We start from the raw sequence: 52,108 nt of genomic DNA on the forward strand, positions 1-52,108 counted from the left end.
GAATCTTATTACGCTTATGACTCATCCCAGCAGCAAAGGATTTCAAGAGGTCCTGAATAAAAGACTTTCAGGACGACAAACTCCCTGTGTTTCTGGTAATGTTTCAGCCAAAGTCTATGGTTCTTCTGTCGTTCCGGCCGTGTGTTAGCCGGAATCTTATTCAGAGTGACAGCGTGTAAGTTTAGGGGAACGAGAAAGTTATTGCACCTGACAATGCTCTAACACTTCGATTCCTTGGTTATTTAACATTTCAATCAAGGAAATCAGCGGTAATCCAACTAATGTATTAGGATCTTTTCCGTCTAACTTTGAAAATAAGGCAATACCCAAACCTTCACTTTTGAAACTTCCTGCGCAATTATAAGGCTGTTCGGCATTAAGGTAGCCAGTAATCATTGCGTCTGATAGCTGACGAAAATGAACATTAAACGGCTCAACGATAACCTGATAAGTCTCTTCATCACTATTATAAAGGCACAAGCCAGTATAAAAAGTAATAACTTGATTGCTTGCCGCTTTCAACTGTTTAAAGGCCGCGTCAAAGTGATGAGGCTTCCCGACAATTTGCCCATTGATGACTGCGACTTGATCACCACCAATGATAAGACTATTGGCGTGATTAGCTGCGACTGCTTGAGCTTTGGCTATTGCTAAACGCTGCACTAAGGCTTGGGGAGATTCTTCGTTATGTGGCGTTTCATCAACGTTGGGACTAATACATTCAAAAGGGAGTGCAATTTTGTGTAGTAATTGCTGTCGAAACGGCGAGGTCGATGCTAATATAAGGGTCTTGTTCATAAGTATTGTTTTGACTGTTTTATAACCACTTTACGGTGGTTTTTGGCTGAATAGGCCTAAGTCTATCACGACAATAAAAAAAACAAGTGATTTTACTTATTTTCCTTTGACTACTCGAGTCATGATCTATAAGATGCGCGTCCATGCAACTAGTAAAGATACCTTTGACGATAGATCCAAAAAAAGCGGCTAAAATGCGTTCTGAATACTTCGGTAAGATAGAATCAGCAAATTTGCCGAGGTTATTGGATGCGTCCGCCGGATTCTGTAGCGATATACAGGTACAGTTTTCTTGTGACACTGACGAACAGGGCATTGTGACCGTAACAGGACATTCTCAAGCAGAAGTCTCGTTAATCTGTCAGCGTTGTATGGAAGAGTTTAACATCACTTTGCAAGTTGAATTCTGTTATTCACCTGTGACCGACCAGTCGCAGGAGAGTGAATTACCGGATGTTTACGATCCTGTTGAAGTGGACGAACATGGTCATATTGAAATCGCTAAATTGATCGAAGATGAATTTATTGTTTCAATTCCATTTTTTCCAATGCATGCCGTAGAAGACTGCTCTGTTAAAGAGCAAGACGTTACAGTAGGCGAAATCGACGACACGATTGAAGAGCGTCCTAACCCGTTCGCGGTGTTACAAAAATTAAAGAAGTAAGGTTTATCTAGGAGACAACCATGGCCGTACAAAAAAGTAAAAAATCTCGTTCAAGACGTGGCATGCGTCGTTCACACGATGCATTAACTGGCGCACAGTTAAGTGTTGATGCGACTACTGGTGAAACTCACCGTCGTCACCACATCACTGCTGACGGTTACTACCGTGGCAAAAAAGTAATCGAGCTATAATAGGCGATTATTTTGGATAATCTAACCCTAGCGTTAGATGCCATGGGGGGCGATTTTGGCCCCCAAGTGACAGTGCCTGCATCTATGCAGGCACTTGAACGATTCCCTCATTTATCTATTTCTCTGTTTGGTGATCAAAATGTTATCACTAAATATATCCCCGATTCTTTCGCTTTTCATGATCGCTTAACCCTAGAACATTGTACTGAAATAGTCACAATGAACGACCGTCCGTTGACTGCTGTGCGAAATCGCAGGGAATCCTCGATGCGCAAAGCTATTGATATGGTGCAGCAAGGGAACGCCAGTGCTTGTGTCAGCGCAGGCAATACCGGCGTACTAATGGCGATGGCCAAGCTAGTACTCAAAACACTTCCGGGTATTGACCGCCCAGCATTAGTTTCAGTCTTGCCTAGTTTAAATGATAAATCAGTTTATATGCTCGACCTTGGCGCCAATGTCAGCTGTGATTCAGAAACATTATTGCAATTTGCAGTCATGGGCTCTGTTATGGCAGAAAAAGTCGATAAGATTAGCCAGCCGCGTATCTCATTACTTAATGTTGGTGAAGAAGCGATTAAAGGTAATGACGTCGTTAAACAAACTGCTGAGCTGTTAAAACAAACAGCACAACTAAATTACATTGGTTTTATTGAAGGCGACCAGATTTTTAATGGCCAAACTGATGTGATTGTATGCGATGGCTTTGTCGGTAATATTAGTTTAAAAACGACCGAAGGTGTTGCTAACCTCCTCATTGAACACTTGCAACAAGCCAGTAAATCGAATTGGTCTATGCGAGTCTTATCACTAATTGCCAAACCCTTTCTTAAAAAAGTTCTCTGTAAGATGAAGCCCGACCAGTACAATGGGGCAAGTCTGTTAGGATTGCGCGGTATTGTGATTAAAAGTCATGGCAACGCTGATCAACAAGCATTCTTTAATGCTATCAAACAAGCAATATCAGAAGTTGAACAGCAAGTGCCAAGCAGGATCCAAGATAGTTTGGAATCTATTCTATTAGAAAAAATCTGTTAGGTTTTCTATGTATTCAAAAATTTTAGGCACGGGTAGTTATCTACCAAGCCAAACCCGTACCAATGCCGATCTTGAAAAGATGGTTGATACCAGTGATGAGTGGATTCAAGCCCGAACAGGTATAAGTGAACGCCGCATCGCTCCAGAATCTGAGTCTGTTGTTACGATGTCTCACCAAGCAGCACTAAAAGCTTTGGAAATGGCGGGAATTTCAGCCAGTGAATTAGACATGATTATTGTTGGCACAACCAGTGCTGATAATGCTTTCCCAGCAGCGGCGTGTGAAATACAAACCTTGTTAGGTATTGAGTCACCAATTCCATCGTTTGATGTAGCGGCAGCCTGTTCTGGTTTCATCTTCGCTTTAAGTGTTGCTGACCAATTTATCAAAACGGGCCACTCTAAAAAAATATTAGTGATCGGTGCTGATGTATTATCTCGCCTATGTAATCCTGAAGATCGTGGCACAATTATCTTATTTGGTGACGGTGCTGGCGCTGCGGTTATCGGCGCATCAGAAGAGCAGGGTATTATCTCAACGCACATTCATAGTGCGGGTAAACATGGTGATTTATTAAAAGCTAAATTACCACTACGCCAAACTGTTGCTGCTGAAGATGCAGAGCACTTCATCGAAATGAAGGGCAACGATGTGTTCAAAATTGCAGTGACGCAATTAAGCAGTGTGGTTACAGAGACGCTAGAAGAAAATGGCTTACAAAAGTCAGATATCGACTGGTTAGTACCACATCAAGCTAATTTCAGAATTATAAAAGCAACCGCTAAGAAGTTATCGATGTCTATGGACCAAGTCGTTTTGACTTTGGCTAAGCATGGTAATACGTCAGCGGCTTCTGTGCCAATTGCTTTAGATGAAGCAGTACGTGATGGCCGTATCCAACGTGGTCAGATGTTATTGTTAGAAGCATTTGGTGCAGGTTTTTCTTGGGGCTCAGCATTAGTTCGTTATTAATAAAGACTAACTGCTGAACATTCAATAGATAGTAAAAGGAAGATTCCATTATGTCGCAAACAGCGATTGTTTTCCCAGGACAGGGCTCTCAAGCTCTAGGTATGTTAAGTGATATTGCTGAGCAACACTCAGTAGTAGAAGAGACGTTTGCACAAGCGTCTAAAGTATTAGGTTATGATTTATGGGCGTTAGTTCAAAATGGGCCTGCAGACGATCTAAACCGTACTGATAGAACACAGCCTGCGTTACTTGCAGCAAGTGTTGCTATCTGGCGTGTATGGCAAGAGCAGGGCGGCGTTGCCCCCGCTTATCTGGCCGGTCATAGTTTAGGTGAGTATTCAGCACTTGTTTGTGCTGGCGCGATTGCCTTTGAAGACGCAATCAAACTCGTTGAGTTACGTGGTCAATACATGCTAGAAGCCGTGCCTCAAGGTGTTGGTTCAATGGCTGCAATTATCGGTTTAGCTGATGATGCTATCGCAACAGCTTGTGAGCAAGCAGCACAAGACCAAGTTGTATCTCCGGTAAACTTTAACTCTCCGGGTCAAGTTGTTATTGCAGGCCATAAAGACGCCGTTGATCGTGCTTCAGCTCTGTGTAAAGAAGCTGGCGCAAAACGAGCTTTACCATTAGCTGTTTCTGTACCATCGCATTGTTCATTAATGACACCAGCCGCTGAGAAGCTGAAACAACAGCTTGAAAGCATCGAGATCAATACACCTGTAATCCCAGTGATTAATAATGTAGATGTAGCGATTGAAACAGATAGCGCTCAGATTAAAGATGCATTAGTTCGTCAGTTATTCAGCCCAGTACGTTGGACTGAAACCGTTCAATTCCTAGCGGCTAATGACGTGACCACACAAATTGAAGTAGGTCCGGGTAAAGTATTATCGGGTCTTGCTAAACGTATTGATAAAGCAGTTTCAGGTGTAGCAACAACAGATGCTGCTAGCCTAGAAAAAGCATTAGCTTAAGAAATAAACGGAGTTAGGCAATGAGTTTTGATTTCTCAGAAAAAGTTGTATTAGTAACAGGTGCAAGCCGTGGTATCGGCCGCGAGATTGCACAATTGTTTGCTAATTCTGGCGCAACAGTTATCGGCACAGCGACAAGTGCTAGTGGCGCTGATCGCATTAGTGATTACCTAGGCGAAAATGGTAAAGGGCTCGTGTTAAACGTGACTGATGTTGATTCTATCAATGGCTTGTTTGATACAATCAAGAGTGATTTTGGTGCGGTTGACATCTTAGTTAATAATGCGGGTATTACGCGCGATAACTTAATGATGCGCATGAAAGATGATGAGTGGGATGATATTATCTCCACCAACTTATCATCTGTATTTAAAATTTCTAAAGCTGTATTACGTAACATGATGAAAAAACGCGCAGGTCGTATCATCAATATCGGCTCTGTAGTAGGCTCTTCGGGTAATCCGGGTCAAGCAAACTACTGTGCAGCAAAAGCGGGTTTATTAGGTTTTACTAAGTCTTTAGCACAAGAAGTTGCATCACGCGGTATTACAGTGAATACTGTGTCGCCAGGTTTTATCCAAACGGATATGACTGAAGAATTAAATGATGAGCAAAAATCAACGATCTTATCGAAGGTTCCAGCAAATCGTTTAGGCAAGCCAGAAGAAATTGCTTCAGCTGTTGCCTTTTTAGCCTCGGACATGGCTGGTTACATCAATGGTGAAACATTGCATGTAAACGGCGGTATGTACATGGGATAAGCTTAAATCTTAATTTAAGTTGCTAAAAATAAAAATTTAGGGTATTTGTATTCAACGTGAGGTTAACATCGGTAATATTGCCGTTAATTTTCTGGTTTGACCAGCATTTCAATAGTTGATTTGTTGCGTTAATCCTCTAAACTAGCCTCATATTTTAGATGTCTGTAACAAACAGGAAAAATTGCCATGAGCATCGAAGAACGCGTAAAAAAAATTGTAGTTGAACAACTAGGTGTTAAAGAAGAAGAAGTAGTAAGCGGAGCATCATTTGTTGATGATCTAGGCGCTGATTCTCTAGACACTGTAGAGCTAGTAATGGCTTTAGAAGAAGAGTTCGACACTGAGATCCCAGACGAAGAAGCAGAGAAAATCACTACTGTTCAAGCTGCTATCGACTATGTAAACAGCGCTCAAGGTTAATTTTACCCTTGAATACTAAAGGCGGCTTTTGCCGCCTTTGTTGTATCTGGTCTCCAATAAAACCAATCACACTAACATATTGTTCATTTACCCTCGTTACTAATCTGTTCAATAATTAATGTCATTGGTATAAATCAATAGCCTTTCTAGACCGAACTGTTTTGCATAGATATCGTATTTCTAGAGGCTTTATTATATTAAAGGTTTAACATGACAAAACGTCGCATTGTTGTTACAGGCATGGGAATGGTTTCGCCTGTAGGTAATACGGTTGCAGAAAGCTGGGAAAGTATCAAGCAAGGTAAGAGTGGCATCGCTAACATTACTGCATTTGACACTAGTGCTTTCGGTACTCACTTTGCTGGTGAAGTAAAAGATTTAGACATCAATGAGTATGTTGCAAAGAAAGATGCTCGTCGTATGGATAAGTTTATTCAGTTCGGCTTAGTAGCTGGTATTCAAGCGATTCAAGATAGTGAGCTTGAAGTGACTGATGATAATGCTGATCGTATCGGTGTGGCTATCGGTTCTGGTATGGGTGGTTTAGGCCTAATCGAGTCGACTCACAGTGAAATGGCTAAATCAGGCCTACGCCGTGTTTCACCATTTTTCGTTCCTGGCACTATCATCAACATGATTTCAGGTAACCTATCAATCCAATACGGAATGAAAGGCCCTAATATTGCGATCACTACCGCTTGTACTACGGGTGTACATAATATCGGTTGTGCGGCACGTATGATTGCTTATGGTGATGCTGATGTGATGGTTGCTGGCGGTGCAGAAGCAGCGACGACCGAATTAGGTCTTGGCGGTTTCGGTGCTGCAAAAGCCTTATCAACCAACAATGATAATCCTCAGCAAGCTTCACGCCCATGGGATAAAGACCGTGACGGTTTTGTGATGGGTGAGGGTGCTGGTGTGATGGTACTTGAAGAGTACGAACACGCAAAAGCACGTGGTGCTAAAATCTATGCTGAGCTAACCGGCTTTGGTATGAGTGGTGATGCATACCACATGACGTCACCTCCTGCCGGTGGTGACGGTGGCGCAGCGGCCATGAGCAATGCGATTAAAGATGCTGGTATTGAAAAAAATACTATTGGTTACATCAATGCACATGGCACGTCGACTCCTGCTGGTGATAAAGCTGAAACTGCAGCGGTTAAGTCTGTATTTGGCGATCACGCATACAACTTAGCTGTTAGTTCGACTAAATCAATGACGGGCCATTTACTAGGTGCCGCAGGTTCAGTTGAAGCTATCTTCACGGTGTTAGCGCTTAAAGATCAAATCTTACCGCCAACAATCAACCTTGATAACCCAGATGAAGGTTGTGACCTTGATTACGTGACCGACGGGGCGCGTAGCACTAACCTAGACCATGCTGTATGTAACTCATTCGGCTTTGGTGGCACGAACGGTTCATTAGTATTTAGTAAGGTTTAAGCTTTTTTACAAACGTAATGCTTGAAAAATAAAGCCCACGAATTACCTAGCTGTGATTCGTGGGCTTTTTGTTTATATAAGATGTGTATCACGTAATTATCAGAACCTGTAAAGCTCGATGGCAAATAAAGGCTGTAATAAGCCGTGATAATAACAGCCAGTAACCACTGCGCAGTGGACTACAATACAGAGCCATTGCCACACTTTATATGATACTTTTTGTGATTTATGCCTAAGTGACGCTTGGGCTAGTAATGCACCGGGCCAGCCACCAAGTAACTCTAACGCGTGTAGAGTGTTTTCCGCAGTGCGATAGCGGTTGTGAATGGCCGCTCGCTTATCAATGGCAAAGCTGATGAAGGTGACTGTGGACATGACCAAATAAGCCAATGTCAGCACTTGCGGGAAGTGCTGAAAATAAGTAGCAACTAACAGGGCTATGCTTAGCATCAAGATTAAGAAATACAGCAACGTTGTTAAGTTACTAGTTTTACCTGAACTATTTGCCATGCTGTTTCGGGGCCTTTAACGCATGCCAAAATAAATGAAATGCACTGTCGCGATAGTGGATATCTTCTTGTACTGATTCATTGTCTATAAACAGTTGGCATGTGCTAAAAAACTGCGCATGGCAATGGTTGATAATTAACTCAAGTGGTAAGTTTGCAAGAACATTCTGCTCAATACCTTGGTTAATTAACTGCATGATTTGACTGAGCTCTTGAGTCATTGTCAATTCACGTGTTGGGCGATCAAGCATTTGTAGCGAACTCACTTGCTGGCAAAATTGCAGTTTCTTAGGCTGTGCTATCGCCCAGTCCAATGCACTGTTCCACAGTGCCTTAGCTTGTGCTTCAATCGCTGTATCAGTGCAATGGCTCGATGAGAGCACTTCTGCGAGTTCTTGTTTTATTGCAATATACAACGCAAGAACTAACTCTTCTTTCGTTGTAAAATGATGAAACAACGTTCCATTCGCGACCCCAGCATGGCGTGCAATGGATGCCGTTGAGGTGCCATGAATACCTTGCTCGCTAAATAACACTAAAGCACTGTTAAGTAATTTATCTTTTTTGCTTAAGCTCATTGTAACTCCTAGCGCATAAATATTTTAAGCATCAAACGCTGAATCCAGCCACCATAAGGAGGGTGGACCAATTTACCTGTGTTTAACTTGCCGCGTTTGAGCACTGTTTTAGCTTTAGAAAACGTTAAAAAGCCTTCGTGACCATGGTAGTGGCCCATCCCAGATTCGCCAATGCCACCAAAAGGCGCGTCATCAGCAGCAACGTGAAATACTGAATCATTGATACAGACCCCACCAGAGTGAGTATGAGCAAGAATGTGTTGTTGGGTTAAATGGTCAAAACTCATGATGTATAGTGCGAGCGGGCGAGGCTTATCATTGATGTATTCAACACAGCTGTCTAGTGAGGTATAGCTTACGATAGGCAAGATTGGCCCGAAGATTTCCTGTTGCATAATCAGCATATCTTCGCTGACATCGGTCACAAGCTGTGTTGGCATATGACGCGACTCTTTATCCAGCGGGGCGTCGATAGCACTAGTTATATTTGCTCCTTTTTGTTGAGCGTCTTCTAACCATGAAATTAATCGCTGATGTTGCGCGGCGTTGATAACATTGGCAAAGTCATTACTGAGCGTTTTTTTACCATACATTTTTTGAAATTGCTGTTTATACTGCGTTACAAATTCTTCAACTTTATTTTCGGGACAGAAAATATAATCTGGAGCGACACAAATTTGCCCAGCGTTCAAACTTTTACCGAAAATCAGACGTTCAACAGCAGTTGCTATCGGCATGTCAGGAGCGATAATCACGGGTGATTTACCGCCAAGTTCTAGAGTTACTGGAGTCAGGTTATCCGCGGCAGCTCGCATAACATGTTTACCGACAGCCGTTGAACCCGTGAAAATTAAATGATCGAACGCTAGTTGTGAGAATTTGGCGGCAATATCGGCTTCGCCTTCAACCACCGCGACTTGATCGACTGTAAATACTTCACCAAGTAATGTAGTTAACACTTTATTTGTGTGCGGTGTGAATTCAGAAAGCTTAATCATCGCATGATTTCCCGCTGCAATGGCGGTGATTAATGGTCCAACCGATAGCATCACTGGGAAGTTCCAAGGCACCATGATACCGATCACGCCTAGTGGCTGATATTCCACGCTAACGCTTGCCGGAGCTAATAACAAACCAGCGTGGCGTCGTTGTGGTTTCATCCATTTCTTAAGCTTCTTTAAAGTGTAATTAATATTCATGACACAAGGTAGTATATCTGCCACTAACGTATCGTGCGCAGGGCGCTGACCATAATCTTGGTTTAGCGCATCGATTAAAGGTTGTTGGTGTTTGAGTAAGGCGGCTTTTAATTGTCTCAGTTGCTTTACCCGTTGCTCATAGCTCGTGAGTGGGTTTTGTTGATATGCTGCTTGTTGCTGACAGAGCAGTGACGGCAACGACACTGCTGTTTGTTTTTGAGAAATTTCATTTGACTCAACGGAAATTGCAACACTCATAAATACCCCTTTATCATTATCTTTAAAACTGACTGGTCAGTCGGTTTTTGTAGTCTGGCGTAAGCAGTCGCTAATTACAAGCCTAATTTTTCAACAATAGTGATAATCGAAGGAAGTTTTGGAAATAGATCACAAAAAGTGACTAAAATATGACGACGGATGCAACCCGAAAGTCCCTGCTTTTACTAGTTGGATTCAATAATAAAAGCCATAGCAAGGCATTTATTATCATATAATAGTTGTTCTATATAGATAATAAATAATGTTGCTATTACTTATTTAGGTTTAAGGCCGTTTCTTTGAGGTGAGTGAAGGGCCTCTTGAAATGTACTTGTTACGAAGTTGCTCTAATTCACCTTGTACCATCATTTGTTCAAATAACATTTTTATTCTCGCCGCTGGTAACACAGCTTGGCTGCTATTTGAATATTGAATCCAAGGGGTGCGCTGAGAAACGATAAGTGGTTTCCCAAAAAAGTTTGGCTTCTTATTTAAGGCAGCAGCCGCTGCCAATAACGGGTCCATAGGGCCAATAATTGCATCTACACGACTTAAACTGAGCATTCTAATACCTTGGTTAAAATTGGTCACTTGGTGTTTTAGAATATCTGGGTCATTGTCTATATCATCACTAAATTTAGCCCCACGTAAATAGGCGATGGTTTTTCCTTTTAACGATTCTATTGAGCTAAAATGTGTACCTTGTTTTGCTAACACGACATTATTTAATGGCGGCAATGGCGCAATGTAAGTCACATAGTCTTCTAGTTCCTTATAACGAAACATTATGGTTAAATCGATGGAGCCCGTTTTTAAGTCATGCATTATGCGTGCGTAGGGTGCAATATGATTAACAGGAGTCAGCCCAGCCCGTCGAAGTAAAGAGTTAGCGAGATCAAAATAAATACCACGCGGTGGTTTGTCATCAATAATGCCATAAGGGGCAATGGCGATGGTGCGAACTTTGATTGGCTGTTGAATATCGTAGGCAAGTGCAACGGAACAGTTAACTGTGCTCAGGTAACTTAATAAAACAAAAGTGATGAGAGTAAAGAATTTTAATTTCACTTAGCAAAGACCTTTAGCAACAAAAATTTTTGATGAACCATATTGTTGGTTCAGTCACTCTAAGTCTATCAGTTACTCACTTATTATTCACGGCTCAAAATCTAATTCCCTCCTTGTAAACAGTCGATAGTAAGCAAGACAGACCTAATAAACACTCTTTTGGTGTTGTTTGGTAAATTCCTCAGTTTTAAGCTTGTTTGTAAGGTGAAAATAGTCATAATAGCCTTCACAATAAGTATATTAATTCAGATAAAGACGCTTAAATAGCAACGATGAGGGCTTAATGAAGTATATCGGTAAGACTAATTTCCAACATTCACAACAACAAAAAGTTGGTGTGTTGCTAACAAATCTAGGTACACCAAAGGAACCGACTAGAAAGGCATTACGGGTTTATCTTAAAGAGTTTTTGTCTGATCCTCGGGTTGTCGAAGCACCGCGCTTATTATGGTGGATGGTATTAAACTTTGTCATTTTAACAATCAGACCTAGCCGTTCTGCTAAAGCTTATCAAACAGTATGGACTGAGCAAGGTTCTCCATTATTGCTTCATACCAAGGCGCAAACAGAAAAAGTAAGAGCTCAACTTGTTGAGACTTATGGTGATAATGTAGTGGTTGAATTCGCTATGCGTTATGGTCAGCCATCTATCAGCGACACATTAGATCGCATGCTTGAGCAAGGTGTGACTAAATTAGTCGTGTTGCCGCTTTACCCGCAATACAGTGCAACAACAACAGCCTCAACCTTCGATGCTATTGCTGCAGATTTTACCAAGCGTCGTGCGATCCCCGAATTACGCTTTATTAGTCATTATCATGATAAATCTGCCTATATTGAAGCTTTAGCACAAAAAGTCGAACAGTACTGGCAAGAACATGGCCGCGCTGATAAGTTGATTCTATCTTACCACGGCATCCCTAAACGCTATTTAATGCAAGGTGACCCTTATCATTGTGAATGTTATAAAACGTCACGTTTATTGGGTGAACGTTTGGGGTTAAGCAGTGAAGAGTATCAAACAACTTTCCAATCACGCTTTGGCCGTGAAGAGTGGTTAAAACCTTATACTGATCACACTTTGCAAGCATTGCCTCAGCAAGGTGTTAAATCAATTCAAGTGATATGTCCTGGTTTTTCGGCTGATTGTTTAGAAACCATCGAAGAGATAGGCATCGAGAATCGTGATTACTTCTTAGAGGCGGGCGGTGAGCGATTTGAATATATTGAGGCACTTAATAGCGATGATAATCACATCGATGCACTTGTCTCGATTGTTGAAGAAAACCTCCACGGTTGGACGAACCATCAACATGATGCTCAAACTTGCTTAGAGCAAGCTAAAAAATTTGGCGCTCAACGTTAGTTCATTTGTGTCACACTAATCAATTATTAGAGTGACACTTTCTTGCTGATTTCACGTACAGCCATAAAGGTATCTGATTACCATGTATCCTCTCGATTACATTGAACCCGTGTTTAGGCCACCCAGTGAGTGGAAAAGCTTAATCTTGCAAGTCACCAATGGGTGTTCTTGGAATCGTTGTACATTTTGTTCTATGTATACCGACGAGCAAAAGAAGTTTAGGCCAAAGAAGATTGAGTTAATTGAGCAAGAAATTATTACTATTGCACAATCTGGCCTTCCAACCAGCCGCGTTTTTTTAGCCGATGGCGACGCGATGATGTTGCCATTTAAACGCTTAAAACAAATTTTAGTCTTGATTAAGCAGCATCTTCCGCAGGTAACACGTGTCTCGAGTTATTGCTTACCTAGAAACTTGAGTAATAAAACAGTGGATGAGTTGAGCGAACTACAATCTTTAGGGTTAAAGTTGCTTTATGTTGGCTGTGAAAGTGGCGATGATGAAGTACTCACACTGATTGATAAAGGCGAAACCTATCAATCGTCAGTTATTGCGCTGAACAAAATTAAACAAGCTGGAATGAAAAGCTCGGTGATGATTTTAAATGGCTTAGGCGGTCCTGAGCTATCGGAACAACATGCACTGAACTCGGCGCGTTTGATGAATGAAACTCAGCCGGACTATTTATCGACACTCGTGGTAAGTTTTCCTTTTGGTGAACAACGTTTTGCAGACAACTTTACAAAACAACACTATCAGCCATTTAGGCAATTAACACAGCCTGAGCTATTTCATGAAATGGAAATGTTATTAGAGACGCTTGAGCTGAACAAAACCATTTTCCGTTCAGATCACGCCTCTAACTATTTAGTGCTTAAAGGTATTTTAGGCAAAGATAAGCAAACACTTTTACAAAAAGTGAAAGCAGCACAACGACAGCCGGGCTCCATTGCATTGCGCCAAGAGTGGCAACGAGGCTTGTAGAATCTGCTCAGTCATTGCTATGAAACTAATGTTATTTAGGGCTGATTTTATGTCTAGCTTCTCATTAGCGACCATTATGTTGATCGGCTGTTAGGTAAAACAAACAATCGGCCTTTGCTATCTCGGCGATAGTGGTTGCCATAAACACCTTAAGGTGTTTTGCACATAATAATTGATTGCCTTTAACACAGAAGTAGTCAGAAATCAGGTCTTCCCCCTCATCACCAATGAGCGATAAATTGGCTAAGCCTAAATGATCAACCCACCCAAGTAATTGCCCTTGAGTAGCGCTGCCATAGTTAAACTGTTCAATGGTGGATTTTAGTGTGACCCCATCAAATCCTTCATCATGCTCGCTGTAGGCCAGCTCGACGTCGTCATTAATAGTTAGGCGTAACGGTTTAGAAATAATATCAATTGATTTTTCTTGGTGTGGTTTATTAACATCCTCACAGCGACTAATGAGTTTAAGACCATGATAAGCCACGTGATGAGCTTGTTCATCATTACTGCCACCACATTCAATGGTAATGATTGGGCAACCAAAGTCTTGCTCCATCAACGCACCTAAATGGATACCCGATAGAATCATGGTTTGGCAGAAGTAAGAGGCCAGCGCTAATACATTGGATGTCAGCAGTGGGCTAACTGCAAAGGCTGGCCCAGAACCAGATGTGTTATGAAGGTCGATCACCAATTCTGGACTCACTTCACTGATAGCCTGTTTAATTAGCGCAGCGCGCAGCCCATAATCAACCGGCGTTGGTTTAGTGAAGCAGCGATTAATATCTTTGCCACCTTCAAGGTAACGGTGTGATAACAATGGCTTCGCTGTCGCGGCTTCAACAGAGCAAATAATAAAACGCATATTGGTTAATGGGACTGGCTGCTGTCCCTGATTTGTTAGCCAGCGATGAATGGCAATCAGGCCTGAGGGCTCATTGCCGTGCAACAATGTCGTGAATACTCGGCATCGGCTGGGATCTTGACCTTTGATATCGATGACGGTTGGGCAGGTTAACGATAAGAGAAATTGCTGATAGTCTGCGCCTAATATCACTTGCTCAGGATCGCTCAAATAACTGACCTCATTAAAATCTATGTCCATTGTTGCTCCCATTCGGTCACAGGTTGTTCGGATTGATTAAATTGTAAGTAAAGCTGCACTAAATGACGACAGGCTTGCTCTTTATTCATCGTTTGTTCGAGTGCTGTTAGTGTTTGTTTTTGCCAAATCGCCCCATTGATTTTTCGCTCGAGTCGCTGTTCAATGATCCTCAAATAATAATCCACTTCACTAATATCAACGCCTAAGCTCTGTAAGCCTTGCTCTGCAATTATGAATAAAGCAGTGATGATATCCCTTATAGGGGTTATTTGTGGCTTGTTTGGGTGGCGTAATGGCCACAGTAACTGAGCATCAAGTCCATGTTTCGCGGAACGATAAAAGTTGTATTGAGCAAATTTAAAAGGGATCACGCACAGTAACCGCTCGACGTTATTGGCTAACCCGTTCGCTAAGCCTATGGCAAACGCTGCCGTGGCAAGCATATCAACATTCGATGGCCCGGCGGGTATTGCTCTAAACTCGAGCCGAATATGGCCATTTCCGTCAGGACAGTACACGGGGCGTAGCCAAGGCCATATAGTGCCTAGATGGGTGACTAATTCACTAAGTTTAGGAAGCCCATCGTCTGGAGCATCATCATTTAATTGAGGGATCAATGGCGGGTACAACGCCACTGCCTGAGCAAACAGCTCCCAAGGGCTATGCCTTAACCAGCCGTGCCCGAAGCTAACACGCGCTGAGCGAAATAAATTAGCTGCTTGACGTCTGACATCGATAGACTGCTTAAATAATGCAATACGGGTTTCATCCCATAGTTGATGGCCAAGTAAAATAGGAGAGTTAGCACCAATGGCTGTGACTAAAGGCAGCGTTAATAAAGCTGCATTATACACGTCACAAAAGCGCGAGTAGGGCACCATTAAATGACATTGAAAGGAAGCATTGGCTCCCTCTGAAGAAATATCCTTAAAGCGAGTATTTAAGGGCTCTTTACCATCAATATTTATTTTAAAAGATCCGTGACGTTGTTGATATAAGTGCTTTGCAAGGCAATGGTAGCGGGGGATATCGGTCATATAATCTACGGTTAGGTGCTTTTTATTCAGGGTCGGGAGAATGCCAATCGCTAGCGCTTGCACTCCACACTTATTGGCAGCTTGGTTAATGTGATGAGTCTTACTGATAAGCTCTTGTTGTAATTGGCTAAATGGTCGTCCATGTTGTAAAACGGGGCTAAGGTTAAGTTCTAAATTAAACTGATTGAGCTCGGGTTGTAGCTGAGAATCTTGCAATTGCGCGATAAGTTGTTGATTACTACAACTTGGTTGGGCTTGTTCGTCAATTAAATAATATTCTAGCTCTGCCCCCATTTTTAAGGGGTCGTGTCCAAATGTTGGCTGACTGATAACACCCGCTAATTGTTCAAGCTGACTATCTAAACGCTGTTTGAACTCGGTAAATTGAGTTTTGGTGAATTGCCGATGGTGGATTGTTCTACCCATAATAGCCCCACGATTGCTACTGTTGATAGCCATTTGACCGTTTTAATGGGCAAAACACTAACAAGCGTTATGCTCTTTCGCTGGCTATTCTTTTGTTACTCTTTTATTAGCATGGCAGACTTTATCGAAAATAGATGTTGATTTTGGTCAATAAATAGTCACTAACGGTAATCGAGATCAAATTATTCTTTAAAAATTAGCTGGTAACTCAAACCGAGGTGATCGCTTCCGGCAACATAGAATGTATTAAAATCATTGATTATCAGATGGCTGCTAATTAAGCAGTGATCGATGGGAATGCCCGTAATTGCGCCCAAGCGCTTAAACGAGTCTTTAGGGTGCCAAGAAGCATACAAGCCCACTTTTGAGATACAAGGTGTTAATTTAAAATGTTGTGGAAAGTGGCTTGACCATGGCGTTGTATTGAAATCGCCAGCCACCAACATTGGTTTTAAGGCATGTTGCTCAACCACCGTTTGTAGGTTAGCCAGAATAAAGTTTCTTCGTAGCCAATTCTCCTGATTGCGTGCAGAAGGGGGGTGAAGCATTATCAGCTGTAATGGTCGTCCGTGTTGTTGTACCTCCATCGTGATAACAACACCTTTTCCGGGCAATATCTGTTCAATAACAATGTTATTAAGTGGGAAACGACTGATCACTCCCATACCATCTGGAAAACCAGCGTTATCTTTGGCCCCATAATGATAAAACTCAGGTAAAAGGCTTGAGAAATACTGATGTTTCTTTTGATTTACTTCAAATAGCAAATACACATCCGCTTGGTGATCACTCAACTGCTTCAGAGCTTGTGATAAGTGGACATTAAAATAACTCAAATTCGCTTGGACGATATGTAATTTTTTGCTGTTTTTGCTAGACACCGTAGGGCTTTTAATGAGGAACTGATAATTTTGAATCAAAAAAGTGCTTAGTATTAATGAACACATCAATAATGAAAAAAGGCGACTCCAGAAAGTTAAGCATAAACTAAAGATGAGACCAACAATGGCATATTGAACTTGAAAGTGACTTAGTTGATCTAAAAGAAAATACTGTCCAGTCATTTCTAAACTGGGAAGTAACAGTAAGCAGAGTGTTATGAACACTAAAAGTGTGATGATATGTTTCACAAATCCCTCCAGCAATAATTCTTTGAGTCTAGTTCAACTAGATAAAATTGCTCAGGTTTTTTATGAGATAGGCCATGTTACAGAATGGTTTTTACAACGAAGCCTCAGAATATGAGTTATGCCCAGAGGCTTCGCTGGTTATCGTTTAGTGACACTAAAATAGTGATACTCGATCAATTAAGGCTTATTTGATGACCTTAGCGATTGATTGAGCCAAGTACTCTACATTGGTTTTACTAATACCAGCAATGCTGATACGGCTAGAATCCACCATATAAATACTGTAGTCATTGATCAGGGTCGCGACTTGCTCAGGGGTAATGCCGAGGAAAGAGAACATCCCTGATTGACGGGTAATAAAGCTAAAATCACGCTCAACGCCCTGTAGCTTTAAGTGTTCAACCAATAATTGGCGGTTTGTGGCAATACGATCACGCATTTGAGCAAGCTCTTGATGCCATTGGCCAGTGAGCTCGTCAGAGTTTAAAATCGTGCTAACAATAGCCGCGCCATGCGCTGGTGGCATAGAATAGATACTACGTACCACAGATAAAGCCACAGAATAGGCAATATCAGCCACATTGCTGTTTTTAGCGACTAACGTAAAGCCACCGATTCGTTCACGATAAAGACCAAAGTTTTTCGAACAAGACGTACACAACAAGACTTCATCGAGTTCTTTAGCCATTAAACGTGGCCCGTATGCATCTTCTTCCAGTCCTTGGCCAAAGCCTTGGTAGGCCATATCAATCAGAGGAGTGAAGCCCTTTTCCTTGGCTAAAGCGGTGACTTGTTGCCATTGTTCTTTGGTTAAGTCCATACCACTTGGATTGTGACAACAAGCGTGAAGTAATACGATATCACCTGCAGGTACATTGCTTAATGCGCTAAGCATGCCGTCAAAATCTAAGCATTTATTTTCGTAATCATAATATGGGTAGCTAGCGATGTTTAACCCAGCCGCACTAAACAAGCCTTCATGGTTGGCCCATGTCGGATTACTTAGCCAGATGGTAGCGTTTGGTTTACAGGCTTTAATAAATTCGCCAGCAACACGTAATGCACCAGTACCGCCCGGTGTTGACAGAGTGCGGCTGCGATTTTGACTAATCACATCGTGCTCACCAAAAACAAGCTCGCTGATTAAGCGGTTAAACTCTGGTTCACCCGTTGGGCCGATATAAATTTTTGATGTTTCGTTATCAATACGGAACTGTTCAGCGGTTTTAACGCAGGCAAGGATTGGCGTGTGGCCTGCATCGTCTTTGAATACACCAACACCCAAGTCGACTTTGTTTGGGTTAGTGTCTTGGCCATAAGCTTTTAAAAGGCCTAAGATAGGATCTGCTGGCAGCGCCGACAAGTGTTCTAACATAATGAATTTCCTTGCTGAATCTTTTTCTATAATCAAGAGTCAATTAATTTAACGCAGATTACCTTAGCTGCATAGAGACTAAAGTAACTTATTTTTAACATTAACTGTAAATAGGCGGGAAAAAGTTTACAGTTAATGGGATAAAAGGCCGTGAGTGTAAATTAAATCGCACTTGAACGTAGGCAAGCCCGTCAAGTGCACGTTTTGTGACCCCCATTATTATTTAAATAAGAGTTATAACAGTATTAACTAACTTCTTTTTCAATGGCGTAAATATCATCATCGATTAATTCGATTTTTGACTCAAAGATGGCACGCGCATCATGGAGCCCTCGATTGTAATAATATCCGCCAACTTCTTTTGAAAAGAAGTCTAAAAGAAACTCTGCATCAAATTGACCAATCTCTTGTTGAAGCTCTGCCTCAAAATACGATTGAAGCTTTTCAACGATGGCCTCTTTTTCTTGATTTGTAAATTCAACATCTGACATTTATAACAATTTTCCTTAGGTATATAACATTACATATTTTTGACAAAAAACGCTCACCGCTTTGCTACTATCAAATGAAGCAATACAGTGAATAGAAAGTCAATGATTGTGGGGTTCTGTTTCGTTAAGTAGTATTTTTTCGTTCAGCAGCATCGATTAGCTTTATTACTTCTTCAGGCTCCAACTCTAGAATAAAACCTGTCCACCATGCAATAAACTTGGTTCGCCACGCTTCAACTTCAAGGGTAAAACGATAAGTTCCTGGCGTCGATGGTGCATAGATTTCATCCAACGTCTTTGCGATGTCTGGGTATAAGCTATTCACTAAATCAAATGTGCTGCTTTTCATGGTTTTTCTAACTTGAACTATTTCATCAATGTTTTCAAAAAATAATCGATAGTTTTTGATTTCATTTTTATATTTTTCAATTTCAGGTTTATGCAACTCTTTGATAAGCGATTTATTAAACTCTCCACCAATCTCGTTAAGATAGCCTTTTAAAAACGTTCGTCTTTTACTCGGACTATTCCACTCGTCAAGCTCATCAGGATCTAGATTTAACGTAACTACGATAGATATCTCGTGCACTAAGGCTTTGGGGATCTCGAGCTCGTTATCTAAAAAGAGCTGACCTAGCGCGATAATCTCATTGCTATAGTCCAAGTCATCACTGGGTATTTTCCCGTCATAGTAGATATCCTTATAAAAGCGATAAATTTTTTCGGCTCCCCAGCGTTGAATATTATCTGCAATAAAATCATCCCATTGGGTTTTAAAATCTAGCGCGTCATCATTACCTAAAGCCGTTTCATCCCAAGCACCCATCGTATCTCCTTATTCGTTTCGTATGTTTCAAAAACAGCTGAACTGGCGAGGTTAGCAGAACATATAATTTACTATGCAATGTTGGTCACGGCAAACAGTAATCCGCTTGAAACGATGAAACACATCGAGCCCTTAATTGTTTGTATTTAAATCTATTTAATACGAACTTAAGCATACTTATGTAACTTATTTTGACCGTGATACCCCTAAGACAATAGCTAATGGCCGATGTTATTACGCGGCAACCATAGGCTAACCTTAATGCTAGTTTTTTAACGACAAGTCCGAAAATGAGACTAAGAGGCCTAAAAAAGTCCGTTACCGGACATCGGTGGGGTTATAAAATAAAAATAACACTATAATCAACTGAAATTTAAGGGAATATTGTATTGGCTCAGACTTTGCTTAGGTTTAGACCTTGCTAAGAAAGGCTTAACATCTTCAAAACGATTTAAGAACAATAAAAGTGTCAATACAACAAACAGGAAAGTTTATGAATGAACTTATAAAAATGATGTCTATCGGTTTATTTGCGGTATCAGTTTCAAGTCAAGCTCAGGATATTACAGTCACGACTGACGAAGGCTTTGAGCTAGCAGCAAGTTATTACCAAAGTAATACCACAAGTAATCGTGGCGTTTTGTTATTACATCAGTGTAATTACAATCGAACTATGTATAACGAGATCGGGCAGCAATTGTCGAACCGGGGGATTCATGCATTAAGCCTAGACTTTAGAGGCTATGGTGACAGTGCCAAGGGCAAATTCACACAAGCAAAAGTTGAAGCATTACCAAGAGAAGAGCAAACAAAAGTTTTACAAGAAATGTATGCTCATTGGCCTCAAGACGTGCAATTAGCTTACGATACACTAAAAAGTAAAATGCCAAAAGAGAGCATCGTTGGGGTTGTTGGTGCAAGTTGTGGTGGCTCTCAAGCAATTACATTAGCGAAAAATAACTCGGTTAATGCAATAGCTTTCTTTTCTTCAGCTCAACGAAAGGAAAATATTACTCACTATAAGAATAACCTAGCTGATAAACCCACGCTGATTATTGCCTCAGAGAAAGATACCCGCACTTATGAAAGTGCTCAACAATTGTTTACTGCGTCGACAAACATGAGTAGCAAATTGATTTCTTATAAAGGCAGCGAGCATGGCTATCCGTTATTAGATAGCGATACCATGTTAGGCAGTAATATCGTCAATTGGTTAGACAATCATTTAGTAAAGTAGCTTTGGCTGCCAGTTTACACATTAATGCATCATGTATTATGTATATTAAGGGGGCACTGAACGTGTCCCCTGTTGCTTGTCACTTTGAATGTTAACCGTCAACTTGCTCATATAACTCTAATGGAAGTCCGTCGGGGTCTCTAAAAAAAGTAAATTTTCGCTGGGTAAATTCATCTATCCTAATGGGCTCTACATCCAAACCATGAGCTAGCAGGTAATCTCTAACGCACTCGACTGACTCGACATTGAATGCCAAATGCCTTAAACCAAGCGCTTCTGGAAAACTTGGCCTATCAGGTGAATTAGGAAAAGAAAATAGCTCAATTTGGCCACCATCGGGTAACTTTAAATCGAGCTTAAAGGAGTCACGCTCTTCTCGATAACTTTCAGCGATCACTTCGAGGCCAAGAATTGAGGCATAAAAATGCTTAGATTTTTGATAATCTGAGCAAATGATAGCGACGTGATGGATAGATTTGAGCACAGAATCTCCTTGTTTTCTAATTGCTTGCGTTATGTTTCACTGTAACCGTTTGATAGTTTCACATGGCAATGGCCATCAGGGCTAGGTTTAACAGAAATGCTATCGGCGACAAATACACGGTCAGAAAAAGTCATTTTTACTTTGTTGTTTGAATCGTCCTCAAAGGTTGCTAATTTCACCTCACAGTTTTTGAGGGTTAATTCATTGATGTTGTTCTGTTGTAACCCGGTGCTATCTTCTGTCTGTCGAGTTGTACCAGCGATTATGGTTATATGTCACTTTAATGATTTATTGGGGCTTGTTTAAGACTTTGTTTATAAAATATTGAGATGTTAAAAGTTAAAAAAGATAGTACGGTTGCCTCCGGCATCATCTGCATTGTTTGAAACAAAAGCTGAGCTTAATCACTTAGATTATTCATCACTGGCCCCACCTCACTATTTATTATAAAGGGAAGGGCTCTGGGCTTGTCCAACACCCGAATGAGGTGACGGCTACGAGACACCGATGCTTGTCTGTTATGTGTTTTATTCACCAAGCCATTTGAATTTGGCTTCTTTAATTATTTTTATAAATTCAGTCTTGGTAATTTTACCACTTGCCAAATCATCTTCAGCTGGCCAAGCAACTTTTTGATACTCGTTTTCTATAGCAGCAAGAATATAACCTAGTTCTCTTTCAGTGATATTTTCTTTATGGAAATGATGCATCGCGAGTTTCTTATTCCACAACTCACCTTCTGGCGGTGAGGGTAAAGTGAAATCAAGGGTTAGAAGCCTGTCATCTGATATTGTAAACCCTTTTGCTATAGAGTCTTTAGCACACTCATAAAGCATATAATCAATAGAGTCTTGAAGGCCGTAAAAGTGCCAGTCAAAACCAGCTTTACAACCACCGATGACTTCACCGTCTTTATCAGTAATATCGATGACTCTTTCGGCACAACCTGAAAGACAAAACAAGATGACAACTGCTCTTAACAAATTTTGAAACATCAAATGAACTCTTCTAAATACATAACGCTGCAGGAAATGTGGGTTATACTTGGCTAAATTAGCGAGGAACGAGCGCCAGCGCAGTTGTTCGTGCTTAATCCAGACTGGCCACCTGTCAGTGGTCTATCACTGGAGCACTCGCAATGAACACTGCCGAACAACAATGCTTTAATCCCCTTTATCAACAACATCTTATCAACCTTTGCTTGCTAGGTAAACGCCCATCACCCATGGGGGCTTATATTCGCGCGGGGCGTCGTATAACAGAAATAAATAAAAGACAGGCATAATCATATCACCAAAATTACAAGCTCAGTGAGAAGGGTGAAATTCCTGCCTGCCCCTTAATTATTCGATTCTTGTTTGTTATGTGCTCATTGTGTGAGCCTTAATTTAAAAAGTTAACAGCATATCATTCCATTGGGCACCGCCATGACTTGAATCCGACACACCTTGATGAATAAATCCAAAGCTTTGGTAAAACTTAACAAGGTGATCTTTACAAGTAAGTACCATACCTTTATGTTTGCGGTTTTGGCTAAACGCAATAAAATATTTGATAAGTGCCGATGCATACCCTAGGTTTTGGTATTCAGGGTCAACTGCCAAACCAAATACAGTTTGGTATCCACCTTGAGGGCAATGAAGATTACTATCAGAATACAACGCATCAGGAAGTTCCGGAGCATTGTAGATACAGCCGTTAATGTGACCAACAACAATACCACCACTCTCAAGTACAAAAAAACATTCAGGAAAAGCTGAAAATCGTTTTTTAAATGACTCTAATGGCGCAGCTTCAGACTCGGAAAAGCAAATTTCTTCTATTTCAGCCATACGGCTAATGTCTTCTTTCATAGCTTGACGAATTTTGTACATTTAAATTCCTTTCTATATTGGAGATTTTGCCTACAACATTTTGTAAGGTTGACAACTCTCGGAGTAAATATCTGGGCACATAACGCCCGCATAAATTGCGGATAATGCTTGGCTATAATTAGCGAAGAATGAGCGTCAGCCAAGCGTTTGACGTCATTTTTGAAGCGCTTGTTGAACGAAGCCGCTCGTGACAGAGTATACGCGCGCGGTGCTTCCTATCACAGAAAGAAATAAAAGACAGGCACAAACATATCACCATAATTACAAGCTCAGTGAGAAGGGGGAAATTCATGCTTGCCCCTTAATTATTCGTTTTCAAAACACCCAGCTTTTTGAATATTAAAGTCAAAACTAAATGAACAGGAACAAACACCAACATAAAAGCAAAAAACTGAATCCAGCTATTATTTGAACTGAAAAATACAATATTACTTTTTAACTCTAACATTTCACAAGCCTGCTGTTTTGTGCCCTTTGTTTAACGGGCTTGTCCAACACCCGAATAAGGTGTCGGCTGCGCGACACCTATTCTTGTTTGTTATGAATTGTACGGTTTGTTTGAAGTTATTTTAGAAAAGCCTTTTATTAACTTATAAACAGACCAGAACCAAACGGCTAATAAAACAAAATAGCCAACAACAAAAAATAGAAGAATAAAGCCAATGATAGATAGCCCTAGACCCCACCAAAAAATATTAATTATATTTGAATAATGATCTTCAAAGAGAGTGCCTACAGCATCATCTTTTTTTACCATTGCCCAAATAGCGCCAATAACCCAAAATATGCCAGTAAAAAGTCCAACTCCCATGAGCCCGTAAGCTATAAGAGCATTGGTTTTCGCTGCATCATCTTTGCTAGATAAGCTAATTGTTGTTTCTAATTCAGACATCTTTACATCCCTTGTATAGTTAAATAATAAAAATTCATAACGCCCATTTAAGAGGCTGCTAATAGTTTGCTAAAATTGTGTTGCGAAGCGAAACTGAGCAAACTGTTAGCAGTCCTGCTTTAAATTCTTGTTATATTTACATTACTCTAACACCTGATTTAGGTAAGTTTCGACATCTGCGCTTTCATCATTAGCTAATTTGATATTAAGGATGAATGTGGATAGAGCAAGCCAACCAATAGCAAAGCTGAAACTGAATACTAAAAATAATATTAAAGAAGGAATACCACACCAAATTAACACGGTTAATAATCGGCTAGTGATATTTAATGGTTTGTCTTTTCTATATAGCTTAACTGCGTTATTTACGATCTCGATTTTCTTACTATGCTTGAGATCTTTTAGCCTTTTGTCATCATAGAGCTTGAAATAAAACACTGAATCTCCTCGTAAATATACCGCCCCTATAAGCCGAGAGCAATGCTGGCGTATTGATTGCGCCTTTTGTTCTCTTCAATCAATGTGACAGCGTTGCGAATCAGCCTTCATGGGCTTGTTATTTCGCGATTATGTATCATCTCGCAGTCTATTTCTCGCACCTTCAATTATGGATTGCCACTCTTTAGAAAAAGGCTCAGGAAGAGACTTTTCAAATAAACAGGTTAGGTTCCACAATGCGCGTTCCTCTGCTTTGTCATGAATACTCAATTTATCTTCGTTGGAAAAACGTGAGAGGAAATCAAAAAGCACTAATGCTTCATCCTTTGTTAATTTAATCTCAACGTCGTCCATAAATCTCACTAGCGAAATAACAGCTTATTGTACGGTGACGACTGCGATATTTGTTCGTCTCGAGTAGCTGATTTTAAAAGAGAAACTTAGCGTAAATATGTTTTTATTACAAGCGATTATATGTTTATCGCTATTTCTTTCTTCTTACTTAGCGGCCAAAAAAGTATGTTAATGCTGCAAATTGTAATAAACCTAAAGGGCAGAGTGTAAAGCCGGTGTTCAATGTAATTTTTATCGATAAAGTGAGCAAAGGGGGCTGGTTAGAAAAATTATCTCTGTAGTCAGTCGAGAGAGGGTGTATTTGCTAAGTTCGTTTCGTGAGTGTTCAATTAACCCCTTTGATACTTTAATAAAAAAAGACCCCCAGTCATCGGAGTGTCCAATGGCTGGGGGGCAATTTGCAATGACTGTGAAACTTTTGTAGTGCAGTTAGCGAATCGATTAAATATCGATAACGTCAAATTCAACTTGTGGCCAAATATCGCGACACGCTTGTTGAATGTCATCGCGCAGTTCCCAGTCTACCGTGACATTTAGCGACCAAGACAGTCAAACGAAAACACGTAAGTATCGTACCTTACCTACACTCAAGTTTTTATGGCTTATCTTGCAGCATGTGCTGCCTAAGGGGTTACAGCGAGTACGTGATTACGGTTTTTTACACGGTAACGCCAAAGCCTTACGCTTGCGTATCCTCAGCCTGTTGTTATCGCTAACATACTGGCTCGTTCCAGCCCCTCAACCGACACCACCACGCGCTAAGCGGTACCGATAATAAGAAGAATGGCATCAACAAAATAAGAGGAGCAATATGAGAAGAACAACAACTGAAAATAGCTAACCACTTGATATCACGTGAACACCTTGCACTATTTACTATAAAAGGAAGGGCTTCGGGCTTGTTCAACACCCGAATAAGGTGTCGGCTGCGCGACACCTATTCTTGTTTGTTATGGGCACTTTTCTCCGTGCTCATCGTACGGATATTTTTGCAAACTAGTACAGTCATTTCCATAACACTTAACAATAAAATTAATACAACGCCCACTGCCTGTATACATGAATGAAAAATCGGCAATAGCTCTATTTTTTGATATTGATACAACCAAATTCTCATTCGGTAAATCATTTCGTTCTAAATATTTAATGACAGTTTGAGTAGCCATTTTTTCCATTTTTGGAGTAAGTTGTTGAGTTGAATCACTACAACCAAAAATTAAGATTATAATCACGAACGAAAATATTACACGAAACATGACTGCTTACGGAATCCGATTAATGCCCTTGTTAGGTACGTGTTTGTTATACCAACAAATTATAAACAATGCTATTGGCACACTAAAAAGACTTGTTGCCCACCCTATAACAATTGAAGTCCAATGCTCATAAAAACTTGGATTATTGATCCAAGCGCTATTTGACCAAATAAAAGCGGGCAAAAGAGCAACCGCTAAATACAATAAATAACGCTTAGGTTTTAGCACATGAATTAAGAGTGCCAAAGGAAAGCCCAACACAATATTTAGTATAAAATCGTGAAAATAAATCAATGCACTAATCCATTGATAACCTGCAAAGTTATCTAATAACCAATTAGTTATAGGATTAAATAGAGGGATATAACCCCAAGCTGTAACCAATAGAGCATAAAAAATAACACCAAATGAAAATGCTAAAGCTAACGATCTATATACTTTGGATTGCATAATTCTTCCCTGAGTACCTAACAGCTTATTGTACGGCGACGACTGCGATATTTGTTCGTCTCGCGTAGCTGATTTTAAAAGAGAAACTTAGCGCAAATATATTTTTATTACAAGCAATTATATGTATATCGCTATTTCTTTCTTCTTACTTAGCGGCCAAAAAAGTATGTTAATGCTGCAAATTGTAATAAACCTAAAGGGCAGTATGTAAAGCCGGTGTTCAATGTAATTTTTATCGATAAAGTGAGTAAAGGGGGCTGGTTAGAAAAATTATCTCTGTAGCCAGTCGAGAAAGGGTGTATTTGCTGAGTTCGTTTCGTGAGTGTTCAATTAACCCCTTTGATAGTTTAATAAAAAAAGACCCCCAATCATCGGGGTGTCCAATGGCTGGGAGTCACTTCACAATGACTGTGAAACTTTTATAGAGCAGTTAGTGAATCGATTAAATATCGATAACGTCAAATTCAACTTGTGGGTTAGTATCAGCGTCGCAATTATCACTACTCTTTGAACAGCCAATACAACCCTTGAATTGCAGTAGTTGGGAACGCAGTTTCATGATTTGCGCCTTGAATAGTTAATAGCTTTACTTTTGTATTAGGGAATAATTCACCTGATAGCTTCAACTCAAGTTCCTTTGCACCTTTAACCATGTCGTGTTTTGGCGAATCCAGTTGAATAGTCTCATTAGCACCAACAGCAATAAACACCTTGTGCTTATTTAAATTAGGATCTGTTTTAATTTTAAGAATATCATTATCTTTAAACCAAACAGATGGGCTGCCTAGGACATAATTATTAAACATATCAGGTTTAGTAAATAATATGTATGCCCCAAATAGTCCACCAAGTGAATTACCAACAAAAGTCCTAGATTCATTTACTCTGTAGTTTTTTTCAATGAAAGGGAAAACTGACTTTTCAATAAAACTAATATGTTCTTTCGCTTTTCCTGTTTGAAACTTCCAGCTTGAATCTTCAGTATGAGTATAGTCACGAATCCGACTAGAGGGGCCTTTAGATCCTTTTGAGTATGAAATCCCGACAATTATTGCCTCTTTCATTTTTCCTGTATTCATTGGAAATCTAGTAGCGCCAGATACAATTTGGAAACTATACCATGCGTCGGTTAAGTAGATAACAGGATATGACTTATCTTCTTGGCTGTTATATGAGCGTGGTAATTTTATAAAAAGAGGGTAAACCCTTCCGGAATCAGGATCTTGAATCTCGATAACATTACTTCGAGGAATTTCAAAGGTATTTCTATCTTGAGCTTTGACTAATTGAATAGAATTAATGAAAAGAAATATGAAAATATAAGGTAGAAATTTCACCCAAACTCCGTTTTGCGTATAACGCCCATTTAAGGGACTGATAATAGTTTGCTAAAATTGTGTAGCGTAGCGAAACCGAGCAAACTGTTAGCAGTCCCGCTTTAAATTCTTGTTGAACGAAGCCGCTCCGCGGCAGAGTATACTCGCGGTTGTTCATACTTAACCAGATAAACCACCACTTGGTGCGTTTTAACTGGAGACATCACGATGAACACCGCCGAACAACAACGCTTTAATACCCTTTATCAACAATATCTTACCAACCTTCGCGTGCTAGGTAAACGCCCATCAACCATTGATGCTTATGTCCGCGAGGTGCGTCCCGTCACAGAAAGAAATAAAAGACAGGCATAAACATATCACCATAATTACAAGCCCAGTGAGAAGAGGGAAATTAATGCATGTCCCTTAATTATTCCAACCGACACCACCACGCGCTAAACGCATTTGTCCTTGTTGCCACTGAAGTGGCATCACGCGAACCAGCTAAGCGATACCGAGAATAAGGAGAATGGCATCAACAAAATGAGAGGAGCAATATGAGAAGAACAACAACTAAAAATAGCTAACCACTTGATATAACGTGAACACACGTTATGCACTAACACGACTTGGCTTGAGTTTATTATTTAGGCTTGATCACCACTGGTACACCTTGCACTATTTACTATAAAAAGAAGGGCTTCGGGCTTGTCCAACACCCGAATAAGGTGTCGGCTGCGCGACACCTATTCTTGTTTGTTATGTGCATTACTCATATTTTTTCAATACTTCAAAAATCTCTTCTGACAAAGTATTAAATTTACTTTGAATAGAATCTGATAAAACCTTGGGATTGTCAAAATCTGGGTTAGCAAGCATGACAATTTCAAAGATAGACCACTCTGGCATTAAGTTTTCGTTTACCCAACTAACACCCTGTAACTTTTTCCAATAGTTGATCTGTACATCTTTTGTTTGACCCAGCAGCCATAACTCGAAACGTGCTTCTTGGTGATTAAGCACAATTGCCAATTTGAGCTTACGTTTTTTAAGGAAATCGTTTTGCAAATAAAAGTAAGTAAAGTCGATATAGCCGTGTAGTATATTTGCAACCGAAAATTGCCCCTTATAGTTTTTATTAAACTCTGTTCTGAGACCTTGTATTCTCCCAACAAGGCTTTGATAAATTTCTTGTATTTCCCCGCTAGCAAACGCTTTTTTGTAGGAAGGGATCCTGTCATTGATATTCTTTACTGACATTTATCTGTAATCTCCGATCCTTACTGGCACATAACGCCCTGTTAACAGGCAAAAAATAGTTGATTAAAATAAGCGACGAAGGAGCAAAAACCAACTGTTTTTGTCCTTGTTTAACAGCTTGTTAGCACTATATACTTAAAATAAATCCAAGCCCGGTATAGCCGCTTTTTCAGGATACATGCAATGATATAAATATATTGCAAGCCCAGCGTCTCCAGTCCATAAGGTAAATCGGCCTTGCCCGTAATGCAAGCGTGCTTTCTGGCACTGCTCAATAGAGTGCATTGCGAATTTTCTTGCTCTCTCAAGCCATACCGACTTCCCCGTTTTTTGGTACAAATACAAAAAGGCGTAACCGTTACCAGATGTCCCATGACAGATATTAGAACCTTTTAGGAGAGGCCCTGCTTGCCAAACTAGCTCCCCCGTTTCGTCTAACAACTCATCAAGTAGTTTAGATTCAGGTGAATCAATCGCTGGTGTTCTTGACATTGCTGTAACAACACCTGCTGCTCCGTGACACCATTGAACAAGCAATTTATCAATATTTGGTTTAGTACAGAGCGTCCAATTTGCTAAGTTATCTTTTTGTTTTACTGAAATATTTAAAGTAGCAACCGTACGCTTAATTATCATTTCGGTGTAACCCTCGGGTAATAAATCAGCGCCTTGTAAAAGAATATTGGCATTGCCAGTTATACCATGGCAAGCACCATAATAATGCCGCTTAGGCCCAAATACTTGGCTTTGCCAAAGCCATTCGCCCGTCTCGGTATCTTGTGTCCAGTTATCCATTAATGACTTTGCGCCCTTAACAAACAAATCTTTCCAATGACTTTTACCCGACTTCCGATAAAGAGCTAGGGCAGCATGCATCATTCCACTTTGTCCAGAAGTTATTTCATACAGAGGAAGATCTATAGTATCTTCCATGCATCGCATAACTAGTCTTGATAATTTTTCATTATCAGGTTGCACTAACATTGCGGGCATTAGTATGCCGAGTTCACCTATTTGTAAGCCCGGCTCTACTGATACATCAGGTGTTTTCAAAAAAGACTGGTAAACACCTTCAATTAACCCTGACAAATCATTTACTTTATATCCATATTCGTTAAGGATTTGTAAAGCGTGAATTGTGCCTGCAGCCCCTGCGTATGCGGACCATTTAGGCCCAACTCTAGGGTAGCTTTCTGCATCAAGTGGATGCGTGGGCCAACAAGCATCAGGTAATAGTGAGCGCTGAATATCATCGATAATTGACGATATTTCTGCCTGCACAATATTTTTATCCCATGAGGTTTTGGTGAGAGGTTCGTGACGATCTTTATCAAATAACATTATGTATAAAACTTTTCATCAGATTGTGATTAACCCTGCCTGTAGTGCTAACAGCTTATTGTACGGCGACGACCGCGATATTTGTTCGTCTCGCGTAGCCGATTTTAAAAGAGAAACTTAGCGTAAATATGCTTTTATTACAATTAATTATATGTTTCTCGCTATTTCTTTCCTCTTATTAGCTGTCAAAAAAGTATGTTAATGCTGCAAATTGTAATAAACCTAAAGGGCTGTATATAAAGCTAGTGTTTAATGAGGTTTTTTTATCGATAAAGTGAGTAAAGGAGGTTGGTTAGAAAAATTATCTCTGTAGCTAGTCGAGAGAGGGTGTATTTGCTGAGTTCGCTTCGTGAGTGTTCAATTAACCCCTTTGATACTTTAATACAAAAAGACCCCCAGTCATCGGAATGTCCAATGGCTGGGGGTCACTTCACAATGACTGTGAAACTTTTGTAGAGCAGTTAACGAATCGATTAAATATCGATAACGTCAAATTCAACTTGTGGGTTAGTATCAGCGTCGTAATCAACACCGTCAACTTCAAAGCCGAATAATTGTAAGAACTCTTTCTTATAACCAGCGTAGTCGGTTAGTTCGAAAATGTTTTCGCTGGTGACTTGTGGCCAAATATCGCGACACGCTTGTTGAATGTCATCGCGCAGTTCCCAGTCGTCAAGACGGAAACGATTTTTATCATCAGTCTCGATGTTTTGCTCATTGGTGTAAAGTTTAGTACTAAATAAACGGAACACTTGATCCATACAGCCTTCGTGAATACCGTGTTCTTTCATCACTTTAAATGCCATTGAGATGTATAGTGGCATAACAGGAATTGCTGAACTTGCTTGAGTTACTACAGATTTTAATACAGCAACGTTAGCTTGACCGCCAGTGCTTGAAAGCTTAGTGTTCAATGCTGATGCTGCACGATCTAAATCTTCCTTAGCTTTACCTAATGCGCCATCCCAATAGATAGGCCAAGTAAGCTCAGTACCGATGTAGCTGTAGGCAACTGTTTTACAATCATCAGTTAAAACGCCCGCTTCGTGTAGCGTGTTAACCCATAATTCCCAATCTTCACCGCCCATTACTGTAACCGTGTCATCAATTTCAGCTTGTGTTGCTGGCTCGATTGACGCTTCAATAATAGTGTCTTTGTTGGTGTCGATTGCTGTAGAAGTGTATGTTTCACCAATAGGTTTTAGGCAAGAACGAATCACTTCACCGCTGTCAGGTAGTTTACGTACTGGTGCAGCAAGAGAATAGATGATTAAGTCGATTTGACCTAAGTCTTCTTTAATTGTTTCAATAACTTTCGCTTTTGCTTCGTGTGAGAAGGCGTCGCCATTAAAGCTCTTTGCGTATAAGCCAGCTTCATGAGCCGCTTTATCAAAAGCCGCAGCGTTGTAATAACCCGCAGTACCTGTTTTACGTTCAGTACCCGCTTTTTCAAAGAAAACACCAATGGTGTTAGCGCCGCCGCCAAAAGCTGCACTGATACGTGATGGCATACCGTAGCCGCTTGAAGAACCAATCACTAATACATTTTTAGGTGCATTTTCTAATTTTGGTTGCGCTTTGGTAAATTCAATTTGCTGCTTAATGTTTGCTTCACAGCCAGTTGGATGAGTAGTGGTACAGATGAAACCACGAATTTTAGGCTTGATTATCATTGATATAACTCTTTTTACTTAGTTAGTTGATTGTGTCAGTCGTTGTACCTTAAAGAATAAAAACTTTCATTGATACAATTTTGCAGCCACTATACTACAAATCTGTAGAAGTGCTGCTCTGATTAGTTACTTATTTAGCCGATTAATTAAAAGGTATTGCTCATTATCATACTGAATTTAATCAATAAACGAACGGTTGCCTAGCTCATTAGTCTGATTGTTTTGTTTCACTGATGCCGTACACTAAGCGATTATTTTGCAAAGCTTTCTTTGTGATAGAACATCTTTTAATCGCCTTTTAATTGAGTAAACCATGAGTGATATCTTTTTCTATACTATTTTAGCGATAACCGGGCTGTTTGCTGGGGTGATAAATACATTGGCCGGTGGTGGGTCAAACCTGAGCATTCCAGCGTTGATGCTCATGGGCATGCCAGCGGATGTCGCTAATGCCACTAACCGTATTGGGGTGTTATTCCAGTCAATAACGGGTGTGGCAGGCTTTGCCAAACACAAAAAACTACCGACAGACAACTTAAAGGCAATTATCTTTGTCACTATTGTAAGTGGTTGTTTAGGTGCCTTGAGCTCAGGGTTGTTTTCGGCTGAGGTATTAAAATATGTGTTGTTAGGATCGATGATTTTAATGTCATTGGTGATGATTTTTTTTCCTGCAGTGATAGCCAAACGAGATGAGAGCAGTGCTAAAACGATTACACTTCACCCTAAATCGTGGGGGATGCTATTTATTGCTGGCTTTTACGGTGGCTTGATTCAAGCTGGGGTTGGCTTTATCTTACTCGCGGCACTGGCTGGCGCATTGCAATATGATGTGGTGAGAGCAAACGCCTTAAAGTTAGTGTGTACCTTAGTTTTTACCATTGCTGCAGTGGCCATTTTTATCTATCAAGACCTCATTATGTGGTTGCCAGCTATGGCTTTGGCCGCTGGTAGTGTGTGTGGAGCATGGTTAGGAGTTCGGGTGTCTCTTAATATTTCACCACAAACAATGCGTTGGCTGTTATTATTGATGACCTTGATAGCTACTTGCTTAGTGCTATTGAAAACATAATCAATTATCGAAGAGAAAATGTACTATGAAAGTAACCTTGAAACGAGATGTGCTTAAATTACCACTGTTTATCTTAGCGTTTGTCGGGTTAACGGCTTGTTCACCAGAACCAGAAGTAACACAACAGTCCGCGGCAAATGAGTTTAAAGTTGGGGTTGATTATGAGGTAATTAGTGAACAAGCATCAATCAAGCCGAAAGTGGTAGAACACTTTTCGCTTTATTGTGGTCATTGCTTTAGAAATGAGCCCTTGTTCGCATCCCTTAAACATCAGTTAGGTGACTCTGCACCGTTTGAACGTAATCACGTGATTTTTTTACCTCAGTCCCGTCCTGAATGGGGCAAGAATATGACGTTCGCAGTGGCTGCTGCAAGGTTACTAGGCGTTGAAGACGCGGTAGTTGAAAAAGTATTTTCTTCACATTTTGTTAAAAATCAGTTCATTGGCAATATTGGCGAATTGAAACAAGTCTTTAATGAAGTAGGTATCTCAGAACAACAATTTATCGATACAATGAATGATGAAAAGGCATTATTGTTAGTTAAAACAATGGCTGAACAAGCGAAACAAGATGGTGTTCGCTTTACGCCAGATCTAATTGTGAATGATAAATACCGTGTGATACTAGAGCGCCTTAGCGGCGTGGAAAATGGCGATAAACAACTGGCTAACTTAGTCAAATACCTGCTGACAAACCCGTAAATCACTCAATATGAACACATCTCATCTGTTATGAGGTGTGTTCACTGTACAACCATATCCTCATCATCGCTACTAAGGCGTCAATATTGACTGGTTTGGTTAAGTAATCACTTGCGCCTGCTTCCATGCACTTTCGGCGATCTTCTTGGCTGGCTTTTGCTGTTAACGCAATGATAGGCAACTGTTTAAATTGGTCTTGTTGACGAATTTTTTGCATTGCTTCATAGCCATCCATGACGGGCATCATAATATCCATTAAAACGATATCTATTTGGCTGTTTTCAGCGAGTTTGTCGAGCGCTGTTTGGCCGTTATCGGCTAATTCAATGGTCAGGTTATGTTTTCTTAATGCCTTAGATAAAGCAAATGTATTACGTAAGTCATCGTCGACAATTAACACATGGCGCTGTCCTAAAGTTTGACAACCTGCTTTTTCTTCGAGAATTAGAGGTGAAGTTGTCGTAGGTGCTTCATCTGTAATCGTTAAGTGCTCTTTATATAGCTCTGACATGGTCTTTGAACAACTAAATCGTTTATAAAAGGCATCAATTTTTTTGTGTAACTGTAAATTCGCTTTTGTTTGGCGAATGTGTTGATTTTCGATGGTTTCATCTTCAACGATTAGATGACAATGAAAAGACGTTAATTGTTGCTGTTGTTGTTGTGTTGGTGAGTGCTCAACATAAAGTAGCAAAGGGATCTGTTTATTTGAAACACAACGATGGTTGTGGCGTAACCATGTCAGAGTATCATCGTTTAGCTTTGATAGTTTGAGCATAACTCCCGTTACAGAAATACGCGTGTTCCCAATATGATGAGCCAACTCGTCTAAATGACGAGCCATTACAAATTCTAATTCATATTTGACCACAAATGACAGGTCTGTTGTCAGTTGGCTATCACTGTCTTGATAAATGAGTATTTGTTGATGCGGTGTCGCGGCACTTTGATCTCCGAGTCTAATGTTATGTTCATTTAAATCATGATGGATATACTCAAGTGATTGAAAAATATTTGGAGACACAAAAATATTGAGCAATTTATACATCTCATAGTCTGACAACGGTTTTTTGTGGTAACTCGACGCTCCCTGCTCAAAGACATAATCAGGTGTATACTTTTCGGTATTATATTTTAAATTAACTAACGATGACTGCACCTCAGAGTCTTGTGGGTTAATCAATGCGTGTACTGGGATAAAGCGTGTTTCGATATTATTGTTCAGACTCTGTAATAGGTTTACCCCTGACGCTTCCACCAATTCAATATTTAAGATAATTGCACAGGGTTGATACTCAGCAATCAGCGTTAATGCGCGTTTGACTTTCTTAGTGTCTAAGCATTGAAAACCAAGCTGTTTAGCTTTTTTTGTTAATTTTTGACACAAGTTAACATCATCTTCAATGATGATAATCACTTGAGGTGAGTTTTCTAAATGAGGCACTGTCTGTGCTTTAGGTTGCAGTGCAATTGGGTTATTTTGTGGGGCTAACTTCGTACTGGCAGTCTGTTCGAACTCGCGCTGTAATGGTAAGAACAGCGTAAAACGACTACCTTGATTGAGTTGGCTGTCGAGGGTTAGTTGCCCCCCAATAATGTCCGTTAATTGTCTTGATATTGTCAAACCTAAGCCTGTCCCTCCATATTGACGGCTGGTGGAACGGTCTGCTTGTTGAAACGCGTCAAAAATAATGGCTTGTTTTTCAGGTGATATACCAATGCCAGTATCATTAATTTCAATGGTGAGAACTTGACCAAATTCTTGATGTGAATTGTTCGAAATACATACTGATACTTCGCCGTGATGGGTAAACTTTAGTGCGTTTGCTAGCAAATTCTTTAAGATTTGCTGGGTTTTTTGAATATCTAACTTAATCGAATCGGGCAAGCTGTCACTGATTGAAAATGTCAACGTTAAGTGTTTTTGTAAAGCGACAATACTGAATTGCTCTTGTAGTGATTTTACCAACTCCCGAATGTCACAATACTCGAATACCGGCTCCATTTTACCTGCTTCAACTTTTGAGAGATCTAAAATGTCATTGATCAAACTGAGTAATTCGTAACCACTGCGGTGAATAATGCTCGCTGATTGCACTTGTTCTTCATCGAGGTTGCCTTGCTCGTTATCACTGAGAAGTTGTGAAAGGATAATCATTGAGTTAAGCGGGGTTCTTAATTCATGAGACATATTAGCGACAAAGTCAGATTTAAACTGATTGGATATTTCGAGCTGTTTTGCTTTTTGAGCGAGTGACTCGTTCGACAGTTTTAGTTGGTCAGACTGTTTTTTTAATTGTTGCTCTGACTTGGCTAACTGTTCAGTTTGTTGCTGAGACTGATTAAGCAGTGTTTGTAGTTTCTTGTGTGCCTTTGCCACCATCAAGGCCGTGGCAATTGACTCGCTAATAAATGTGATGAACTGTTGGCTATTGGGCGGTGGTGTCGAGTCGAGCCAACCAAGTTCAATCACCCCGACTAATTGGTCATCTTTCATCAGTGGATAAATCATTAAATGATCATATACCTCTGTGCTTTGATTAGTTGCGTTGGTGCTAACTTCCGGGACAACCTTACCTAAATAGCGTGGTTTATTTTGCGCAGCAACTTGTGCTAACACACTGGCAGTATTGTTTAGTGATAATTCAATCGACGGTCGTTGTTCACTTGATATGTCTTGATTTAAACCGCCAGACAATACCAAGTGTTGATTACTTACGGTGTATAACCGACCCAATGACGCCTGTAAATAATCGGTAACAAAAGTCACAATGTTATTGGCTAAGTCCGTACTAATTTGATTGCCTCGCATGGTATGAGAAAGCTGCTCTTGGCCTTCTTGCAGCCAGCGATGAGCCGCACTTTCATTAAAAGCGAGGCTGATTTTAGCAGACATGTCATTGATTGAATTAGCCAGTCGACTCAATTCATCGCCCGAGTGAACGGTTACCTGTTGTTCTAACTCGCCATTGGCAATTGCATCTGTTGTTTCCACCATTTCTAGAATAGGTTTGGTGAAACGTCGCGCAATAATCAATGCGATAAAAAATAGTGGAATAACTAAAGCAATAGCGATAGCGTAAATAATGGTTTCACGGTTACCTATATCTCTTAACGCTTCTGCTTTATTCATTTTGACAACCATCGCTAAGTTAAACTTATAAAGAAAATCCCATTTGGCAAAAACGGGTACTTGTCGATAGTCATTGCCTAACTCGAGTCCAGGGCTTAATTGAATCGCTTGTTGAATCAGACTATTTGTGGCAGATGTTGAGTTGAATTCATTGAACGAGCCAAAACGCGACGGTGCAATCAAATGGGCTCGTTGGTTGATATTAACAGCAATTAAGGTTTCACCAGTTTTATTGAGCCCGGTGTAATCACGTAAAATTGGTTCTAGGAACTCTGGGTACAGCTGAAAAGCAAGCGCACCAATTAATTGACCGTCCTGAATAACAGGGCTGACAATGAATGACGAATAATGATTGTTGTCTCCACTATAGGGGTAAAACGGTGAAAATTGTGTTTTCTGCGTGGTGAGAACATGTTGAAACGTTTGCGAAAAATGGCTGTGATTAAATGGCCCATTCAATAAGTTGGTGCTGAAATCACCTTGTTGCTTTAAAGAAAAAACGATATCGCCCGCTTTAGAAATAAGATAGAAATTGTTTAACCCTTCTTGCTGCAACAATTTTTGAACAAACGGCCGCGCTTCATAAGTAACTTCATGCTGATTTTTAGCCGTTTTGTTAAGCTCGAATTTGGCCGTTAACTCGGCTAATTTATTAACAGTTCGTGGAATAAGGCTGATTAATTCAGCATGTTCTATTTGTTCTTCAAACAGTATATCAATCAGTTTTTCTTTTTGATTAAAGATCGCATCGATGTGCGCCAAGGTTGTTTGTTGGTGAATGTTTTGCGCCGAACGTAAACTTAAAAACTCCGTCACAAACATCGGAATGGTTGCGCTAAGGAGAATAATTAACAAGAGTCGATGTTGCATGCGTTTCATTCGAAAACCTTGGGTTGATGACTGCTTTAATAGTCAATAAGAAGTGGGTCTACACCCGTCAAGTTATCACAAAATATCTCAGCTGTTTATTACTTTTTACATCAGTGGATTAGTTGTACTTTAGCGCAACATTAATAGATAATCAGTCAATTGTTTTATGCCATGGCGAGGCGCGTGTGTTTCATCTTTATCATTCCAATAAATTGGCTGTCCTTAAGAGTATTTTAGCCCATTTAATTAAAACCGACCCCCAACCTAATCCGTTTGCTAATGAACAAATTTTAGTACAAAGCCCGGGGATGGCGCAGTGGCTGAAAATTGAACTGGCGAAAGAGCTGAGCATTTGTGCCAACATAACTTTTCCATTACCAGCCAGTTTTATTTGGCAGACCTTTGTTAATGTCCTTGGTGATGTCCCTGAGCGCAGTGCCTTTAATAAAGATGCGATGGCGTGGCATATCATTGCGCGCTTACCGTTACATATCCAGCGCCCTGAGTTTAGTGAGTTAGCTCAATATCTTGAAGATGATGAACCGCTCAAAACCTATCAGTTAGCGTATAAAATTGCCGATATTTACGATCAATATTTAGTGTATCGCCCACACTGGATTGAGGCATGGCAACAAGGCAGCGTCGAATTTAGTGACGATCAGCCATGGCAAGCGATTTTATGGCAAGATTTAGCACAAACCATCATTGCTAGCGGCCAGTCACACTATCATCGTGCCAATTTATACGAACATTTAATCGCCGCGCTAAAACAACCCGACGTGGTGACTAAGTTGCCACAACGAATTTTTGTTTTTGGTATTTCGGCATTGCCGCCAAAATATCTTGAGGCGCTTCAGGCGATTTCGGCTCACTGTGAAGTACATTTTTTCTTAAATAACCCGTGTCAGGTCTATTGGGGCGATATTCTTGATGCGAAATGGTTGCAAAAATTAGCCAATCAGCAACGTGCTGCCTACCCGTTAGCCCAACTCGATGAGTCAGGTCATAGCGTGGCGCAGCGGGCCTTACTGAGTCAAAACGGTATTATTCACAGCAGTAACAGTCAAGACAGTGAAGCGCAGTTTAATGAAAAAGGGGAGCTAATGATCGGTAACCCTCTGCTCGCGTCATTGGGTAAACTCGGGCGTGATAATCTTGCGTTAATGGTTGAGCTCAACGCGCAAGAGGTAGAGGTATTTATCGAAGCTGAGTCACCAAGTTTACTCGGACAAATTAATAATGATATTTTACATTTACAAGACCCAACCTTTATCGCGCAAACGAAAGAGCAGTTAACTGCAATAGACAACCGTAAAACCATCGCCGATGACGATCATTCAATCATAATTCATCAATGTCACAGCCCAATGCGTGAAGTGGAAATACTCCACGACCAACTACTGGCGATGTTTGCCGCCGATGACTCACTCACCCCTAAAGATATTGTGGTGATGATGCCGGATGTGAACGCTTATAGTCCATACATTCAGGCGGTGTTTAGTCAAAGTAAATACCATAAAAGCGCAGGTGAGCAGGGCGGTCAAAGTCAGTTTGATAATCCGCATCAACATAAGCGTATCGATTTCTCAATCTCAGATCGCAGCGCCGAGCAAGAAAACCCGATTATTTTAAGTTTCCTAACCCTATTACAGTTGCCGCACACGCGTCAAAGCAGCAATGAATTGTTTGCCTTGCTCGAAGTGCCCGCCATTATGGAAAACTTTGGTTTAACGCCGCAAAGCCTTGAAACCTTAAAGCTGTGGATTGATGAATCAGGCATTCGTCACGGCCTTGATAATACTCAGTCTAATAGCTGGCAATTTGGTCTTAACCGCATGTTTAAAGGGTATAGCCAAATTGAACAAGGCCAAAGCCTATGGGCTGACATCTTAGCCTATCCAGAGTCATGTGGTTTGGCCGCTGAAGAGCTGGGACAACTGGCGCAGTTTGTCGAATTTGTTGAATATTACACCCAAGCTTTGCCCCAGCCGCAATCGTTTGAACAATGGAAAGGGCTGCTAGATACGCTTATCGAGCAATTTTATTTATCAACGGTGGAATACGATCAAGAGTTACAGCTGATCCGCGATTGTATTAAAGCCTTTGGTGAAGAATTGGCGATGGCACACTACAATGATGCGATTAGCCACGAGGTGCTGTTTGAACATCTGGTGTCTAAGTTAAATCAAGGGCAATCGAGTCAACGCTTCTTAGCGGGTAAACTGAATTTTTGTACCCTGATGCCGATGCGCTCCATTCCTTTTAAAGTGGTGTGCTTGTTAGGCATGAATGATGGGACCTACCCAAGAACGATTGCACCATTGGGTTTTGATTTAATGGCTAATGATAGCCAGAAAGGCGATCGTAGCCGTCGTGATGATGACCGTTATTTATTCTTAGAAGCGATGCTCAGCGCGCAGCAACAGCTCTACATTAGTTATTGTGGTCGCAGTATTAAAGATAATAGTGAACGCTGTCCGAGTGTGTTGATTGATGAGCTGACCGATTACATCAGCCAAAGTTATCGCCTTGAGTCATTGCCTGAGGTTAAAGCGGGTGAAGAGGCCACACTAGAAGAGTGCAGTGAGCAGATGTTAGCGCACCTGATGGTTGAGCATCCACTGACGCCTTTTAGTGCGCCTTATTTCACGAACGCGGCAGACTCATCAAACAGCCTATTTACCTATCAGCAAGATTGGCTAGCTGCGCTAACCAGTGAGGTCGCTCAGCAACCCTTTATGAGCGAGCCGCTGCCTTGGGTCAACGAAAATCCCGTGATTGAATTAGATCAGCTAAAACGCTTTTTCAAACAGCCATGCCAATACTTTTTAAATCAGCGCTTAGGCATTTATTTTGGTCAGCATGACGTTGAATTGCAAGACAGTGAGCCCTTTAACCCTAATGGTTTGGAAAGCTATTTGGTTAAAGCGCAGTTACTCCAAGGTTATTTATCCAACCAAGAGCTGAGCGTGATTAACCAGCTGCGCGCCGAGGGTATTTTACCCCACGGTCACTTTGCTGATTTATACCTTGAGCAGCAAACCGACACCATGTTTGAGCTCGCCGCCAGTGTGAAGCCTTATTTGATGACGCCGAATGATGATGTTGAAGTTAATTTATCCCTGAACACGTGCGAAGGGGAAATGACCCTACAAGGCTGGCTCAAACAACACATGTCACCTTGTGGTTTAGTGCGCTATAAATCAGGCAAAGCCAACGCGAAGTTTTTTATCGAGTGTTACCTCGATTACCTATGTTATAGCGCTTGTCGCCCTAATTCAGAACAACTGCCAGAACAATTGTCAGAGCAGTCATCAGTGCAGCTTTCGGGACAGTCTTATGATGTGCTGATGTTTGCACAAGACGGGCAGTGGCGTTTTAGTGCGATGGAATCCGAGCAGGCGATAAAACATCTCGAGCGTTTAACCAATTTCTTCATCGGTGGTCAATGTAGCCCGCAAGTGTGGTTTATCCAAAGTGCCTGGGACTATATCAATGTGCTATTTGAGGAGCGCTCGCTCAGTTTAACCGATGATGAAAAGTCTGTAGCCAAAGCGCACAAGGCGTTATTAAGCCGCTTTGAAGGGGGCTTTATGATGACAGGAGAAGGGCAAGATCCTTATATCGCGCGCTGCTTTGAACAACTCGATGAGCAAACTATCAGTGAATTAATCACTAATGCCATCGATATCCTACTGCCCCTGCGCCAACAACTAGAGGAGCTTGACGGTGAATAATTCAGCATCAGCACCACAACAACCAACACCGCAAGCCCTTGATGTCATGACATTGCCACTGCATGGCGAGCGTTTAATTGAAGCATCGGCTGGTACCGGCAAAACCTACACCATCGCTGGTTTATATCTTCGCTTATTGTTAGGGCACGGCAGCCTAGGCGCGGCACACCCGCAGCGCTTAACCGTTGACCAAATCTTGGTGGTAACTTTTACCGAAGCCGCGACCAGTGAATTACGCGATCGGATTAGACGCCGTATTGTTGAGGCACGCAATGCGTTTTTATCAGGCTTTAGTGACGACCCGTTAATTAAACCATTGCTTGAACAATCTGCCAATCATCAGCAATGCGCACGCTATTTGTTACAGGCATTAAGGCAAATGGATGAAGCGGCGATCTTTACCATTCACGGCTTTTGTCAACGCATGTTAAAGCAACATGCGTTTGAGTCGGGCAGCTACTTTGAAACAGAGTTTGTCACCGATGAAACCAGCATTCGCGTACAAGTGGTGGAAGATTTTTGGCGTGAACATTTTTATGGCACTGCCGAGCCAATCGATTTAGCGTTAGCAACCTTGGTCAATAGCTACTGGGCCTGTCCCGAGAGTTTGCTTGGCGAGATTGCCAATTACTTAACCAATCCGTTTTTACAAATAAAAGACAGTGGTGAAGATTTTTGCTTAAAAGAGCGTTTAAGCCAAGCGATAGCGAGTTTTGATGAGATTAAAGCGCAGTGGCAAGGGCAGTGTGAGCAAGTCCTTGATAGCATTAATGGCGCGAACATCGATAAGCGCAGTTATAGCAGTAAAAACTTACCGAAATGGTTCGATGAAGTGTGCCATTGGGCGCAAGCTGATTCAGCGGATTTAACAATCTGTAAAAACCTTGATCGTTTTTCACAAACGATGCTGACTGAGAAAACCAAAACCGGGCCTGCGCCAAGCTTACCAATTTTCAGTGCTATCGATGATTTTTTAACTCAGTCGGTCAGTTTAAAAGAAAGCATCATGGCTAAAGCGATTGACTATGTGCGCGCGCATATCGCCAGTCACAAGCAGCAAGCCTCACTATTATCTTTTGACGATTTGTTAAGTGGCTTAGCTAATGCCCTAGGCCAAGCGCAGCAAGGCAGCCTTGCGCAAAAAATTCGTAGCCAATATCCGCTGGCAATGATTGATGAGTTTCAAGATACTGATTTAATGCAGTATCAAATCTTTAATACTATTTATGGCTTGTCCCCAGCGAGTGACGATGAGATTGCTCAACAAGGGCTGTTGATGATTGGCGATCCGAAACAAGCCATTTACGGTTTTCGAGGCGCGGATATTTTTACCTACATCAAAGCGCGTCGCAAAGTCCCTAATCATTACACCCTTGATACCAATTACCGTTCATCGACTGAGATGGTCGCGGCGGTCAATGCACTGTTTGCGCAAAGTGATGCGCCGTTTATTTATCAACAAGATATTGCATTTCATCCGGTCAAAGATGCCAATAAAAAGCCTTACTTTGCCATGGACGGTGTTAAACAGGGTGCCATTAGTCAGTGGTTACTTCCTAGTGATGCCCCTGTTAATAGCGCGAGCTATCAGCAAAGTATGGCCTTGGCCTGTGCCACTCAAATCAATCAATTATTAACCGATGCGCAGCAAGATAAAGCGCAAATGATAACCCCAACTAAGGGGAATGAGCCCGAACAGCGGCGAGGTGTTGTCGCCAGTGATATTGCGATTTTGGTTCGGACCGGCACCGAGGCGAATTTAGTGAAACGTGAACTTGCTTTGCAGGGGATCAGCAGTGTTTATTTATCGAATCGTGATAGTGTTTTCTCAGCGCCCGTGGTCAGTGATGTATGGCGTTTGCTATCGTCAATCCTAGAACCAACGAATGCCCGCTTGTTACGCAGCGCCATGGCCACGCCTTTACTCGGACTAACCGCGACACAGCTTGATCAACTCAATAATGATGAGCGCTTATGGCAGGGCTGTGTTGAACGCTTTGAGCATTTTCATCAGCGTTGGCTTGATGTCGGTATTTTAGCGATGTTACGCGAGCTTATTCATCGCGAGCATATTCCTGCAAGGTTGCTAAGCTTGCCTGATGGTGAGCGTCAACTAACTGATTTATTACATATCGGTGAGGTGTTGCAGCAACAGTCCCTTGAAATACAAGGCGAGCATGCACTGGTGCATTGGCTTGCGGAAAAAGTGAATTCGACCGAACAAGACAATCAAGAACAGCAACTACGCTTGGAGTCAGATAAAGATTTGGTGCAAATTGTCACCATTCATAAATCCAAAGGCTTGGAATATAACTTAGTCTTTTTGCCGTTTATCTGCGCGTTTAAACAAGCAAAACAAGCGGTTTATCATCAAGACGATAAAACCATTGTTGATTTATCAGTGAGTAAAGAAGCGCTGGCCTTAGCGGACGAAGAGCGCCTTGCCGAGGATTTACGGCTATTATATGTAGCGCTAACTCGTGGTGTTCATCACTGCTGGTTAGGCTATGCGCCATTAAAATCTGGCCGCGCGACCAAAGATGGCAAAACTGATTTACATAAAAGTGCGATTGGTTACCTCTTACTTGGTAAAGAAGTCACCACTTATCACCAATTAAGTGAAAAATTAGCGCAGTTAGCGACAGACTACCCCTTTATTGAGCTAATTTCGCCACCCAACGAGCGCTTAATGCCTTATCAGGCGCTAGCGACATCGACTGAGACGCCGCAAGTGTGTGAATTTGATAGCGTGATTGAAAATGATTATTGGATCACCAGCTATTCGGCGCTTTCAAAAACCGTGCATCACAGCAAAACAGACAATGTGGATGCCAGCACCGAACAATTTGATATTGATTGGGAAGCGGGTATTGATGAAACCGTCGATAGCCTTGCTGAAGAAACGCCAAGCCAAGATATCTTTAGCTTTCCGCGCGGAGCCCATGCGGGAACGTTTTTGCATTTATTGTTTGAAGAAATTGATTTTGTTAGCGCCCATGGCGATGAGCTGCGTAACAAAGTTGCTGAGTTATTAGAAGCATCGGAGTTTGACGAGGTGTGGCTTGATGTTTTAGTCAAGCTAGTCGCTGATGTGCTTGATAGTGCGCTGGATGATGACTTTAGCCTAAGGCAGTTATCGATGGCAGATAAGCAAGTGGAGATGGAGTTTTTCATGCCAATCTCTGCGATTAGCTGTGATGATATCAATCCCGTGTTAGCCAAACATGACGCACTCTCTAAGCAAGCCGCTGCGCTTAACTTTTCGCAAGTGCAAGGGATGATCAAAGGCTTTATCGATTTAGTGTTTGTTCACCAGGGTAAGTATTACATTTTAGATTATAAGTCGAACCATTTAGGCGATAGCCCGAGTGATTATGATAATCACAATATAAGTCAAATGATGATCGATCACCGCTATGACTTTCAATATCAGCTTTATACCTTAGCGCTGCATCGTCTGTTGCGTTCGCGTATTCCTGATTATGACTACGAGCAGCATTTTGGCGGGGTTTATTATCTCTTTTTACGCGGAATGGGCCACGGAGACGATCCGAGCCATGGCATTTTTAGTAACCGCCCAACCCAAGCATTTATCGAGCAACTTGATGATTTATTTGCAGGAGTACCCGCATGATGCAGCAGCCATCAATTATCTTAACAATTTTATCTAAGCTGGTGGCTGATAATAAAATCAGAGCCTTAGACTATCAATTTGCCCGCTTTATTGCCCAGCATGACGCGAATCCATGGGTGTTGTTAGCCAGCGCGTTAACTAGCTATCAATCGGGGTTAGGGCATGTTTGTGTCGACACCAGCAGGCTATCGAGGCAGCCAATTTTTGGTTTGCTCGATCGTGAAGTCGCGCTGTATTTTGCTGATTTTCCGTTAGCGAGCAATTGGCCGCAACAGTTATTAGAACAGCTTAGTGCCAGTGCAGTGCAGGGAACAAACGCGCCATTAACCGTGGTAAAACAACGCATTTACCTACAGCGTTATTGGCAGTTTGAACAACAAATTTGCGCCTTTTTAACTCAGCGCGCGGTGCACTTTAACCCACAAGCGATTCGCCCGTTACTCGAGTCATTGTTTAAGCCTAGTAACGACATTGATTGGCAACAGGTCGCGGTGGCAATTGCGAGTGCGCAGCAGTTTAGTGTCATCTCGGGCGGTCCCGGCACCGGAAAAACCACCACTGTGACTAAGCTGTTGGCGCTATTGGTGCAAATGCATCAACAACAGCGTCAACAACAGAACCAGCAACAATCCCAGCACCAGTCGCAAGATAAGGGACTTAAGATTGAGCTGGTGGCACCGACAGGTAAAGCCGCTGCCCGTTTAACCGAGTCGATTAGCGGCGCAATTGATAAGCTTGATGTCGATGATGACATTAAAGCGTTAATCCCAAGTGCCGCCAGTACCATTCACCGTTTGTTAGGGGTTATTCCCAAGCGCACGGCGTTTAAACACAATCAAGATAATCCATTGCATGTCGATGTATTGATTGTTGATGAAGCGTCGATGATTGATATTAGTTTAATGGCCGCGCTCTTTTGTGCCATTGCCCCACACACTAAAGTCATCCTGTTAGGTGATAAAGATCAGCTCGCCTCGGTAGAGGCGGGCGCGGTGTTTGCCGATATCTGTCAGGGGCTAGTCAATGGTCAGCCCAATTATGATCAGGCGATGCGTCAGTGGCTAGCCGAGCAAACCAGCTTTGCTATCGAGCAAAACACCAGCGCACAGCAAACAACACCGTTATCAAATAGCTTGGCATTATTACAAAAAAGCTATCGCTTTGATGCCAATTCAGGCATTGGCGCACTGGCAAAAGCCGTTAATCACAGCGACATTGGCGCATTGCAAAGTGTGTGGCAGCAAGGCTTTAATGATATTGAGCTCTATCCGCTCAATGAGCAAAGCCCGCAAGCGATTGTTCAAATGGCGGTCAATGGCTATGAAGATTATTTACGCGCGGCTAAAACGGTGCAAACCGAGCAAGATGTTGAACAAGTTCTCGCTCTATTTAACCAGTTTCAATTATTAACGCCTTTGCGCGGTGGTCAATATGGTTTAGAGCAGCTGAATCAGCGTATCGAGCAACGGCTAAAAAACTTTAACTTAATCGATAGTCGCCAAGGCGTTTGGTACATCGGTCGTCCTGTCATGATAAGTAGTAACGATCACGCCCAACAATTATTTAATGGTGATATAGGTATTGTCCTGCCTGATATTGATACACCAGTAGGTGAGCCTAATAAAGGTCGGGTTTATTTTAAAATGGCCGATGGCAACATTAAATCCTTTTTGCCAAGTCGTTTACCTAGCCATGACACGGTTTATGCGATGACCATTCATAAGTCACAAGGCTCTGAGTTTGATCATGTGTTGATGGCACTCCCTGAGCAGTGGAGCGGATTATTAACCAAAGAACTCATTTACACGGGTATTACCCGAGCGAAGAAACGCGTTGATTTATTTACGCCGCTGGCAGTGCTAACCAAAGCAACTCGCAGCCAGACGGTGCGCGATAGTGGTTTAGCTGATGCGTTATATCTGTAAGTAGTTATTGGTATTTTTGATTAACGGGTTATAATCGCGCTAACGATTATGGCTTATTTTGATGGATTTGAGAGTTAGATGTCATTATTAACAAAACTGCGTTGTTTAATCACCGCGGGGCAAGGGGTTACTGGGTCGAATATTCAAGTCGATGTGTTGGATGATCCGATTAAGATGTTTGGTCAGTGGTTTGAACAGGCCAAAGAAGCAGGGATTGTGTTGCCAGAGTCGGTGACGGTGGCGACGGCGAGTCAGTCGGGGATACCATCAGCGCGGGTGGTGCTGCTGAAATCGTTTGATGACAGTGGGTTTACCTTTTACACTAATTACAACAGCCGTAAAGGGCAAGAGTTGGTGGAAAACCCACAAGCAGCGATGGTATTTCATTGGAATATCTTACAGCGTCAGGTGCGTATTGAAGGACGTGTCGAGCGAGTTAGTGAAGCTGAATCGCTTGAATACTTCCATTCGCGCCCTCGTGGCAGTCAGATAGGCGCTTGGGCGTCATATCAAAGCCAAGAAATCGAATCACGTGAAGTATTAGCGCAAAAGTCGGCGGAACTTGAAAAGAAATATGCGGGTAAAGATATTCCACTCCCACCATTTTGGGGCGGTTTTAAGGTGATCCCAACGCATATTGAACTATGGCAGGGCCGCGCCGATCGTCTACATGATCGCTATTACTTTACGCAAACCGGTAATGGCTGGCAGCGCACGCTGTTATCGCCATAAGCGCTAATCGTGTTAAAAGGCACAGGGTCAAAAGACACAGGGTGGTGAGATGTTAAGTCATTTAGAACATAAAATACCGCCACCCGTGTGGGCGGCGCTTTGTGCCGGACTGATGTGGTTGGTTAAACCCTATGCCACTTTTCCTGCTGCGCTTGTTGCATACACTCTAATGCTAGCCGTATTTATCGCACTGGTAGGCATCGCCATCGATTTAACCAGTGTGTGGCGCTTTTTTCGCAATAAAACCACCATTAATCCACTCAAACCTGCCGCCTCGACACTAGTTACCTCGGGTATGTATCGTTTTAGCCGCAATCCAATGTATCTTGGCATGTTATTGTTGTTAATCGCGTGGGGCATCTACTTATCATCGTTTGCCGCAATCGCCTGTGTTGCACTTTTTGTATTGGTGCTCAATCGATTGCAAATTGTGCCTGAAGAGCGTGCTTTACTGGCTATATTTGGTCAGCAATATCAAGATTATTGTCAGCGTGTTAGGCGCTGGTTATAGCAGACTTTGCACAATTGCATGGTTTTTCAATAAGGGTGTTTTTGTGAAGTTTTCACGTAATTTAAGTGTGTTCTTTCTATTTATCGCGTTAAATCTCGTTAATATTACTGCCCAAGCCGCTTGGTATCAACAGGAGCAGGCTATTATGGGCACTAGCGTACGGGTTGAGCTATGGAGTGACGATAAGCTCGCCGCTGACCGTGCGATGGCCTCGGTGATGACAGAAATGAAGCGCATTGATCACCTAATGAGTCCCTATAAAAGCCATAGTGAACTGTATTTAATTAATCAGCAAGCGGCGAAAAAGCCCTTAGTTATCTCTGATGAACTTTATCAAATCATTGATAAGTCATTAGTGATTGCAAAGCAAACCCAAGGCTCGTTTGATATCAGTTTTGCCAGTATTGGTTTTTTATATGATTATCGCAACAAGGTTAAACCGACTAACCAACAAGTAGACTCCCAGCTAATCGCCATCAACTATAACAATATCTTGCTAGATAGAAACAACAGCACGATTTTCTTCTCACACCCCAATGTTAAAATTGACTTAGGCGGCATAGCAAAAGGTTACGCCGTTGACAACGCAATTAGCTTACTAGCGCAACAGGGGGTAAAGCATGCGCTGGTTACTGCGGGTGGTGATACCAAACTCTTAGGTGACAGGCGAGGGCGTCCGTGGGTGGTTGGCATTCAAGATCCGCGCAATAAAAATAAACAAGCAGTCAAACTGCCATTAATTAATGAAGCGCTATCAACCTCAGGTGACTATGAGCGCTATTTCGAGCAAGATGGCGTCCGTTACCACCATATTCTCAACCCCAAGACCGGCTATGCCGTCACTGGGGTACAAAGTGTATCTATCACCGGACCACAATCAATCATGACCGATGCCCTATCAACCAGTGTGTTTGTACTAGGAGTTAAGCAAGGACTAGCATTGATTAACTCTCTTGATGGTTACAGCGCGATAATCGTCGATGATCAGCGAAAACTGCACTTCTCAGCGGATTTAATGGCAAATTAACCGTAATCCTCTATCATGTCACTCCCGCAATGCATCCTTCCGTCATTCCCGTAGTGTTTTGAGCGGGAATCTTGGGCTGGGTGTGGTTGGTTTGAGGCGGCTGTAAAAGATCCCGGCTGAAAACACTGCCGGAACGACGGCAGTGGGGGAGCAACACCGCAGTTTAAATTGAACTGGCTTGCATTTAACTCTCAATGTAATGTAACTCGTCGCCGTACAGAGCTTTCGATGGTTTTCAAAGAAAATGTTCAATCTTGCTTGTATAGAATTCTGTTTTTGTTTCTTATTACTATTTTTGTTTTTTGTTCAAATATAAACCTAAAACTGCTTAATTTATTCTAGTTCATTTATTGGCTAAGAATCACCTTACAAATATTATATTAGCTTGTCGATAGATAAAATTTACTTATATAATGTGCAATCTGTAAATAAATGATAGCTATATTTACTAAATTAGGATTTATCTTTTCTTCCCTAATAGCTATTTATTCAACATAAGGAATTGTATGTATCCAGAGGTACCGGGTGAATTAAGAGATGCAATAGAAAATGACAAGCTAGTTGTATTTGTAGGTGCTGGTTTATCAATAAACAGCGGTTTGCCTGGATGGGGGCAAATAGTTTCAGAATTGCTGCAAGAGAATAAAGACTACATTAACAAGGCAGATGCTTTTCGAGCAGCACTTGAGTCAGGGATAATGAGCCCACTTGATATACTTGATAAAATCGAAGATAGTCGGAAAACGGTTTTTTCTGCCTTTGAAAAAAAGTTGTCTGAGACAACTCCCAGCGATTTACATAGTGCTTTTGGAAAAATATCTAGAAGATTCGTTACAACAAACTTTGATAAGTTAATTGAATCAAGTGCTAATATAAAACAAATTATTACTCCGGACAGTAAGTTTAACCTTGGAAAAATTGATACGGAAGAAGAGTTTGTTCTGAAGCTTCACGGTGATATAGATCGGGTCGATAACTGTGTGGTTTTTAGTAGCCAGTATGAAGAGTTGTATAAGAATGAACAATTATCTACTTTCCAGCTAAAGAAGTTATTTTCCTCATATACAGTGCTGTTTGTTGGGTTTTCATTTACAGACCCTTATGTTACTGAGTTATTCAATTTCGTTACGAATTTGCAAGAAGATTTAGGTCCTAGACACTTTTTTATTTCGAATATTCAGGAGGATATTCGAAATGTTGAAGATAAAAAAATTCGAGCTCTAGAGTGTATTGACATTAACGATTTCTCTCAGTTGCAGCCTTATGTTGAGTCGCTGATAACCATAAAATCAACTCCTAGTCTTTCTCCTTCTCAACTTGTTTCTTCTACAGAAACCCTTTCTCCGCTTTATAAAGATATTGATGGAAGCGATATTGCCCCTGAAGTAACTGGTTGGGTTGGGCGTAAGGGGGAGTTGGACATTCTTAAGTCGGATGTATTTAGAGTTGTATTCATAACTGGCTTTGGTGGGGAGGGGAAATCCGCTTTAGCGTCTTACTACCTACAGCATGAGCCTGATTATGAGATTGCTGAATGGAAAGATTTTAAAGAACAAGATCATAAATTTCAGCATAAAATTATTTCAATGATAAGACGGCTAAATTGTGATGTTAGCGTAGATGACCTAATAGGCTTTTCAGATAGTGAATTGATCCAACTGTTTTTTAAAAAGCTGGGTAATAAAAAAGCCGTCTTTGTTCTTGATAATGTGGACAGTTACATAGACCTTGAGAATTTTGAGCCAACAAATGGAATAGGTGAGCTTTTTGAGGTTGCTATGTCTGCGGAACATAATTCTAAATTTATATTTACATGCCGGCCATTCATTCAATACGCTAAACCTAGATTTATTCAGTTAAACCTCCCTGGGTTATCTGAAAAGAATACTATTGAATACTTCGTAAATGGTGACATTGGAATAAATAAAGAAAAGCTTGTAAGTTATGCGAAGAAAGCTTATTCATTAACAAGCGGACATGCACTTTGGCTGAGCTTGATACTAGCTCAATCAAAAAAAGGAGAGAAAGCATTAAAGGATTTTCTGGATAAAATAGGCACCGGATCAACAATTGACAAGAACGACACTTCGATAATGTCGAAGAATGTATTAAGTAGTGTGTGGGAGTCTTTACATGAAAGAGATAAGCTGGTTTTAAGGACGTTAGCTGAAACGGTCGTGGCTGAAACGGAAGAAGATTACGCCGAGATTTTAAAAGACGAGTTGAATTTCAAAAACTATCAAAAAGCACTTCGATCCTTACGGAGTTTTAATTTAATTGTAGAGAAAAGAGATAGCAAATATATCGAGTTACACCCTTTAGTTAAGCAATTTGTTATAACGAACTATCCTCCTGCTGAAAGAGATAAATATATATCTTATTTAGTACGGTTCTATGATAAATGGGTTGTTGTACTCAAAGAAAAAATGAGCTCGAAGCTTAGTTACCAAGAGTTTTCAAATTTTACTAATAAAGCTGAGTTATTCTGGTCTAATAACACTGGACACTTCGATTTAGAATAATACTATTATTAATCGAGGTGAGTATGACAACAAAAC

General features: G+C 41.2%; 46 protein-coding genes and 1 pseudogene. 23 read left to right on the plus strand and 24 right to left on the minus strand.

The features are described from left to right. Nucleotides 1–198: 198 nt before the first annotated feature. Nucleotides 199–798 carry a nucleoside triphosphate pyrophosphatase gene (locus Q8W26_RS14260; protein WP_101213467.1) on the minus strand — a complete coding sequence of 200 codons (600 nt, stop codon included), beginning with the start codon at nt 796–798 and terminating at the stop codon, nt 199–201. Between the two features lie 143 nt (nt 799–941). On the opposite strand from Q8W26_RS14260, the gene yceD reads away from it, so the two are divergent. From yceD to fabF, 8 genes are all read left to right on the plus strand, one after another. Next, nucleotides 942–1,463, plus strand: a complete 522-nt coding sequence (yceD, locus tag Q8W26_RS14265; RefSeq protein WP_101213466.1) for a 23S rRNA accumulation protein YceD — start codon at nt 942–944, stop codon at nt 1,461–1,463. Nucleotides 1,464–1,483: 20 nt separating this feature from the next. Then, a complete protein-coding gene (gene rpmF / locus Q8W26_RS14270; protein WP_101213465.1) occupies nt 1,484–1,654 on the plus strand; it encodes a 50S ribosomal protein L32 in 171 nt (56 codons plus the stop codon). A gap of 12 nt (nt 1,655–1,666) precedes the next feature. Next, on the plus strand, nt 1,667–2,692 hold the full coding sequence (gene plsX, locus Q8W26_RS14275; protein WP_101213464.1) for a phosphate acyltransferase PlsX: 1,026 nt from the start codon (nt 1,667–1,669) through the stop codon (nt 2,690–2,692). A 7-nt stretch (nt 2,693–2,699) separates the two neighbouring features. After that, complete coding sequence (locus Q8W26_RS14280; RefSeq protein ID WP_101213463.1) at nt 2,700–3,665, plus strand: beta-ketoacyl-ACP synthase III; 966 nt, start codon at nt 2,700–2,702, stop codon at nt 3,663–3,665. A gap of 50 nt (nt 3,666–3,715) precedes the next feature. After that, complete coding sequence (fabD, locus tag Q8W26_RS14285; protein ID WP_101213462.1) at nt 3,716–4,642, plus strand: ACP S-malonyltransferase; 927 nt, start codon at nt 3,716–3,718, stop codon at nt 4,640–4,642. 20 nt (nt 4,643–4,662) lie between these two features. After that, a complete protein-coding gene (gene fabG / locus Q8W26_RS14290) occupies nt 4,663–5,403 on the plus strand; it encodes a 3-oxoacyl-ACP reductase FabG (protein WP_101213461.1) in 741 nt (246 codons plus the stop codon). A gap of 186 nt (nt 5,404–5,589) precedes the next feature. Continuing rightward, complete coding sequence (gene acpP, locus Q8W26_RS14295) at nt 5,590–5,823, plus strand: acyl carrier protein (RefSeq protein ID WP_101213460.1); 234 nt, start codon at nt 5,590–5,592, stop codon at nt 5,821–5,823. A gap of 210 nt (nt 5,824–6,033) precedes the next feature. After that, nucleotides 6,034–7,272 (plus strand): beta-ketoacyl-ACP synthase II, encoded by a 1,239-nt coding sequence (gene fabF, locus Q8W26_RS14300; protein WP_101213459.1) that lies wholly within the window; start codon nt 6,034–6,036, stop codon nt 7,270–7,272. A 99-nt stretch (nt 7,273–7,371) separates the two neighbouring features. Here fabF and Q8W26_RS14305 read toward each other — a convergent pair whose 3' ends face one another. From Q8W26_RS14305 to Q8W26_RS14320, 4 genes are all read right to left on the minus strand, one after another. After that, a complete protein-coding gene (locus Q8W26_RS14305) occupies nt 7,372–7,782 on the minus strand; it encodes a DUF1294 domain-containing protein (RefSeq protein WP_101213458.1) in 411 nt (136 codons plus the stop codon). Further along, the gene (locus Q8W26_RS14310; RefSeq protein ID WP_101213457.1) at nt 7,772–8,359 is read right to left on the minus strand and encodes a TetR/AcrR family transcriptional regulator; all 588 of its coding nucleotides are present in this window, start codon (nt 8,357–8,359) and stop codon (nt 7,772–7,774) included. Before Q8W26_RS14310 ends, Q8W26_RS14305 begins: the two co-directional genes overlap by 11 nt. Before the next feature lie 8 nt (nt 8,360–8,367). After that, a complete protein-coding gene (locus tag Q8W26_RS14315; RefSeq protein ID WP_101213456.1) occupies nt 8,368–9,816 on the minus strand; it encodes a coniferyl aldehyde dehydrogenase in 1,449 nt (482 codons plus the stop codon). A 285-nt stretch (nt 9,817–10,101) separates the two neighbouring features. Continuing rightward, nucleotides 10,102–10,884, minus strand: coding sequence for an ABC transporter substrate-binding protein (locus Q8W26_RS14320; protein WP_101213455.1), 783 nt, complete (start codon nt 10,882–10,884; stop codon nt 10,102–10,104). A gap of 283 nt (nt 10,885–11,167) precedes the next feature. Between Q8W26_RS14320 and hemH the strand changes: the two genes are divergently transcribed. Further along, complete coding sequence (gene hemH / locus Q8W26_RS14325; RefSeq protein ID WP_101213454.1) at nt 11,168–12,250, plus strand: ferrochelatase; 1,083 nt, start codon at nt 11,168–11,170, stop codon at nt 12,248–12,250. 82 nt (nt 12,251–12,332) lie between these two features. Further along, entirely contained in the window at nt 12,333–13,235 is a 903-nt protein-coding gene (locus tag Q8W26_RS14330; RefSeq protein WP_101213453.1) for a radical SAM protein, read from the plus strand. A gap of 64 nt (nt 13,236–13,299) precedes the next feature. Here the strand turns inward: Q8W26_RS14330 and Q8W26_RS14335 are convergent, their stop codons facing one another. The 6 genes from Q8W26_RS14335 to Q8W26_RS14360 all read right to left on the minus strand — a co-directional run bounded on the left by Q8W26_RS14335 (nt 13,300) and on the right by Q8W26_RS14360 (nt 19,628). Then, a complete protein-coding gene (locus Q8W26_RS14335) occupies nt 13,300–14,343 on the minus strand; it encodes a succinylglutamate desuccinylase/aspartoacylase family protein (protein WP_101213452.1) in 1,044 nt (347 codons plus the stop codon). Next, nucleotides 14,334–15,806, minus strand: coding sequence for a hypothetical protein (locus tag Q8W26_RS14340; protein WP_153071466.1), 1,473 nt, complete (start codon nt 15,804–15,806; stop codon nt 14,334–14,336). The genes Q8W26_RS14335 and Q8W26_RS14340 overlap by 10 nt, the downstream gene beginning before the upstream one ends. 182 nt (nt 15,807–15,988) lie before the next feature. Continuing rightward, on the minus strand, nt 15,989–16,687 hold the full coding sequence (locus Q8W26_RS14345) for an endonuclease/exonuclease/phosphatase family protein (protein ID WP_305473672.1): 699 nt from the start codon (nt 16,685–16,687) through the stop codon (nt 15,989–15,991). Nucleotides 16,688–17,120: 433 nt separating this feature from the next. Continuing rightward, nucleotides 17,121–18,311 carry an amino acid aminotransferase gene (locus Q8W26_RS14350; RefSeq protein WP_101213449.1) on the minus strand — a complete coding sequence of 397 codons (1,191 nt, stop codon included), beginning with the start codon at nt 18,309–18,311 and terminating at the stop codon, nt 17,121–17,123. A 245-nt stretch (nt 18,312–18,556) separates the two neighbouring features. Beyond that, on the minus strand, nt 18,557–18,802 hold the full coding sequence (locus Q8W26_RS14355) for a DUF2164 domain-containing protein (RefSeq protein ID WP_101213448.1): 246 nt from the start codon (nt 18,800–18,802) through the stop codon (nt 18,557–18,559). A 124-nt stretch (nt 18,803–18,926) separates the two neighbouring features. After that, nucleotides 18,927–19,628, minus strand: a complete 702-nt coding sequence (locus tag Q8W26_RS14360) for a hypothetical protein (protein ID WP_101213447.1) — start codon at nt 19,626–19,628, stop codon at nt 18,927–18,929. A 493-nt stretch (nt 19,629–20,121) separates the two neighbouring features. Here Q8W26_RS14360 and Q8W26_RS14365 point away from each other — a divergent pair, with 493 nt between their 5' ends. After that, nucleotides 20,122–20,865 (plus strand): serine aminopeptidase domain-containing protein, encoded by a 744-nt coding sequence (locus Q8W26_RS14365; protein ID WP_101213446.1) that lies wholly within the window; start codon nt 20,122–20,124, stop codon nt 20,863–20,865. A 91-nt stretch (nt 20,866–20,956) separates the two neighbouring features. Here Q8W26_RS14365 and Q8W26_RS14370 read toward each other — a convergent pair whose 3' ends face one another. Both Q8W26_RS14370 and Q8W26_RS14375 read right to left on the minus strand, forming a co-directional pair. After that, complete coding sequence (locus Q8W26_RS14370) at nt 20,957–21,349, minus strand: VOC family protein (RefSeq protein WP_101213445.1); 393 nt, start codon at nt 21,347–21,349, stop codon at nt 20,957–20,959. A gap of 527 nt (nt 21,350–21,876) precedes the next feature. Next, the gene (locus Q8W26_RS14375) at nt 21,877–22,344 is read right to left on the minus strand and encodes a hypothetical protein (RefSeq protein WP_101213444.1); all 468 of its coding nucleotides are present in this window, start codon (nt 22,342–22,344) and stop codon (nt 21,877–21,879) included. Nucleotides 22,345–22,487: 143 nt separating this feature from the next. On the opposite strand from Q8W26_RS14375, the gene Q8W26_RS14380 reads away from it, so the two are divergent. Then, on the plus strand, nt 22,488–22,634 hold the full coding sequence (locus Q8W26_RS14380) for a hypothetical protein (RefSeq protein WP_305473673.1): 147 nt from the start codon (nt 22,488–22,490) through the stop codon (nt 22,632–22,634). 103 nt (nt 22,635–22,737) lie between these two features. Here the strand turns inward: Q8W26_RS14380 and Q8W26_RS14385 are convergent, their stop codons facing one another. The 5 genes from Q8W26_RS14385 to Q8W26_RS17945 form a co-directional block, all read right to left on the minus strand. Beyond that, complete coding sequence (locus Q8W26_RS14385; RefSeq protein ID WP_101213443.1) at nt 22,738–23,223, minus strand: GNAT family N-acetyltransferase; 486 nt, start codon at nt 23,221–23,223, stop codon at nt 22,738–22,740. Between the two features lie 538 nt (nt 23,224–23,761). After that, complete coding sequence (locus Q8W26_RS14390; RefSeq protein WP_101213442.1) at nt 23,762–24,115, minus strand: hypothetical protein; 354 nt, start codon at nt 24,113–24,115, stop codon at nt 23,762–23,764. A 141-nt stretch (nt 24,116–24,256) separates the two neighbouring features. After that, entirely contained in the window at nt 24,257–24,553 is a 297-nt protein-coding gene (locus Q8W26_RS14395) for a hypothetical protein (RefSeq protein ID WP_101213441.1), read from the minus strand. A 129-nt stretch (nt 24,554–24,682) separates the two neighbouring features. Continuing rightward, entirely contained in the window at nt 24,683–24,907 is a 225-nt protein-coding gene (locus Q8W26_RS14400) for a hypothetical protein (RefSeq protein WP_101213440.1), read from the minus strand. A gap of 441 nt (nt 24,908–25,348) precedes the next feature. Continuing rightward, complete coding sequence (locus Q8W26_RS17945) at nt 25,349–25,456, minus strand: hypothetical protein (RefSeq protein WP_153071469.1); 108 nt, start codon at nt 25,454–25,456, stop codon at nt 25,349–25,351. Between Q8W26_RS17945 and Q8W26_RS14405 the strand changes: the two are divergent. Continuing rightward, nucleotides 25,419–25,613 (plus strand): annotated as a pseudogene (locus tag Q8W26_RS14405) (transposase); the annotation flags it as partial. The gene Q8W26_RS17945 and the pseudogene Q8W26_RS14405 overlap by 38 nt on opposite strands. A 556-nt stretch (nt 25,614–26,169) precedes the next feature. Here the strand turns inward: Q8W26_RS14405 and Q8W26_RS14410 are convergent. Both Q8W26_RS14410 and Q8W26_RS14415 read right to left on the minus strand, forming a co-directional pair. Further along, nucleotides 26,170–26,613, minus strand: coding sequence for a hypothetical protein (locus Q8W26_RS14410; protein ID WP_101213438.1), 444 nt, complete (start codon nt 26,611–26,613; stop codon nt 26,170–26,172). Between the two features lie 500 nt (nt 26,614–27,113). Further along, nucleotides 27,114–27,950 (minus strand): alpha/beta hydrolase, encoded by an 837-nt coding sequence (locus Q8W26_RS14415; protein WP_305473675.1) that lies wholly within the window; start codon nt 27,948–27,950, stop codon nt 27,114–27,116. Between the two features lie 207 nt (nt 27,951–28,157). On the opposite strand from Q8W26_RS14415, the gene Q8W26_RS14420 reads away from it, so the two are divergent. After that, nucleotides 28,158–28,304, plus strand: a complete 147-nt coding sequence (locus tag Q8W26_RS14420; RefSeq protein WP_305473676.1) for a hypothetical protein — start codon at nt 28,158–28,160, stop codon at nt 28,302–28,304. A 396-nt stretch (nt 28,305–28,700) separates the two neighbouring features. Here Q8W26_RS14420 and Q8W26_RS14425 read toward each other — a convergent pair whose 3' ends face one another. From Q8W26_RS14425 to fabV, 3 genes are all read right to left on the minus strand, one after another. Then, nucleotides 28,701–29,192: a hypothetical protein gene (locus Q8W26_RS14425; RefSeq protein WP_101213437.1), complete on the minus strand. Its 492-nt coding sequence runs from the start codon at nt 29,190–29,192 to the stop codon at nt 28,701–28,703. 135 nt (nt 29,193–29,327) lie between these two features. Then, nucleotides 29,328–30,533: a LanC-like protein gene (locus Q8W26_RS14430; protein ID WP_101213436.1), complete on the minus strand. Its 1,206-nt coding sequence runs from the start codon at nt 30,531–30,533 to the stop codon at nt 29,328–29,330. Between the two features lie 473 nt (nt 30,534–31,006). Next, a complete protein-coding gene (gene fabV / locus Q8W26_RS14435; protein WP_101213435.1) occupies nt 31,007–32,206 on the minus strand; it encodes an enoyl-ACP reductase FabV in 1,200 nt (399 codons plus the stop codon). 313 nt (nt 32,207–32,519) lie between these two features. Between fabV and Q8W26_RS14440 the strand changes: the two genes are divergently transcribed. Next, the gene (locus tag Q8W26_RS14440) at nt 32,520–33,278 is read left to right on the plus strand and encodes a sulfite exporter TauE/SafE family protein (protein ID WP_101213434.1); all 759 of its coding nucleotides are present in this window, start codon (nt 32,520–32,522) and stop codon (nt 33,276–33,278) included. Between the two features lie 25 nt (nt 33,279–33,303). Next, nucleotides 33,304–33,981 (plus strand): thiol:disulfide interchange protein DsbA/DsbL, encoded by a 678-nt coding sequence (locus Q8W26_RS14445; RefSeq protein WP_101213433.1) that lies wholly within the window; start codon nt 33,304–33,306, stop codon nt 33,979–33,981. Between the two features lie 28 nt (nt 33,982–34,009). Here the strand turns inward: Q8W26_RS14445 and Q8W26_RS14450 are convergent, their stop codons facing one another. Then, a complete protein-coding gene (locus Q8W26_RS14450; RefSeq protein WP_101213432.1) occupies nt 34,010–37,993 on the minus strand; it encodes a response regulator in 3,984 nt (1,327 codons plus the stop codon). 176 nt (nt 37,994–38,169) lie between these two features. On the opposite strand from Q8W26_RS14450, the gene recC reads away from it, so the two are divergent. The 7 genes from recC (at nt 38,170) to Q8W26_RS14485 (ending at nt 52,072) form a co-directional block, all read left to right on the plus strand. Beyond that, nucleotides 38,170–41,721: an exodeoxyribonuclease V subunit gamma gene (gene recC, locus Q8W26_RS14455; RefSeq protein ID WP_305473677.1), complete on the plus strand. Its 3,552-nt coding sequence runs from the start codon at nt 38,170–38,172 to the stop codon at nt 41,719–41,721. Then, entirely contained in the window at nt 41,714–45,355 is a 3,642-nt protein-coding gene (gene recB, locus Q8W26_RS14460) for an exodeoxyribonuclease V subunit beta (protein ID WP_305473678.1), read from the plus strand. The genes recC and recB overlap by 8 nt, the downstream gene beginning before the upstream one ends. Further along, on the plus strand, nt 45,352–47,280 hold the full coding sequence (gene recD, locus Q8W26_RS14465) for an exodeoxyribonuclease V subunit alpha (RefSeq protein WP_305473679.1): 1,929 nt from the start codon (nt 45,352–45,354) through the stop codon (nt 47,278–47,280). Before recB ends, recD begins: the two co-directional genes overlap by 4 nt. Before the next feature lie 78 nt (nt 47,281–47,358). Beyond that, a complete protein-coding gene (gene pdxH, locus Q8W26_RS14470) occupies nt 47,359–48,012 on the plus strand; it encodes a pyridoxamine 5'-phosphate oxidase (RefSeq protein WP_101213430.1) in 654 nt (217 codons plus the stop codon). 49 nt (nt 48,013–48,061) lie between these two features. After that, a complete protein-coding gene (locus Q8W26_RS14475; protein ID WP_101213429.1) occupies nt 48,062–48,523 on the plus strand; it encodes an isoprenylcysteine carboxylmethyltransferase family protein in 462 nt (153 codons plus the stop codon). A gap of 43 nt (nt 48,524–48,566) precedes the next feature. After that, nucleotides 48,567–49,550, plus strand: coding sequence for an FAD:protein FMN transferase (locus Q8W26_RS14480; RefSeq protein ID WP_305473680.1), 984 nt, complete (start codon nt 48,567–48,569; stop codon nt 49,548–49,550). A gap of 506 nt (nt 49,551–50,056) precedes the next feature. After that, entirely contained in the window at nt 50,057–52,072 is a 2,016-nt protein-coding gene (locus Q8W26_RS14485) for an SIR2 family protein (RefSeq protein WP_305473681.1), read from the plus strand. The last annotated feature ends 36 nt before the right edge of the window (nt 52,073–52,108 follow it).

This window comes from Psychrobium sp. 1_MG-2023 (assembly GCF_030689115.1).
Taxonomy (GTDB): Bacteria; Pseudomonadota; Gammaproteobacteria; order Enterobacterales; family Psychrobiaceae; genus Psychrobium.

Excerpts from the sequence above, each read along its gene's own strand:
- Q8W26_RS14260 (WP_101213467.1), bottom strand. The coding sequence starts at position 798 with ATGAACAAGACCCTTATATTAGCATCGACCTCGCCGTTTCGACAGCAA.
- yceD (WP_101213466.1), top strand. The coding sequence starts at position 942 with ATGCAACTAGTAAAGATACCTTTGACGATAGATCCAAAAAAAGCGGCT.
- rpmF (WP_101213465.1), top strand. The coding sequence starts at position 1,484 with ATGGCCGTACAAAAAAGTAAAAAATCTCGTTCAAGACGTGGCATGCGT.
- Q8W26_RS14280 (WP_101213463.1), top strand. The coding sequence starts at position 2,700 with ATGTATTCAAAAATTTTAGGCACGGGTAGTTATCTACCAAGCCAAACC.
- fabD (WP_101213462.1), top strand. The coding sequence starts at position 3,716 with ATGTCGCAAACAGCGATTGTTTTCCCAGGACAGGGCTCTCAAGCTCTA.
- fabG (WP_101213461.1), top strand. The coding sequence starts at position 4,663 with ATGAGTTTTGATTTCTCAGAAAAAGTTGTATTAGTAACAGGTGCAAGC.
- acpP (WP_101213460.1), top strand. The coding sequence starts at position 5,590 with ATGAGCATCGAAGAACGCGTAAAAAAAATTGTAGTTGAACAACTAGGT.
- fabF (WP_101213459.1), top strand. The coding sequence starts at position 6,034 with ATGACAAAACGTCGCATTGTTGTTACAGGCATGGGAATGGTTTCGCCT.
- Q8W26_RS14305 (WP_101213458.1), bottom strand. The coding sequence starts at position 7,782 with ATGGCAAATAGTTCAGGTAAAACTAGTAACTTAACAACGTTGCTGTAT.
- Q8W26_RS14310 (WP_101213457.1), bottom strand. The coding sequence starts at position 8,359 with ATGAGCTTAAGCAAAAAAGATAAATTACTTAACAGTGCTTTAGTGTTA.
- Q8W26_RS14315 (WP_101213456.1), bottom strand. The coding sequence starts at position 9,816 with ATGAGTGTTGCAATTTCCGTTGAGTCAAATGAAATTTCTCAAAAACAA.
- hemH (WP_101213454.1), top strand. The coding sequence starts at position 11,168 with ATGAAGTATATCGGTAAGACTAATTTCCAACATTCACAACAACAAAAA.
- Q8W26_RS14330 (WP_101213453.1), top strand. The coding sequence starts at position 12,333 with ATGTATCCTCTCGATTACATTGAACCCGTGTTTAGGCCACCCAGTGAG.
- Q8W26_RS14335 (WP_101213452.1), bottom strand. The coding sequence starts at position 14,343 with ATGGACATAGATTTTAATGAGGTCAGTTATTTGAGCGATCCTGAGCAA.
- Q8W26_RS14340 (WP_153071466.1), bottom strand. The coding sequence starts at position 15,806 with ATGGGTAGAACAATCCACCATCGGCAATTCACCAAAACTCAATTTACC.
- Q8W26_RS14350 (WP_101213449.1), bottom strand. The coding sequence starts at position 18,311 with ATGTTAGAACACTTGTCGGCGCTGCCAGCAGATCCTATCTTAGGCCTT.
- Q8W26_RS14355 (WP_101213448.1), bottom strand. The coding sequence starts at position 18,802 with ATGTCAGATGTTGAATTTACAAATCAAGAAAAAGAGGCCATCGTTGAA.
- Q8W26_RS14360 (WP_101213447.1), bottom strand. The coding sequence starts at position 19,628 with ATGGGTGCTTGGGATGAAACGGCTTTAGGTAATGATGACGCGCTAGAT.
- Q8W26_RS14365 (WP_101213446.1), top strand. The coding sequence starts at position 20,122 with ATGAATGAACTTATAAAAATGATGTCTATCGGTTTATTTGCGGTATCA.
- Q8W26_RS14375 (WP_101213444.1), bottom strand. The coding sequence starts at position 22,344 with ATGTTTCAAAATTTGTTAAGAGCAGTTGTCATCTTGTTTTGTCTTTCA.
- Q8W26_RS14380 (WP_305473673.1), top strand. The coding sequence starts at position 22,488 with ATGAACACTGCCGAACAACAATGCTTTAATCCCCTTTATCAACAACAT.
- Q8W26_RS14385 (WP_101213443.1), bottom strand. The coding sequence starts at position 23,223 with ATGTACAAAATTCGTCAAGCTATGAAAGAAGACATTAGCCGTATGGCT.
- Q8W26_RS14390 (WP_101213442.1), bottom strand. The coding sequence starts at position 24,115 with ATGTCTGAATTAGAAACAACAATTAGCTTATCTAGCAAAGATGATGCA.
- Q8W26_RS14400 (WP_101213440.1), bottom strand. The coding sequence starts at position 24,907 with ATGGACGACGTTGAGATTAAATTAACAAAGGATGAAGCATTAGTGCTT.
- Q8W26_RS14410 (WP_101213438.1), bottom strand. The coding sequence starts at position 26,613 with ATGCAATCCAAAGTATATAGATCGTTAGCTTTAGCATTTTCATTTGGT.
- Q8W26_RS14420 (WP_305473676.1), top strand. The coding sequence starts at position 28,158 with ATGAACACCGCCGAACAACAACGCTTTAATACCCTTTATCAACAATAT.
- Q8W26_RS14425 (WP_101213437.1), bottom strand. The coding sequence starts at position 29,192 with ATGTCAGTAAAGAATATCAATGACAGGATCCCTTCCTACAAAAAAGCG.
- Q8W26_RS14430 (WP_101213436.1), bottom strand. The coding sequence starts at position 30,533 with ATGTTATTTGATAAAGATCGTCACGAACCTCTCACCAAAACCTCATGG.
- fabV (WP_101213435.1), bottom strand. The coding sequence starts at position 32,206 with ATGATAATCAAGCCTAAAATTCGTGGTTTCATCTGTACCACTACTCAT.
- Q8W26_RS14440 (WP_101213434.1), top strand. The coding sequence starts at position 32,520 with ATGAGTGATATCTTTTTCTATACTATTTTAGCGATAACCGGGCTGTTT.
- Q8W26_RS14445 (WP_101213433.1), top strand. The coding sequence starts at position 33,304 with ATGAAAGTAACCTTGAAACGAGATGTGCTTAAATTACCACTGTTTATC.
- Q8W26_RS14450 (WP_101213432.1), bottom strand. The coding sequence starts at position 37,993 with ATGAAACGCATGCAACATCGACTCTTGTTAATTATTCTCCTTAGCGCA.
- recD (WP_305473679.1), top strand. The coding sequence starts at position 45,352 with ATGATGCAGCAGCCATCAATTATCTTAACAATTTTATCTAAGCTGGTG.
- pdxH (WP_101213430.1), top strand. The coding sequence starts at position 47,359 with ATGTCATTATTAACAAAACTGCGTTGTTTAATCACCGCGGGGCAAGGG.
- Q8W26_RS14475 (WP_101213429.1), top strand. The coding sequence starts at position 48,062 with ATGTTAAGTCATTTAGAACATAAAATACCGCCACCCGTGTGGGCGGCG.
- Q8W26_RS14485 (WP_305473681.1), top strand. The coding sequence starts at position 50,057 with ATGTATCCAGAGGTACCGGGTGAATTAAGAGATGCAATAGAAAATGAC.